Consider the following 57,031-nt stretch of genomic DNA (forward strand, 5'->3'; position numbering starts at 1 on the left):
TTGGTCAGGATGCCCGCCACGCTCCACGAGGAAATGAAAACTTGGGCACAGGAGGGAAGCCACGTGGTGTCCTTTAAGAGCACCCCGATACACCGGATCGATAAGGCCTTCCGAGCCGCTGTCAAGCGCGCCGACCTGAAGGACGTAACGCCCCACACCCTCAAGCATACGGCAGTAACCTGGGCGTTCAAAAGAGGCATGACCCTGGAAGACGCGACAGCCTACTTTGCCACCTCGCGCGAGACCTTGGAGAACGTCTACCGATCCTACAGTCCGGATGCGCTGAAGAAGGCCGCCGGGATCATGGACTGGAAAATTTGACGCGCCCTGGCAACGAATGCGCACATCTACCGCATGAAACGTTGCGAATATCGTTGCAGCCACTTCGCTGAAAATAACAAACGCGCCCTAGGGCGCCTTGTTTTATTGGTCGGAGCGAGAGGATTCGAACCTCCGGCCCCTGCCTCCCGAAGACAGTGCTCTACCAGGCTGAGCTACGCTCCGACCGTGGCGCGGAATTACACGGCAGGAATTGGATATGCAAGCCCTATTCCGCCGGTTTCTCCTCGCTTCGCCGTTTCAGCATGAGTGATACATTGGTGCCGCCCGCAGTATATCCACGGGTCCGGGTGCGCAAAACCGGGGTGTTGTCGGACCGTCCGCCAAAGGCTTCACGGAGCACAATAAAAATGCCGCTGGCTATGATGATCGCGGCGCCGACCAATGTCATCAAATCGACCTTTTCGTTGAAGAGAACCACGCTGAAGATGGTGGCCCAGATGATCTGGGAATACTGCATGGGGGCGACGATCGCCGCCTCGCCGATGGTATAAGCGCTGACCGTCAGCAATGTCGCGCAAAACCCAAATAGTGCCACAATCGCGATGCCGCTAAAGGTCACGCCTTCCAACGGGACATAGACCAGCGGCAGAGCCAGGCCCATAACCGCAAAGGTCATCAGCATCGGATAGATCATAAGCACGACCCGGCGCTCATCAGCGCTGATTTTGCGTAGAACGACCGACTGAAAGGCAGCGCAAAAAGAGGCAAAAAGCGCTGCCGCATGACCCAGGCCAAAGCTGGTCGCACCGGGGCGCAGCACCACCATCACGCCGATAAAGCCGACCACAACCGCCGCCAATCGTGGCAGCCCGACACGTTCGCCCAAGATCGGGATCGATAGTAGGGTGATCAGCAGTGGCGTGGCAAAAAGCAACGCATAGGTTTCAGCCAGCGGCAGCTCGGAAAACGCATAAAAGGCGCTGGCAGGGATGACGGCCATGGTTGCTGACCGCGCAGCCATCCACCAGGGGTGGACCGGTCGCAGATGGCCGGGGGTGGCATCTTTCACCAACATCAGAACCAGCAGGGGAAAGGACAGCAGACTGCTGAAGAACACCAACTGAACCGGTGATACATCCGCGCCGAGGATCTTGACCACCACATCGTGGGTGGAAAAAATCGCATAGGCCAATAGGGCAAGCAGAGCGGCTTTTATGTTCATAGGTTCATCCGGGTCGGCGCAAAAAATACGGCAGATGGTCCGCACTATAGCGCTAACACTGTCAGGGAAATACTAAAAAAGCCGTCAGTTGTCGCGGATCAAACCGTCGGTCCGCGCGCGCAATCTGGGCTGTTGCCTGCCAGGTCCGAGATCGGTCTGGGCAGGATGCGGCGGGGGCCTTTTGGCGGCCCGCGCCATGATTTCACACCTAAGCCTTTAGAGGCTGTCGTCGAGGGCGGCGATGATCACATCACCCATCTCTGAAGTGCTGATCGGCGAGACGCCTTCTTCACCCAGCAGATCGCCGGTGCGGTGACCATCGGCCAGTACTTTCTCCACCGCAGTTTCCAGACGGTCCGCCTCGGACCCCTGATCAAAGCTGTAGCGCAGTGCCATCGCAAAGCTGAGGATACAGGCAATTGGATTTGCCTTGCCCTGACCTGCGATGTCCGGTGCAGAACCGTGTACGGGCTCATAGAGTGCTTTGGGGCGACCATTCGCCATGGGCGCGCCGAGCGAAGCAGACGGAAGCATACCCAACGAGCCGGTCAGCATTGCTGCACAATCGGACAGGATGTCGCCAAAGAGGTTGTCGGTGAGGATCACGTCGAACTGTTTTGGCGCTCGGACCAGCTGCATCGCGCCGTTGTCGGCATACATGTGGGACAGCTCGACCTCGGGATAGTCCGCAGCAACGCGGGTCACCACCTCGCGCCACAGGATGCCGGACTCCATCACGTTGGCTTTTTCCATCGAACAGAGTTTTTTGTTCCGGCGCATCGCCAGTTCAAACGCAGAGCGGGCGGCGCGCTCGATTTCGCTCTCTGTATAGCGCTGGGTATTGATGCCGACGCGCTCGTTGCCCTCTTCGAAGATTCCGCGCGGCTCACCGAAATAAACACCCGAGGTCAGTTCGCGCACGATCATGATGTCGAGACCGGCAACGATGTCTTTTTTCAACGAGGAGAAATCTGCCAGCGCGTCAAAGCATTGCGCCGGACGCAGATTGGAGTAGAGATCCATCTCCTTACGCAGGCGCAGAAGGCCGCGCTCGGGCTTTACGGAGAAGTCGAGATCGTCGTATTTCGGGCCACCCACGGCGCCCAGCAGGACGGCGTCGACCTCCTGCGCCTTCTCCATGGTCTCATCCGCCAGCGGTTTGCCATGCACATCGTAGGCGGCACCACCAACAAGATCCTCGCTCACATCGAACTGTAGATCGCGCTTTTCGCCATACCAGCTGATGACCTTGCGGACCTCGGCCATGACCTCGGGGCCGATCCCGTCGCCGGGCAGAATCAGAATCGATGGATTGGACATATGGGTACTCCTTGAAAGCGTTGCAGTCGGGGTAACGGCAGATCGCTCTTGGGTCAATATTCCGGGCGCATGTAGCACCTAATCGCTTTGTTTTTATGGCTGTGCGGGCGATTTTCGCGCCATCTTGTTGCGGCAGAACTGCTACTGGATTTGCAGATCTGTCCAGACCAGCGCATGACGGCTGGCAGGGCGGTCTGCGCCGCCCTCCTTGGCCGTGATTTCGGCAGGCCATATCAGCCCTGACGCGACAACCTGCAACGCCCGTGAAGGCAGGACGTAGTCGACCCGCATCGAACCGGATGTGCCCCAGTTGACGGTATTTGTGCGCCCCGCTGCATCCGGTGGTCGCGGGTCCTGCAGGCGCGGATCGCGGAGCAGATCGGCAATGGCCGTGCGCCGTCCGGCCCCTTTGTCCGGGTCGAGGTTGGCTCCGCCCACAATGACCCATGGTTCGGTTGGCGTGGGACCAAGCCCGCCATCCAGCAGGACCTGCCAAAGCCTGATTTCGTCTTGGTTGCGCAGTCCGTTCCGGTCTTCCGGCCCGTCAAACAGCGGGGGTGTCGCCTGAAACGCCATAACTGACAGTTGCTCCCCACTTGGCAGCAGGATGGGCACGATCCAGTGCCCGGTTGTCGACAGGCGTTGAACTGCTAGCGCATCACGGCTGGGGAAGGGGGTGCCATTTGGGTGTGTTGGCAACGTGGCGCCGGGCAGATCCTGCCAGAGCAACTCGGACAGATCTCTCACTTCAACGCGCAGAATGGGCAGCCGAGAGAGGATGGCCATGCCGTCCTGCCCGGTGAACCGGCCATAGCCCTGTGCATCCCGCGCGGTGCCCAATCGCCCATCGCCGTCCATGTCGTGCCGGGTCTGCATGCCAGTATTCGGCCGCGCTGCGTAGATATGGCCATAACGGGGAATGCGTTTGGCCAACAGATTGCGCAGCTCGATCACGCTGCGGCCTTCATGGTCCCAATCAATCCCCTGCAAGACAAGTATGTCCGCATTGGCCTCGGTGAGGGTCTGCAGAATGGCGCCGACTTGCGGATCCTTGCCGCGTTGCAGATCCCGCAACAACAGGCCGGGGCCCTTGCGGGACAGCTCCGTATTAAAGCTGGCAATGCGCAATGTCTTTGCGAGGTCCGCTTCGGCAGGGCTGATCAATGGAAGGAGAGCGGCCAGCAGGAGCGTGGCCAGCCGTCTCATGCGGTTTGCAATGCCTCTGAACTGGCATAGGCCGCGCGGCGCTTCTGCGCGATCAGCTCTGAGATTCTCAGCATTGCAAGGCCGCGCATGATCATTGATGCAGGAACAAAGGCCCAGGCAGAGACGACCCAGACCAAGGTCTGCGGAGCCGCCAGAAGGCCGGGATCCACCACACCGGATGTGAGCTTCACCATCGCAGGCAGCGCGAAAGGCAGAAGCACGCCACCAACGATATTGATCCGGGCATCCCGTTGCAGCCGCTCAACCACATCCCCGCCGGTTGTTGGGTCAAAGAGAGGCAGATTGGTCCAGACGTTGAAAGGCCCATTGCCGAGTGGCCAGTCCCGAAGCCGGATCGCCAGTGCAAAACCGAAGATTGTGATGAGGGCAATCATATAGCTGAGCGCCGCTGCCGCCATCACCTGTGTGATAAGATCTGGCGCCACATGGGCGGGCATCATCAACCCGGTCAGCTGGATCGGGGAGAACGCGAAATCAAGTGTGTCGCCCAGCCCGGAGGCCAGACCATGCACCAGAGAGGTGAGGGCGGTGGCGTCCATCGGATGACGGGCCACCAGGCTGACCAGAATGACGATCAGAGCCAATGATATAAACCGCATTCTGTTCAGCGGTGGAGCCTCGCGAAACTCCACGAAACTTGGATAGCTTGAGAAATACTCGGCGAAGGTGAGCGCTGCGGCGAGGATGGCAAGCAGGGCAATCACCTCGGGTGACCTGGTTGCCGTATCCGGCAACAAGAGCGATGGCATTGCAATCAACAATGCAACAAAGATGCCGCGGATGGCCGCGCCTGTAATCCGTGCTATCACGCCTCGATCCCTTCAAACTGGACTGGCCGGTGCATTGCCGTGCCGTTGTTCCAACTTGATGCCCACACGCATTTCTTGGTGAAATGTCTCTGCTGAGCGCTGCCTCATTTCCGCCTTATTTGTGCCCGTCAGCGGGATATTGCTCAAGTTCGCACCAGAGTTTCAGCAGGGTTTTGTGTGTTTTGGGTGGTAGGGTGGTGCTGGTTTGCATCAGTGGCCGTGGCTTGGGTCAAATAAAAACAAGTACTTATGCAGTGGCCCACAAGATGTTGTGGCTGGACCGCACGGCTGGGATAGTGGGGGCTATCAGGGTAGATTTCTGCGCCGGTCAGGCTTGGCGCATGCTGCTCGAGGTTTGGTTGGAGGCTGGGATGACCTGTCATATCGCAGAACGCTACATCAGATTCGCGCAGTTGGAGGCCGCAGGTCAGTCGCCGATTTATGAGAGGCTGGCACTGCATGTGGCACGCTCGCAGAACTGTCTCAGTTTTCTGTCGACGCTGCCTGCGGATCGCCAGCAACCCAACCTGCTGTTTGCTGCAGTACGCCACGTTGCAGGCAACATTTCCTGTCCGGAGGCATTTGACAGGGTCATCCGCGACCGGGTCGAGGAGGTGGCCGCGGTAATGCGGAGACGGACGACGCAGACAAATGAGCCGGGGCGCTGCGCAGTCTTGCTGCCGCTTTTGGCGCGGATCACCGGATCGATCGCGTTGATTGAGGTGGGTGCTTCTGCGGGTCTTTGCCTGTTGCCAGATGTCTATGGATACGACTGGGGCGACCATAAGCTGCCCCCGCCGCCGGAGTTTGCAGATCGCGCCCCGATATTTCAGTGCAACACATCACCGGGCACACCACGACCGATGGCTCACCCTGATATCATCTGGCGGGTTGGGCTGGATCTGAACCCTCTTGACGTCAGTCGCGATGCTGATGTGGCCTGGCTGGAACAGCTGGTCTGGCCCGAACATCAACTGCGCCTTGATCGGCTGCGGTCCGCGGTTTCGGTCGCACAGTGTTGCCCGCCGCGTCTGGTGGCCGGAGATCTGACGCAGGATCTGCCTGCGTTGATCGCTGAGGCACCGCCCAATGCAACCGTCGTCGTCTTTCACACCGCCGTTCTGACCTATGTCGCGGATCAACAGCGGCGGGATGCCTTTGCCAGGAATATGCTTGTGAGTGACGCAATCTGGATCAGCAATGAGGGGCCGCGCGTCTTCCCCCAGTTTGCAGCCCGTGCAGGTCAGCATCGGGAAGATATGTTTTTACTTATGCAGAACGGTCAGCCCTTGGCGTGGACCGGCCCGCATGGGCAGCAGATCGCGTGGCTTTCTGCAACTCAAGCATAGGGCGCAAGATAAAAGCCGCCCGTTGGGGCGGCTTTCGCGGTGATACCGAAGGTTACCCTATGTCGGGTCAGACCCAGGGGCGCTCCTGCGCAGCCTTGTCCTCAAAGCTGGCGATGGAGGTGGCTTTCTCCATGGTCAGACCAATGTCGTCGAGCCCGTTCAGCAGGCAGTGCTTCTTGAACGCGTCAACTTCGAACTTGATCACTTCACCATCGGATGTGCTGATCTCCTGCGCTTCCAGATCGACGGTCATGCGCGCGTTGGCGCCTTTTTCCGCGTCCTTCATCAGCAGATCCACTTGCTCCTGCGGCAGGACGATCGGAAGGATGCCGTTCTTGAAGCTGTTGTTGAAGAAGATGTCCGCAAAGGATGTGGACACGATGCACTTGATGCCAAAATCGGCAATCGCCCAGGGCGCGTGTTCGCGCGAGGAGCCGCAGCCAAAGTTGTCGCCCGCAATCAGAATCTCTGCATCGCGGTACTGCGGCTTGTTCAGCACGAAGTCTGCAATCTCGGATCCATCGCGGTTATAGCGCATCTCGTCAAACAGGTTCTTGCCGAAACCGGTGCGCTGAATGGACTTCAGGAACACCTTCGGGATGATCATGTCGGTGTCGATGTTGACCAGCGGCATGGGGGCCGCGATGCCTTGGATCTTAGTGAATTTTTCCATTTTGCTCGCTCCTTAGTTCAGCTCGCGCACGTCGGTCAGCTTGCCGGTCAGGGCAGCAGCGGCAGCCATGGCAGGGGACACCAGATGGGTGCGACCCTTATAGCCCTGACGGCCTTCGAAGTTCCGGTTGGAGGTCGCGGCGCAGCGCTCTCCTTCGGACAGCTGGTCGGGGTTCATAGCCAGACACATGGAGCAACCCGCAAGACGCCATTCAAAACCTGCGTCCTGGAGGATCTCGGCAATGCCTTCTTCCTCGGCCTGAGCACGGACCAGACCGGAGCCCGGTACGACCATGGCGCGCATGCCGTCCTTGATCTTCTTGCCTTTCACGACTTCGGCAACGGCGCGCAGATCTTCGATGCGGCCGTTGGTGCAGGAGCCGATGAACACGGTGTCGATCTCAATGTCGGTCAGCTTCTGACCGGGAGTGAGTCCCATGTATTCAAGCGAACGGCGGGCCGCCTCGACCTTGCCGCCGGTGAAATCCTCAGGCGCAGGTACAACGCCGGTGATCGGCAGCACGTCCTCGGGGCTGGTGCCCCAGGTCACAACCGGCTGGATGTCTTCGCCCTTCAGGGTGACAACCTTGTCGAAATGGGCGCCTTCGTCGGTGAACAGCGTCTTCCACCAGTTCAGTGCGGCTTCCCACTGGGCGCCTTTCGGAGCATGCGGACGGCCTTTGACATATTCGAATGTGGTTTCATCCGGCGCGATGAGGCCAGCACGGGCACCGCCTTCGATCGCCATGTTGCAGACGGTCATGCGGCCTTCCATCGTGAGATCGCGGATCGCTTCGCCGCAATACTCAATCACATAGCCGGTGCCACCCGCGGTGCCGGTTTCGCCGATCACAGCCAGAGTGATGTCCTTGGCAGTGACACCCGGCTTCAGCTTGCCGGTGATCTCCACCTTCATGTTTTTGGATTTCTTCTGGATCAGCGTCTGGGTGGCGAGCACATGCTCCACCTCAGAGGTGCCGATGCCATGCGCCAGCGCGCCGAACGCACCATGGGTGGCGGTGTGGCTGTCGCCGCAGACCACTGTCATGCCGGGCAGGGTCCAGCCCTGTTCCGGGCCAACGATATGCACGATGCCCTGACGGACATCGTCCACTGGGTAATAGTGCACGCCGAATTCACGGGCGTTTTTGTCGAGCGCTTCGACCTGAATGCGGCTTTCCTCATTCTCGATGCCTTTGGCGCGGTCGAGCGTGGTCGGCACGTTGTGATCCGGCACCGCGATGGTTTTATCGGGCGCGTGTACCTTGCGACCTGCCATGCGCAGGCCTTCAAACGCCTGCGGGCTGGTCACTTCGTGAACCAGATGGCGGTCAATATAGAGCAGGCAGGTGCCGTCTTCTGCTTCATGCGCAACATGCGCATCCCAGATTTTGTCGTAAAGCGTCTTGGGGGACATGAGTCCTCTCCCGTAGTTTTTGGAATATAGCTGGCAAAATGGCTTGGCGGCAGCCTTATAGCCGCGCCAGGACCGTGCGGGCGGCACCAAAGAACCGTTCGCGCAGGCGTGCGCGATCTTGCAGCTCGATATGATGGGCCAAAACGAGGGTCATGGCTGTCAGATACATCTGCTGACCGTGGCAATCAAGATTCGTTCTGAAACGCAATGAACAGGAGGGCGGCACTAGGGATTGCGGTATCAGCCAAAGTCGCGCCTTGATTGGAACCAGAAGGGGCGTCAGACTCGCTGGCAAAAGGGAGCGTTATGAATCCGGACGAACAGATCGAGACCAAAGATGCGCTGGCCGAAAGCACGGCTGAGGCGATTGAATTGGGGCAGCAGCTGTGGGATTTCCTGACCAATACGGCTGAGGTTCTGCTGCGCCCCTGGAATGCCTATCAGCTCGGGATCGCAGCAGGTCTGCTGGTGTTGGCCGCGGTTTTGGCCAAACCCATCGCAGGGGCTTTTCACGATTGGCTGCGTGGTCGCACTGGCTGGCCGCGTTGGCGTATGCGGGCCGGGCTTGTCTTGCACAAGCGTATTCGCGGCATCCTTTTTGTTTTGCTGATCTGGACCACGGTTCTGATCATGCAGGATATCACCTGGCCCAGCAGATCACGCCTATTGGTGGTGATCGCAAACCTATCCCTGGCCTGGCTGATCGTGTCTTTCGCGACGCGGCTTGTTGCCAATCCGCTCCTTCGAAAGCTGGTAAAATATGGCGCCTGGACCTGGGTCACGCTGCGCATCCTCGGAATTACGGCTGAAGCAACGGCGTTTCTTGACAGCGTGGCGATTGATTTTGGGGATCTGAGGATCTCGTTGTTCTTGATTGTTCAGGCGGTGGTCATTCTTGGTGTCATGCTTACGCTGGCGCGCGCGATTTCATCCGTCGCCGCGAACCGGATCCGTAACAATCCGGACATCTCACCGTCAATGCAGGTGCTGGGCGCCAAGCTGGCGCAGATCCTGCTGCTTGGCGGTGCCTTCTTTATTGGGTTGAAGGCGATCGGAATCGACCTGACGGGCCTTGCGGTCCTGTCTGGTGCCATCGGTGTCGGCCTAGGTTTTGGCCTGCAAAAGGTCGTATCCAATCTGGTGTCGGGCCTCATCATTCTGCTGGATAAATCCATCAAGCCGGGGGATGTAATCTCGCTGGGCGAGACCTTCGGCTGGATCAATTCTCTCGGCGCGCGCTACGTGTCGGTGGTGACCCGTGATGGGCGAGAATATCTGATCCCGAACGAGGATTTCATCACCAATGAGGTGGTCAACTGGTCCCATACGGACCGATTCGTGCGGCTGGATCTGAATTTTGGCACCGGCTACAGCGATGACCCGCATGAGGTGCGCCGGGTTGCAATTGAGGCCGCCAAGACCGTGGGGCGTGTGCTGAGTGGCGGCAATCGCGCGCCCGTCTGTCACATCGTCGGATTTGGGGACAGCAGTGTGGATTATGTTCTGCGGTTCTGGATCAGCGATCCGACAGGCGGGCTCACCAACATCCGCGGCAATGTCTATCTGGCGCTCTGGGATGCCTTCAAAGGTGCCGGAATCTCAATCCCCTTCCCGCAGCGGGAGGTGCGCGTGTTGAACGAGGCCCTGCCTGTGGCAATGCAGGACTGAGACGCGTTCTGACAGGGCAGGCGGGTCAGGCACGTCGTTATTTTACGCTGACCTTACGCCTGCACAATGCGCATAGCAGCCGGCCATCAAGGTTCATTGAAAAACCGCATATGGCTTGCTACATTAAGGCAACCCCAGCGCCGGGGGACCGGCGGCGCGTTACAAGGAGGACAATGTCCTGTCACCCGAACCTCAGGCGGCCCCAGATGCTGGCCGCGGAGTGGCCGTAATGGCTACCAAATCACAGCCAACCAGCGATGAGCTGCTGGCGCGTGTTCTTTCCTCGCTGAATGACGACAAGGCTGAAGACGTCGTGCAGATCGACCTGCGCGGTAAAACGGCTATTGGCGATCACATGGTTATAGCCTCGGGCCGCTCGACCCGTCAGGTGGCGTCTATGGCTGAAAAGCTGGCTGACCGGCTGAAGCAGGAATACGGCATGGTCTGCAAGGTCGAAGGCAAAGACACCGGCGACTGGGTGCTGATCGATACCGGCGATATCATCGTCCATCTGTTCCGCCCGGAAGTGCGCGAATTCTATCAGCTCGAAAAGATGTGGCTGCCTGCGGGCACGTCACCCGCCCAGAGCGAGAACTGATCCCAGACCGGATCCGGTTCCATCAGATCGGCCCGTGCAGAGCGCAGCATGCGCCTGGCGCGGGCCTGTATCGAAAGTGTCCTCATGAAAGTTCATTTCTGTGTGGTCGGGCGCCTACGGGCCAGCCCGGAAAAGCAGCTGATCGACGACTATATTGAGCGCTTCGACCGCAGCGGTCGGGCGCTTGGTCTTGGGCCCTGTCGCATTACCGAAGTCGAGGACAAGAAAAACGCAGGCATGGCCGCCGAGGCGGAACTGCTGCGCAAGGCAATCCCCAAGGGGGCTGTCATCTGCACATTGGACGAACGCGGCAAATTGCTGAGTTCACCTGATTTCTCAAAACGTCTTGCCGATTGGCGCGATACCGGTCGCCAGGATGTTGCCTTTGTGATCGGGGGTGCGGATGGGATTGATCCCAGCCTGCGCGCTGAGGCGGATTTCTCGATCTCTTTGGGAAAGATGGTCTGGCCGCATATGCTGGTGCGGGTGCTTCTGGCGGAACAGATCTACCGCGCCGCGACCATTCTAGCAGGCAGCCCGTATCACCGGGTCTAACCTCTGCGCCCCTCCCCGCAAGTCACGCCATTGCTGGCGTCAGCAGGAGGAGCAGGCAAGTGGCAGCACATAGGTTGCTTCGGACCAGCCATCTACATTGCACCGGGCTTGGATCAGAACGGTGTCTATTCCCTTCGGTATTGTCACACCAGCCAATGATCTGGTGAAGGGCTGTTCGTTCACGTGCGGATGGGCCAGCTCGCGCAGGCCCAGCACTTTGCCGTCTGTGTCCAGCACACGCCAGCCATCTGCATAGTGATCCCAGCCGCTGTCCGGATGGGTTAGCGTGACACTTATGCGCCAGCTGTTGCCGGTCTGCTGCGCGGTCGCGTCGCTTATATGGGGATCATCGGCCAGCGCCACCGCAGGCAGCCAAATCAGAGAGAGAAGAGTGATGCATCGGATCATGGCCTGAGTATAGGCGTGAAGCGCATACCATCGTTGTCACATCTGCGTGTTGCCCCGGTCGGCGCCTGCGGTGACGTCTGGCACAGGCGGGGTCGTATTCGCGGGCACACGCTGCAAAATGCTGCGCGATTGTGAAGCAAACTCGCGGCGGTAGAGCACGGCAAAGGTCACCAGGGCGGCTGCAATCAGCGCCCAAGGCCCGATCAGCCAAGCCACGGCGGCAAGGGCGAAATAGGTCGATCGCATGGCGCGGTTGAAACTACGTGCCGCGGTGATGCTGAGATCCGCAGCCTGATTGGCACGGGGGTAGGCTTGCGCGTCTGCGTCAGTGTTGGGCACCGCCGCCATCAGCACAAAACAGTAACCGAACAAACGGTGCGCCCAAACATATTTCAGAAACGCGTTCGACAGCAGCAATAGCACCATCAGGATTTTGACATCCCAGACAAAGGCTGGCGCGCTCTCCAGGCTCAGATCTTGTGCGACGCCGGCCAATTGATCTGTATTGCCAATCAGCGCAAGCCCGCCGCCAATTGCGATCATTGAGGCGGAGGCAAAGAACGCACTGCCTTGCCGCAGATTTGAGATCAGCTGCGCGTCAAAGATCCTCGGCTCGCGTTGCACCATCTGAATCATCCAGGCATGCCGGAACTCAGCCATCAGGCCAGAGACTGACGGATACTCTGCCTTGGCATTTTCGATGCGCCATCCAATGCCAAGCCAGCACAGGATCAAAAACACGCAAGCTGCCAGATCAGCAGGTGAAAACAGGGTGATACGGTCGAGCAGGGTCATGTAGTGACCCTAGCTGTGGAACTGCGGACTTGCCAGTTGTGAAAATTGGTAATATTAGTTTACCAAATCATGCATCCACAGGAGAGCCCCATGGAGATGCCCATCCCAGACCAGACAGTGTTGTCACAGAAGACGGAGTTGGCATTGCGGCTTGCGGCGGTCTTGCCGGATGATGCGCTGGTTCAGGACCCGGCGGAGACCCGCGCCTATGAATGCGATGCGCTGACGGCATATAAATGTCCGCCGATGCTGGTTGTCCTGCCGCGCACGACCAAGGAAGTCTCCGATGTGCTGCGAATCTGCCATGCGGCTGGTGTTCCGGTGGTGCCGCGCGGCGCGGGCACCTCACTTGCCGGTGGCGCTCTGCCGACAGCTGATTGCGTGATCCTTGGTGTCGCGCGGATGAATGCTGTACTGGAGACGGATTACGACAACCGCATTATCCGGGTGCAGACCGGGCGCACCAATCTGAGCGTATCAGGCGCGGTGGAGGAGGAAGAGTTTTTCTATGCGCCGGATCCATCGTCGCAGTTGGCTTGTGCGATTGCAGGCAATATCGCGATGAACTCCGGCGGTGCCCATTGTCTGAAATATGGCGTCACCACCAACAACCTCATGGGGGTGACCATGGTGATGATGGATGGCACCGTGGTGGAAATCGGCGGCGCCCATCTGGATGCTGGTGGGCTGGATCTGCTGGGTGTGATCTGTGGCAGTGAGGGACAGCTGGGGGTGGTGACCGAAGCCACCCTTCGCATTTTGCGCAAACCCGAAGGTGCGCGTCCGGTGCTGATTGGCTATGACAGCAACGAAGTAGCCGGTGCCTGCGTCAGCGACATCATCAAGGCAGGCGTGTTGCCGGTCGCGATTGAGTTCATGGACCGACCTTGCATTGAGGCCTGTGAAGCCTTTGCCAAGGCGGGTTATCCGATGTGCGAAGCCTTGCTGATCGTCGAAGTCGAAGGCAGCGATGCGGAAATCGATCACCAGTTGCGGCTGATCACTGAAATCGCCCGCTCCCACAATCCGGTGGAACTGCGCGAGGCCCGCGATAGCGATGAGGCTGCCCGCATCTGGCTGGGCCGGAAATCGGCCTTTGGTGCGATGGGGCAGATCAATGACTACATGTGTCTGGACGGCACAATTCCGGTCACATCGCTGCCCCATGTGCTGCGCCGCATCGGAGAGATGAGCAAGGAATTTGGTCTGGATGTCGCCAATGTGTTTCACGCGGGCGATGGCAATATGCATCCTTTGATCCTGTTTGATGCCAACAAACCCGGCGATCTGGAAACCTGCGAGGCCTTCGGCGCTGAAATCCTGAAACTCTGTGTGGAGGTCGGTGGCTGCCTGACGGGGGAACATGGTGTCGGGATCGAAAAGCGTGATCTGATGCTGGATCAATATGGCGTTGCGGATATCGAGGCACAGCTGCGGGTGAAGGATGTGTTCGACCCGAAGTGGCTGCTGAACCCGGCCAAGGTCTTCCCCCTCTCGACCACGCAAAGCCGCCGAACCCCGGCAGTGACACCCCTGTAACAGTGGCCATATGGCAGACCCTGTGCGGGTCTGCAGCGGGGGCTTTGCCCCCACGACCCCCAGAGTATTTCGGAAAGGTGAAAACATGACACCTCAGAGTGAGGCCGAGCTGGCCCAGATCATAGCAGGGGCAACAGCGCCTCTGGCTGTCAGCGGCGGTGGCACCCGCGGTCTGTCGACGGGCGGTGAGACGCTCAGTGTGGCGGGTCTCAACGGCGTCACACTTTATGAGCCCGGGGCCCTGACACTGGTTGTGCAGGCAGGCACATCGGTGGAGGAGGTGCAGGCGCTGTTGGCGGGGGAAAATCAGCGGCTGGCCTTTGAGCCGATGGCTCATCGCGGGTTGCTTGGAACCAAAGGAACGCCGACGATAGGCGGGGTGTTTGCGGCCAATGTCTCTGGCCCCCGACGTATCCAATGCGGCGCGGCACGGGATTTCCTGCTGGGGGTGCGCTTTGTCGACGGGCGTGGCGAGGTGCTGAGCAATGGCGGCCGGGTGATGAAGAACGTGACCGGTTACGACCTCGTGAAGCTGATGGCGGGTTCTCATGGCACCCTGGGGGTATTGAGCGAGGTGTCGCTGAAGGTTCTGCCGTGTTCGGAGGCCTGCGCGACGGTGACAGTGCATGTGGCTGATCTGACGCCGGCGGTCGCCGCGATGTCGACGGCGCTCGGCTCGCCCTATGATGTGACCGGCGCGGCCTATGATCCGGCTACAGCTATGGTTCATATTCGGGTTGAGGGGTTTGAGGCCTCCGTCACCTATCGCGCGGAGGCTCTCAAAATGGCGCTTGGTAAATTTGGAGAGGTGAGCCTTGCCCTTGGTGCCGGGGATGCATTGTGGGAAGGGATCCGCGATGTCGCGGCGTTTCATGACCGACCGGGGGATGTCTGGCGAATCTCGGTCAAGCCGTCGGATGCAGTTGCACTGGCGCCTGCGCTGGAGGCGGAGGGTTTGCTGTTCGACTGGGGCGGAGGGCTGATCTGGGCGCTGGTTCCGGCAGGGAGGGATCTGCGGTCCCGGTTGACGGTGCCGGGTTACGCGACTTTGGTGCGCGCCAGCGCGCAGACACGGGCGGAGCTAGGCCAGTTCCAGCCGCAACCGGGGCCACTCGCCGCGATATCGGGGGGGCTGCGACGCCAATTTGACCCCCGTGGCATTCTTAATCCGGGACTGATGGGGTAGACGATGCAGACGACATTCAGCGAAAAGCAGCTGCGCGATCCGGGCACCCAGCGCGCAAATGAAATCCTCAGGTCCTGTGTGCATTGCGGCTTCTGCACTGCGACCTGCCCGACATATCAGGTGTTGGGCGATGAGCTGGATAGCCCGCGCGGCCGCATCTACCTGATCAAGGATATGCTGGAAAACGAACGGGTTCCGGATGCTAAAACCGTCAAGCATATTGACCGCTGCCTCAGCTGTCTGGCCTGCATGACCACCTGCCCGTCGGGGGTGCATTACATGCACCTTGTGGATCATGCGCGCGCTTATATCGACAAACACTATAACCGGCCTTGGAGTGATCGTGCCCTGCGCTGGCTTCTGGCGCGGATCCTCCCGTATCCGGGGCGGTTTCGTCTCGCTTTGATCGGGGCCAAGCTGGCACAGCCCTTTAAAAGGCTGGTACCTGATGCCCGTTTGCGTGCCATGCTGGATATGCTGCCGAGGCATATCCCACCGGTGAGCCGCAATGATGACCCGCAAAGCTTTGCCGCCAAAGCACCGCGCAGAAAACGCGTTGCCCTGATGACAGGCTGTGCGCAAAAGGCACTCAATACCGATATCAATGACGCCACCATCCGTCTGCTGACCCGGCTGGGGTGTGAGGTTGTTGTCGCCGCGGGGGCGGGCTGCTGCGGCGCGCTGACCCATCACATGGGGCGCGAGGAAGAAAGCCACGCGACCGCTGCGAAGAACATCCGCGCCTGGACCGATGAAATTGACGGGCAGGGGCTGGACGCCATTGTTGTCAACACCTCGGGCTGCGGCACAACAGTCAAGGACTATGGCCATATGTTCCGCAATGACGCACTGGCGGAGGATGCGGCGCGGGTCTCGGCCCTTGCTATGGATATCTCTGAGTTATTGATTCAGCTGGATCTGCCCGAGGGTGCGCATAAGGAAACAACGGTGGCCTATCACGCGGCCTGTTCCCTGCAGCATGGGCAGCAGATCAAGACATACCCGAAGACGCTCCTGAAGCGCGCGGGCTTCACGGTGGTAGAGCCCGCTGACAGTCACCTCTGCTGCGGCTCGGCCGGGACCTATAATCTGCTGCAGCCGGAAATTTCGGCTGAGTTGAAGGCACGCAAGGTAAAGACACTGGAAGCCAAGCACCCGGATCTGATCGCCGCGGGCAATATTGGCTGTATGATGCAGATCGGCTCCGCTACGGATATCCCGATCCTACATACGGTGGAGTTGTTGGATTGGGCAACCGGAGGTCCGAAACCACGGGCGCTGGCGGCGGGTGGGCCGGGTGCAGATCCCCGCGCGGGAGAGATCCCGATCCTTAGATGATACTGATCGGCAAGAAGTCGCTGCCAACCACCCACAGGCCGGGTGCATTCCGGATCCTGCTGCCGTAATTTTGCCCCAAGCAAAGCATACCCTGAAACGGGAGCGATTGGGACATGGGGCTGGCAAGGCGATGAGCGTAAAGAAACCGATCCGGCAGCGGACGCTGTCACTGGCGGCAGCGCTGCTCTCTGTCGGACTGGCCTATGTTGCCGCGCCGAAAGGTGCGAGAGCTGATGACAGCCGCCTGCAACGGCTGGAAACTACAGAGGCTGGGCGCGATTGGCAGGCGGTCGGTCGGCTTGACGTTAACGGAGAAGGCTTCTGTACCGGCGCATTGATTGCGCCTGATTTGGTGCTGACAGCGGCGCATTGTCTTTATGACCGCGATAGCCGTACCCGGATCGCACCGCAGACCATCGAATTTCTTGCGGGATGGCGCAACGGGCGCGCCTCGGCCTATCGCAGTATCCGCCAGGCGGTCATCCACCCCAGCTATATCTACGATGGCAAAGTATCGACAGACCGGGTGCGCAACGATATCGCACTGCTGCAGTTACAACGGCCCATTCGCAATACCACTGTGACACCCTTTGAAACCGACCAGCGTCCGCAAAAAGGCGCGCGGATTGGTGTGGTGTCCTATGCACACGACCGCTCGGAGGCTCCGTCGTTGCAGGATGTCTGTGCAGTGATGGCCCGGCAGGAGGGCGTGTTGGTGATGTCCTGCGATGTGGACTATGGCTCTTCCGGGGCGCCGGTGTTTTCCTTTGACGCAGGTCGCCCCAAGATCGTTTCGGTGGTCTCTGCCAAGGCAGAGGTCTCCGGTCAGCAGGTCGCGCTTGGGTCTGCTCTGGCAGAGGAATTGGCGCTGTTGCGTGCGCAGCTCACCGGCAGCCGGATTGGCGGGCAGATGCCCCCCGGAGTTGGCCGCGTGAAAGTGGGTGAACGTCGGAGCAATTCCGGTGCAAAGTTCATCAGCCAATGAGACTCTGCGCGCTTGTCCTGACTGTGGTGACGGCGTTCTATGCGACTGTGGCAGCGGCACAGGAGGCCGGGTTACGTCGTCTCACCGACCGCGATGACCTTCTGGGTTGGGAGGCAGTCGGGCGGCTGGAGCTGAACGGGCAGGGGTTTTGCACCGGAACGCTGATTGCCCCGGATCTGGTGTTGACTGCGGCGCATTGTGTCTATGGTCAGGGCCATACCCCACGCCCGGCTGACCAGATCACTTTTCGCGCGGGTCTGCGTGGCGGGGTGGCAATTGCCGAGCGCGGGGCACTGCAGATTGCAGCGCATCCCGGGTTTCGACCGGGCGGGCGGCTTGATCTTGAGAACATCCGCCACGATGTCGCATTGATCCGTCTGGCGGCCCCTGTGACCAGCGGATCGGCGAATGCCTTCGCGCTGCATTCCGGTCAGGACTATGGCAGCGATATATCGGTGACGTCCTACGGGATGGGCCGTGCTGAGGCTTTGTCGCGCCAGCGCCATTGCAATCTGATGGCTGAGCGCGCGGATGTGATGATGATCGACTGCAATGTAACTTTCGGCTCCTCCGGTGCACCAGTGTTCTCGCAGGTGGGCGGGCGCGGGCGTATTCTGGCGCTGATTTCCGGCGGTGGCCTATACGGTGGAAAGCAGGTGGCCTTTGGCATGAAACTGCCGCAGAGGGTGGACGAGCTGAAAGCACAGCTGCGACGCAATCCAGTGGCGGCACCGGATCGGCGCATTAAGCGTATCCGCGTGGGCAGCGGTACGTCGGCAGGCGGCGCGAAATTTGTCCGCCCCGGCGGCTAAGCCACCTCTTGAACCGGCAGTTTCAATCCTTATCTCAATTCTGTTCGGATCGCCGATGATCGGGATCCGACAGTCCAAACGCCTGTCCCTGATGGGAGGGCACGTAGAAATCGCTCACGAATGAGGATGACACATGCGTAGTTTTGATTTTGCACCGCTGCACCGGGCCACCATTGGCTTTGACCAGATTGCCGACCTGATGGATCGCGCCCTGAGCTCTGACGTCGCGCAGCCGAGCTACCCCCCTTACAACATCGAAAAAACCGCCGCAGATGCCTATCGTATCTCGATTGCAGTTGCCGGCTTCTCCGAGGCTGATCTGGGTGTCGAGGTGAAGGAAAACGCGCTGGTCGTTTCGGCGAAGAAGTCCGAAGACGACAGCGACCGGACTTACCTGCATCGCGGCATCGCCACCCGCGCGTTTGAGCGTCGGTTCACTTTGGCCGACCATGTGCGCGTCACCGGTGCAAGCCACTCCGACGGCATGCTGCACATTGATCTGCAGCGCGAGGTGCCCGAGGCACTGAAACCGCGCCGGATCGAAATCTCAACCGGCAAGGCGCCGGAACTGGACGCCAAGACCGTCAACTGATGCCGCGCTGATCTTCCTGATCTGACAGCTTTGAACGCAGCAGCCCCCCGATGCTATCGGGGGGCTGTTTTGATATATGCCTGGCACTCTGAGTGGATGAGATCAGTTGACTGTCGGCGTGTTCATCTGACCGATGGAAAAGAACATCGTCTCGCCGGAGGCATCATCGACCCCATCATTGTCGGTTGTGATGAAACCTTCTCCCTCGGCAGTGATAGCCAGCCCTTCGACCTTATCCAGAACATAGCCGCCGGTCGCCGTCAGATCCGGCAGCAGATCACGCACCAGCTCCTTGTTGACCACCGGGAGTGGCCCGCCGAGCGGCGCTGGTGTCATCTCAGCGAGGGAAACGCGGTAGACCTTTTTGGTCACAGCGCGGAAGTCATGCTGGTTGTCGCGCTCAATGACATAAACATAGTCGCCATGGGCCACGATCTCTGACAGGCCGACCCAACCGGTGTCGGGCTCTGCCTTGGGATAGTGAACCGCGCCCCATTCCTTGGTTTCCAAGTTGTAGGACACCAGTTTGACGTGGTTCTTCGGGTCGTCTTTCCATTCGCGCTGAACGGCCATCCAGAGCGTGTCGCCCACTTTGGTGATGCCTTCAAAGCCAAAGCGGCGCTCGACGGCCATCAGCTCGGCTGGCAGACCGATTTCGCCCTTTTTGGCTTTGATCAGCCCATCTTTGTTGACGTGGTAGATCGCATGGGGAACGACACGGTCGCTGCGCCCTTCAGAGGCGACGTAAAACCCACCTTTGCCGTCCAGTGTGATGCCTTCCAGATCCAGTTTCTGGGCCGGGTTGCCGTCCTGCCGATGGATGCGGATCACGTCGACGATACGCGCAGGTGTCTGACTGGGGTCAATCTTGAAGATCGAGGGCTGGAAGCCGTAGAAGCTGTCGTTGACCGCATAGATCATACCGTCAGCATCTGCGACCATCCCGGAGAGCGCGCCCCAGCCGATCAGCTCATCCGCGTCGGCAGAAGTCAAATGCGGATAGGTCGGTGCACCGTTCTGCAATTCATACATCATGACATGGGCGCGTGGGCCTTTGTCTTCGATCAGATCCTTCTCATTGGCCGAGACCAGCAGACCGCGTTCGGGGATGACGGCGTATCCTTCTGGCCCAACGCCAGAGGGCAGCAGCTGGGTTAGAACCGGATTGGTGGGGTCTGTAACATCATAGACCCCCACCACTGATGCGCGTTCTGCACCAACGAACACATAGGGCGTGCCGTCAAATTCAGCGAAGGTCACGCTTTCGGGTTCGACGCCTTTGGCATCAGAGCGTTTGTCCGGGTAATGGCCAATCTGCACGATGGCATGTTCAAAGGAGGTGCCGCTGTCATAAACGACGGTGCCGTCTTTGTTATAGATCGTCCAGCTGCGAGAGCCGCCGTTGTAATCGCCTTCGTTTGCAGTGGCGAAGTGGTTGTCGTCAATCCAAGTGACGGCGTCGGGCTCACGCAGGCGGCCCTCTTGGCTTTCGGTGAAGATCAATGCGCCGCGTTCGTCCGTGGCGTCGATACCTTCAAGATCGACCGCCCCAGCTGAGAAATGGTTCTGGACCTTGCCATCCTTGGACAGGATCACAAGATGGTTGTTTTCCTGAAGAGTAACAACCGTCTCCCCAAGCCCATTGATGGAGACATACTCCGGCTCGGGATCGTCGCTGGCAATCTCCGCCAGGCCTGTAAGGCCGATTACCTTCATAGAGGCACAATCTAAGCCGCCGTTTGCGGTGTTGATCATCACCAGATTGCCCGCGGGCATTTGCGGCATCAGGCCATCGTTCAGATCTTCGTCACGTTCGTTTTCAATCGCAACGGCGAGGAAGGCCCCGTCCTTGGACTTGGCAACAGAATCCGGCTGACCGCCCAGATCGCAAGAGCCAGTCTCGGCGCCAGTGCTGATGTCAAAGGCTTTCAACAGACCGGAGGGCTGTGTGTAGCTCTTGGATGTGTTCACACCGACATAGGCCGTGGTGCCAACAACAGCAACGGAGGTCGGCTCACCCGGCAGCGCGATATTTCCCTTGGGGGCCGGGTTCGCAGGATCGGTGATGTCGATCAGGCCCAGAGCCCCCAGCGGGCTGTCGGTATAGACCAGCGTCATGCCGTCCGCAGTCGCGTCGATGATTTCGGGAGAACTTTCGCGTGTGATGTCTTCACCTGCGGCCATGTTCTGGACCACGGGAAAGGACGCGATACGATTAAATGAAGTGTCTGCCTGCGCGATACCAGCGGTGAGCGCGAGGGCAGAGGTCAGGCACAAAAGGCGCGTGGACATCGGCAGCTCCAGTATGGATGAATTGACTGCCTTGCTCCTGACGGGTCTGCATCAAGGTTTTGTGACGCTTTGATGTAGTTTTAATGATGTGGTGGCTGCGGGAGGGAAACCCGCCGCAGCCCTTCATCCAGGGTCATACAGACATGCAGATGTATTTCATCTCAAGGTAGTCTTCGATGCCATGGTGGCTGCCTTCACGGCCCAACCCCGACTGCTTTACCCCACCAAAGGGGGCCAGCTCGGTTGAGATGATGCCGGTGTTGACCCCGACAATACCGTATTCCAGCGCCTCGGCCACTTTGTAGACCCGGCTCAGATCCTTGGCGTAGAAATAGGAGGCCAGGCCAAAGATCGTGTCATTGGCCATTTCGATCACGTCGTCTTCGGTATCAAACTTAAACAGCGGCGCCATCGGGCCAAAGGTCTCATCCTGAGAGAATACCATGTCCTGCGTGGCACCTGTGATAATTGTCGGCTCAAAGAATGTGCCGCCCAGCTCCGATGGATTGCCGCCCAGGATCACTTCGGCGCCTTTTTCTTTTGCATCGGCGATGTGGGATTTGACCTTTTCCACCGCGTTCTCGTTGATCAGCGGGCCAAACTGCACGCCCTCAGCCAACCCGTCGCCAACCGTCATCTTGGCGACGGCCTCTTTCAGTTTTTCCGCAAAGGCATCGTAAACACCTGCCTGGACATAGATCCGATTAGCGCAGACGCAGGTCTGGCCGTTATTGCGGAACTTGCACATGATCGCGCCTTCGACTGCGGCGTCGAGGTCGGCATCATCAAACACGATGAACGGCGCGTTGCCGCCCAGTTCCATTGAACATTTCATCACGGTGTCGGCCGCCTGTCGCATCAGGATGCGCCCCACTTCGGTAGATCCGGTAAAGGTCAGCTTGCGCACGGCGTTGTTCTCGCAGAACTCTTTGCCTGTTTCCGAGGCATTGGAAGAGGTCACGACGTTGAAGACGCCCGCCGGAATGCCCGCACGGTCTGCCAGCACGGCCAACGCGGTCGCCGACAGCGGCGTCAATTCGGCAGGCCGCGCAACAAAGGCACAGCCCGCCGCCAACGCCGGGCCCGCCTTGCGGGTGATCATCGCATTGGGGAAATTCCAGGGTGTGATCGAGGCGGCCACCCCAATGGGCTGTTTCAGCACGGTGATGCGCTTGTCGCGCTGATGGCCGGGAATGGTCTCGCCATAGATACGTTTGGCTTCTTCTGCAAAGAACTCAATGAAGGACGCGCCATAACCGATCTCACCGCGCGACTCGGCGAGGGGCTTGCCCATCTCGGCGGTCAGGATCACAGCCAGATCCTCTTGGTTCTCCATCATCAGATCAAACCATTTGCGCAGAACATTTGCACGTTCTTTGCCGGTCCATTTGGACCAATCCTTCTGAGCGACTTCTGCCTGCGCGATGGCGCCGGCCACTTGCGACCGGCTGACATCCGCCACATTGGCAATCACATCGCCACGCGCCGGGTTCTTCACCTCGAATGTGCCGTCCGCGCCATCGACAAACGCCCCGCCGATATAGGCACGGGGTTCTAGTAGGCTAGGGTCGGTGAGCAGTGATTTCAGGTCAGTGGTTGCGTCGAGCATTGCGGGCCTCCCGTATATCATTTGCGAAATGCAAATCAGCTGTGACTTGATATGTCCAGAAAGATAGATGAGTCCAGAATTTGATCAAATGTAGGGGCTAGGCGGGCATCACATCGATGTTCTGCAGGGACCGGGTCATTTGACATGTTCTGTGCCAGGCTGTCAGGTAGCGGCAACAAGAAGAACAGGGAGACTGGGCATGGAGCTCGACGACGCGTATTCAAATGGCGCCTATATCGAAAATGCTGACAGCTATCCGCCGCGCTGGGCGGCCTCTGCCGAGGATTTTCGCAACGCGATGCGTGACCGGTCCCGGCTGGATGTGCCCTACGGCGAGGGGGCCAGGCACCGCTATGATCTGTTTCTTCCCGAAGGTGCAGCCAAGGGGCTGATGATCTTTGTGCATGGCGGTTATTGGATGGCGTTCGATAAATCCAGCTGGTCGCATCTGGCTGTGGGGGCGTTGGCGCACGGCTATGCGGTCGCCATTCCCTCCTATGATCTTTGCCCAGAGGTACGGATTGCTGATATCACCCAACAGATCGCCTCAGCTGTCACCGCCATCGCTGCCGAGGTGGAGGGACCGATTTCGCTGGCGGGCCATTCCGCAGGCGGGCATCTGGTGGCGCGCATGTTGGACCGGGAACTTTTGCCGGAGGAGGTGGGTGAACGGATTGCCGCGGTGGTGCCGATCTCACCGCTTGCGGATCTGCGGCCTCTGCTGCGCACCACGATGAACACCAAGTTCAAGCTGGACGCAGCAAACGCTGCCGCAGAAAGCCCAATTGACATGGAACATCGCTATCCGGCGGATGTCACAGTCTGGGTGGGCGGTGACGAGCGCCCGGCCTTTCTGGATCAGGCCGTCTGGCTGGCCGAAGCCTGGGAGGTGGATCATGTCATTGCGTTCGGCAAACATCATTTCAACGTGATCGAACCCTTGGCCGATCCCGAAAGCGATCTGGTCGCGGTCTTGGTCAAATAACCCGACCCTTCAGAAAAAAAACGCACAACGCCGCAGAAACCTGCGGCGTTTGTCGTTTTTTGACTCTCTTGCGGGGATTCAGACTTGCCAGCATTGCAGCTCTGCCGCAATCTCTGCGCCAAGGGCCAGGCGATGGCGTCGCCGCATGGAGTTCATGCTGCCCTAACTCTCAAACCGTCCTGAACGCCGGGACCTTTCTTGTAAGATGGAAGGGTCGACTATGACTTCACGTCCTGAAATGTATCGTTTTCACAATGGTGAAAAGGCGCCGCTGCAATTTGCTGTCTCCGAATATGAGGCGCGGATCGCAGGCCTGCGCAAAATCATGGCAGAGACCGGCGTAACCGCCGCTGTCTTCACTTCGATGCACAATATCTCCTACTATTCGGGCTTTACCTACTGCGCTTTCGGTCGCCCCTATGGCATGGTGGTCACCGCTTCCGAGGCTGTGACCATTTCCGCCGGGATCGACGCAGGCCAGCCCTGGCGCCGGTCGTTCTGCGACAACATTACCTATACCGACTGGCAGCGTGACAACTTCTGGCGTGCGATCAAATCGGTTTCAGGCGATGGCGCGGTTGTCGGCTACGAGAGCGATCACCTGACCTTGCTGCAGAAGGCAAAACTGGAACACTTCCTGACCCCGTCGCAGCTGGTTGATCTGTATGAGCCGACCATGCGCCAGCGCATGGGCAAATCTGCTGCAGAGCTCGATATGATCCGCGCCGGTGCCGCAGTGGCAGACGTCGGCGGCTTTGCGATCCGGGACGCGGTAAAGGAAGGCGCGCGTGAGATTGATGTGGCGATGGCAGGTCGCGATGCGATGGAGCTGGAAATCGCCAAACGTTTCCCGGATGCGGAGTACCGCGACAGCTGGGTCTGGTTCCAGTCCGGCATCAACACCGATGGGGCTCATAACCCGGTGACAGCCCGCACCCTGCAGCGTGGCGATATCCTGTCGCTGAACACCTTCCCGATGATCTCCGGCTATTACACTGCGCTGGAACGGACCATGTTCGTGAAGGAAGTGGACGCCGAAAGTCTGCGCATCTGGGAGGCCAATGTTGCAGCCCATGAGCTGGGCATCTCGCTGCTGAAACCGGGCGCAAGTTGTGCGGAGATCACCCATCAGATCAATGCCTTCTTTGAAGAGCAGGACCTGCTGCAATACCGCACTTTCGGCTATGGCCATTCATTTGGCGTGCTGTCGCATTATTATGGTCGTGAGGCGGGGCTTGAACTGCGCGAGGACATCGACACGGTGTTGGAGCCGGGGATGGTGATCTCGATGGAGCCGATGCTGACCATCGCCGATGGCCAGCCCGGTGCAGGTGGGTACCGCGAGCATGACATTCTGATTATCCATGAGGATGACAATGAAAACATCACCAAATACCCCTACGGGCCGGAGTTTAACGTCGTCGGCTAAAGGTCGCTATTTGGCGCTATGATCAGCGGCAGGCGGGAGGCTCCCGCCTGCTCTTTGCCTCCCTGGGGGAGGCTGTCCCGGTTGGGCATGGCACCGTGCAATGCACGGTGCTTTCGTTTTTCGCCGAGAGATGTATCTGTCGCCGCGTGATCCGATCGGCAAGCGGTGGTCAGGCCGCGATACCGCCGCCGGGCCCATGTGGCAGGTCGCAAAGATTGCACCGGCGCCCTGGTTGGGGCATATGTGCGCAAAGGCGACACCTTGATCCTGCGATTATGCCCTGCTTCGGGACGCTGGGAGTGTGGTGGCTCCCTGCCGTGAACAAGGAAACACCACCGCTATGCACCACCCACCGGAAAAGCGAAAATCCGAATATGCGCTGATCCAGCTGCTGCCGAATATGATGACCATTGCCGCCATCTGTGCCGGACTGTCGGCGATCCGCTTCGGGGTGCAGGGCAACTATACGCTGGCGGTACAGCTGATTCTGGCGGCGGCGATTCTGGATGGCTTTGATGGGCGTCTGGCGCGGATCCTGCGCAGCGACAGCAAGATGGGTGCGGAACTCGACTCGCTGGCAGATTTTCTCAACTTCGGAGTCGCCTCGCCACTGGTGATCTACTATTGGGCCCTTCAGGACATGCGCGGTCTGGGATGGCTGGCGGTGCTGGTGTTCTCGGTCTGCTGCGTGGTGCGTCTGGCGCGGTTTAACGTGTCGACCAAGTCCGAGAAGAAAGTCACCGCAAAAAGCGTTTATTTTGAAGGGGTACCATCCCCGGCCGGCGCACTCCTTGCGATGTTGCCGATGTTCATTTCTTTTGCCTTCGCCGATGCGCCGGTCATTCCGGATATTTTGATCTGCCTTCATATGGGTGTCATCGGATTGCTTATGATCAGCCATGTGCCAACCTGGTCGCTGAAGGCAGTCAAAATTTCGCGCGAAAACGTGAAGTATTTTCTGGTCGGTTTTGCCTTTGCGGGGGCAGCTGTCCTGATTTACGCATGGATTACATTGGTGATCCTGTGCCTTGGGTATGCTGCGATGGTGGCCTGGGGGTTGGTTAAAAAGAAAACGCCGGAGACCGGCGCATAAAAGAGTAAGGGTGGATAATTGGATATCAAGGCTGTTGAATCGTCGTATGCCCGTTGGGCCCCTGTCTATGACAAAACATTTGGGGCAATTACCAATGTGGGGCGTCGCCGTGCTGTCGGCTACGTCAACGAACATCGCAGCGGTCGGGTGCTGGAGGTGGGTGTCGGCACCGGTCTGTCCTTGCCACTCTATAAATCCCACCTGAAAGTCACCGGTATCGACTTCAGCGAAGACATGCTGCGCAAGGCGAAAAAACGTGTCGCCGAAAACAAGCTGCATCATGTTGAGGCGCTGCGCCAGATGGATGCGCGCGCGCTGGATTTTCCTGATGCCACCTTCGACACTGTTTCAGCTATGCATGTGCTGTCCGTCGTACCAGACCCCGAACAGGTGATGGGCGAGATTGCCCGCGTGCTCAAGCCTGGCGGTAAAGTGGTGATCACCAATCATTTCCTGCGCGAACAGGGCGTGCTGGCGTTCCTCGAACGGGTGTCCGCGCCGTTTGCCAATGTGCTTGGCTGGCACTCGGATTTTGAGATCGACACGGTGCTGGGGGCAGATCACCTCTCGGTGGAGCACCACCAGCCGCTGCCGCCCTTTGGCCTGATGACCTTTCTGGTGCTCTCCAAAATCAAACCCGTCTGAGGCCCGACAGCGTTTCGCTGGTCAATATCTGCGGGCTGTGACCGATCGGGCTGCCGGTCGGTCTTCCCTTTGCATGGCAGCTCTGCAAAACTGCTGGCAACGGACCTGCGCGGTGCTGCGGTATGGCTGCAGCGAAGGCGGGTTTTCTTTACATTGGGGATGTAAATTCCGTTTACATTCCCCATATGACACATAAGACATTGCAGAAAGGGCAGTTTATGAGCCAATCACAATTTGACGAGATGGTGCGGGCCTCACAAGCCAAGGTGAGCGAGTCGCAGCAGAAGATCACGGCGCTGACCTCGCGGATCGAAACCGCGCGGGCCAAGATTTCGGCCGGAGAAGACGCCAGCATCGACATTGAGAACGCAACGCTGGACGACGTGCACGCCCACACCGAGGTGATGAATGCCAATATCGCCGAGCTGATCATGGGGCTGGATGATGTGACCACCGCGTTCTCCAAGGATTTCGACGAGATGCGTTCGAAAACCGGCTGGGAGAGCTTCGTTGGCTTTTTCAGCCGTGGCAAATCGGATTCGATGCGTCAGGAACGGATGCGCACGGCCAGTATCGACGACAAGCTGCAGGACCTGATTGCCAAGTCTGACGTGATCGTAAAACTTCTGGAGGGTCAGCTGGCGACGCTGGAAGATCAGCGTGAAAAGGTGCAGGTGAACCTGTCGGCTACATTGGACGACCGCGAATTCACTGTGCAAGAGCTGGAGGCGGTCCGCGCTGAGATTGTGGCCCTGGACCCCCAGATCATTGAGCTGGAAAACAAAATCTCGGTTGAGCAGGACGCGGCCGCGCGCACCAAGCTGGAGACCGAGCTGGCGGATCTGAACGCCAAGTACAATGCGATGGTGCAGGACGAGCAGGTGAAGCTCGCCAAGTCCCAGACGCTGGAGCGCTATATCGAGAAGGGCAAGACCTGGGTCGACTCGTTGCAGAACCAGGCGGCAACGCAGATGGTGCTGATCAACAAGCTGCAGACGGACACGGCGCAGCGGGTTGTGCTGTATGACGCGCTGACCAAATCGCTGAAGACCGCACAGCAGCAGGATGTGGCGCACCGGATCAACGAGATCGGCGTGCAGACCGACAAGGAAGCCCAGACCGCGATGGCGGCCATTGGCACCGCGACCAACCAGAAGATGGCCGATATGCTGGAAAGCCATGAGGACAACATGGTGTTTGCCCGCGACGTGCTGGAGAAAAAGGCCAAGGCGGATGAACGCTTTGCCCGCCGGTTTGCGGCGATTGTCGAGAAGCACGACAAAAACCTCTATGGGGGGTGAATTTGGACTGGCTTGAGTTCCTGAATATCCCGTGTCCTCTGAACTGGTTCTGGTGGAGCGTGCTGGCGGTTGTTTTTGGAACTTTGGCTGTTCTCTATTTCGCCGTTGGCGGCCCTTATGCCGAATGGGTTGTGGCCGCGGTAGCTGGGATATTCGCAATCTTTGCCTGGGATCTTTCTAAGGACTTGGGTGAATAGCACTTTCAAAGTGGAAGAGCACCTCTAGCTAGCAGGAGCTACATGTTGTCATTGCACCTTTGGAGAAACACAGGACAGCTCCCGGCCGCGGGTTGGGGCGTAGCGCCCGCCGTTTTGCCCGGGGCAAACCTTCGGTTTGATGGGGGCGGCCGGGCGCTGTCCGCGCCGCAAGCGGCACGTCCGGAAGGGGCCTAAGCATGACCGATCCCTCGCATGACCACGCCGGCCTCAGCGATACCTTCGCCTCGCGCCGCTACTTCAAGAAGTTCGAGACCATCATCCGGCACCTAACCCGGGTGTCGGCAGCGATGCAGGCGGAGGGGCGGCTGTCGAAATCGGATGTGAAGGTGCTGACTGCTTACCTCATGCGGCTCAATTTCACCTTCCGGGCGCTGTCGATGAAGTACCTGATGGCGGGGCGCGATACCGGGCGGTTCTTTGGCAGCCTGGCGATGGACAAGCGCGACAGCGGCTTTCCGGTTGCGGCGGAGCTGATGACCATGGCCAATGACGCCCAGCAGGCGGAGCGGCATCTGGCGAATATGGCCAGCGAAGAACAGCTGAAGGACGATATGGTGCGCACCATCATCTCGGAGCGCACAACGCCATCAAAACTACAGTTCGCTCTGTCGCAACGGCTTTATTATCAGGAGCTTCTGAAGGGGCAGCTGTTCTGGACCCAGAACGACCCGGTCTGCGAGTGGTTAGAGAACATCGGTGAGCGGCGCCGCCGGTTTCTCTTGCATTGGGCGGCCTATGACAGCCAGGTGAACCTGCCGGTGATCTACCTGATGGAGCTGGAAGACAGCGGCAAGGTGGCGTTGCCCAAGGACGAGCGTCGCTGGCCCGAGGTGCAGGCGCATCTGATGGCACAGGCGCTGGCCGGGCTAAAGCTGGTGACCATCGCCAAGGGGTTCGACGAGGATTTTGATAACCTCCACCCCAAGCATCTGCGCCGTTTCCATGTTGGCCCGATGTATTCCTCTGCCTACACCGAACAATCCGGCCCTCTGCACCGGGTGCTGGAGGAGGCGGAGGCCCCAGCGGGTCAGGATTGGGCCTTGGCCTGGACGCTGGAGGAGTTGGAAAGCGAAGAGGTGCGCGAGGAGCGGTCGGGCTGGTTCGGCACCGTGGAGCGGGAGATCTTCGCGCTCGACCCCTTTGGTGGGCGCGGCGCGGATACCGGCGCGACCCGGACCCAGCGCGCCATCATCCTGCCGCAGCGCCCGTTTCAGGTGCTGGCAGAGCTGGACCCGCCGGGGTTCGGCGATGTGCAGAAATTCGTGGTGAGCGAAGCGGGGCAGGTGCTGCGGTACTGACGTCTGTGCTTGTGGCCGGGTGCGGGAGCCTCCGGCGGGGATATTTTTAGCCAGAAGATGGGCGGGCCGGATTTTTCGCCCGCGACGATACGAATTGAGAGGGTGAGATGAGCATTTCAGGCAATCAGATGGAACTGCGGGAAGAGGATATCCGCAAGCACTACGCGGCGGCTGCGGCGATGCTGGAGGGGTTTGACCACACCCCGCGCATTGCCAAGCCTGCGGTCGAGGGCAAGGCGCCAGAGCGATCTGCAGGGATCGGCACGCGGCGGCGATTCCGCTCGACCACGCCAGGGCTGGTCACACGCTCCACCGCGCGCCCTGACGGCGTGCATCTGATCGCCCGGATCGAGGCGGCGGATGACGATGATCCGCTGACCTCGCCGCTGCAGGCGACCTTGCAGCACGCCTTGCGCCGGGCGCTGGCGGTTTCCCTGGCGATGGGAGAGGCTTATGCGGATGTCTCGGGTCTGGCGGATCTGAAACGGGCCAATTTGGGCGGTTCCCTGGATGCGGCGCGCAAGGGGGAGTTCACCGAGTTGTTGGCCGCCGAGGCGCTGATTGCAGCGCATGTGTTTGCCAATGCCGCCGCCTATCTGCTGGCACCGCACGGGTCTGAAGCGCAGGCCGAGGTGGGCGAGGCGGAGGAGCTGCTGACGGATAACGCGCCGCTGGCCCTGCATGGGGCACTGTGGGAGCTGGACCAGAAACTGGCGCTGCATGCCCCCGATGATACACATCTCATTGCAGCCACGGCCGGTTATGCCGAACAGCTGATGGAGAAAGCCTCCTTGCGCGCTCGATCCGCGCCGCGTCTGGAAGGTTTCACCGCCGCAGACTGGCGGGTGGAGGCGGATGACCTGACCATCAGCGGTTTTGAACCGGCAGCGAAGGCGAAATCCACCACGCTCACCATGGCGTTCAAGAAGCCGCATGAGGTGGTCGGCAACCACATCGCTAAATACCAGGCGCTGCGGCTGTCCAAGATGCTGATGGCCTATGATTTCGACCGCCGTCTGAACCCCTTTGCAGAGATGGGCGGCTTCATCTTCACCTTCATGGGGGATGGCAAGCCGGGGACGGGGAAGACGACGCTCATTCAGATGATGGCGGGCCTCATCCATGATTATTGCCAGAATGCGGGCTATGCCTTCCGCTACCAGAACTTCGGCATCGACAATATCGACAGCTATCAGGGCAAATCCGGGCAGAACGCCAAATCCTTCATCCAGAATGTGCTCGACCCCGGCGTCATCGGCTTTGGCACCATCGACGACATCGACCAGATCGCGGGCAAGCGTGGCGACCGGCAGTCCAGCGCGGGCCAGCAGGAGGTCACTGCGGTGTTTATGGAGGCCTTTGCCGGCGCCAACACCGTGGTGCGCGGCAACTGCACCTTTGGCATGTTCTCCAACTACCCGGAGAATGTGGACGACGCTCTGCGCCAGCGGGCGGGTGCGCGGTTCCTGGTGGACGGGCCGCAGACGCGGGAGGATTACATTGATATCCTGACCCTGCTGATGGGCAAAAACCACGAGATCCCGCTGGGCGATCATGACCTATACGGCGCGCAGGAGATCAAACAGGCGGTCGCGCGCTCGTTTGAGGCGCACAATCGCCCGCAGGAGCCGGGGCTGGCAGAGGTCTTTGGCCGCGTCCATGACCAGATCGGCGAACTGGACAGCCTTGCCAAGCTGGGCACCTATCTGAAGGCGATCCAGCAGGCAGATGAACGCTTCACCGGTCGCGCGATTAAGAACATCACCGATGCGGTGAAGGTCCGGGCGATGGATTTCGAGCTGCCGGATGAATGGATGGAGAACCCGGAGCTGTTCCTGTTCAAGGATTACGAGACCAAATCCGCGATGATTGCCGAGCTGCGGGTGCCGATCACCGTCGACATGGTGGTGCAGGAGATCAACCGCTACGCCGATAGTGAGTTCCGCTATGCCGACAAGTCGGATGAGGTGGCGATTGACAACATGGTGCGTGATTTCGGCAGGCAGGAAGAGGCAAAGCGGCGGTATCTGGAGGGGCAGGGGTGAGCTACGCTTCATTGATATTGGCGATGGGGGCTGGGACACTCGTGCCTATCGCAACTTGGTTCCTGGTGCCTGCCGTGAGGCAGCAGCTGGTGGTGCATGGACTGCTGTCAGCTTTGCTGGTGCCTGCTGTTGTTCTGATCGGCCTATCTGGTCTGCAATGGTCTGGAAGTTTGTCGGCCGACAGCGCGCCTTTGTGGCCAATGGCAGTGAAAGCCTCCGCCTATGCGTCCCCGGTGGTTATTGCTGTGATAGTCAGAGCACACAGAAAAGGGCGAAGTTCGTGACAGTTGAGCACAACATGTGGGCAGAGCCTGTCCGTGGGAGGAAGCGGAGCGCCCGCCCGTTTTGCCGGAGGCAAACCTTCGGTTTGACCGGGCGGATGGGCGCAGCCCGAGCCGTAAGCGCCTCGGGCGGGGAGATTTTACAGAGTTTCAGGAGGTTTCCAAGTGATTGAGTGGGCTGTAAATCACTGGCGCTCGATTCGAAGCGGTTTGAAAAGTGACCGTCCAATGGACGTGGGTAAGGCGATCACAAAGGCTTTTCTGACGTTGGTGGCCGCATTGGCTCTGTTGCCGCAATTTACGAGTGACGGTGGTTGGCAGTTGCGCGTCTGGGCGTTGATCACGTCTCCGCCAAATGAGATTGGTGATACCTTTGCCGGCATTGCCGGAGTCCTTGCCTTCTTGTGGATCATTATAACAGTCTGGTTGCAGAGCCAAGAATTGGCAGCGCAACGAGAGGAGCTTGCCGCTACACGGTCTGAACTAAAGCTGGCTCGCGAAGCTCAAGAACAGCAAGTCGCAGTGATGAAAGAGCAGGCTGAAGTCTTTCGTGGCGAACAAGCACAACGCCGGGAGCATCGTGCTAAGGAACTCTTGGAACGGCGTCTTGAGCATATCGAAGCTATTATGAAAAGAGGCTCAGATCCCCATTTGATCTTTGGTCTACGAAAAAACGGGAACTCTCAACCAGAGAGGGTCGACTTGTCTAGCGGGCTGACGAGTGAGATCAACACCGATGTTTTTCTCAGCCGTGTGATTGAGCGTTTCTTGCAAGCCTCGAGACACTGGCGAGGGCAGGTAGCCAATGGTTGGGAAGTTACCAACCGGAAGTTTGAGAAAAGCCGCTTCGACAAAATGGCAGAACTTCTAGCTCGGGTTGTTGAGGATTCAGCAAACTTATCCGAGGCTGAGCAAGAACGTTTGCAGGCAATGCAGTTGGACCAGTTTTTAGTGGAAATAAAGTGGATGTACTATGGGGAGGCCGCCCAATGAAACGCCTCATCAAGCATGGCCTGATGTTCGGCAATCTCTTCCATGTGGCCTCGCCCGCGTTGGTGGAGCGGTATAATCGCGCGCTGAAGCATTTGACGGGTAAGACCACCACCCTCACGGATTTCCACGTCGATATCTCCGGCTACTCGCCGGAGGTGGGCGATGAGCTGGGGGATGATCACTATCTGAACCATGCGGGTGTGAACCGGCAGTTCATTCTCCTCAGCACTGAACAGAAACGCTGCCCGCTCCTGAATGTGAAATTCTCTACCAGCCGGGACATTCTGCGCCGGTTCATTGCGGCCAATGAAAGCCAGCTTTTTGCGCTGACGGCGACCGATGCCGTGGCGGGTGAGTTGGTCAATTCGGTGTTTGAGGTGGCAACGCCTGCGCAGCTCTTTGACATTCGGCAGGTCAGGGTCGAGGCGGACACCACAAGGGGCACGCTGCGGCAGGCCGATCAGCTGGCCGAACTGGTGGACCGGTTCAAGAGCGAGGAAGACGGTTGGTTTGATGATGCGCTGATCGCCGAGATGATCGAGACGGCGGAAAAAACCGGCGATGTCACCCGCAACCCGGTACGGCTGAAGCACGAGGTGTTTGAGCAGCAGAATTTCTGGACCGCGCATTTTGGCGGGCTTTATGTGTTTCAGAATGTGGAGCACCCGGCCCTGATCGCCAGCGGGGAGAAACCCGAAGGCGTGCCGCTGGACCGGGTGTTTGACCTAACGCAGGACAATGCGATTGCGAAGTTTCTGGAACTGAACGGGCTGGTAGAGCCGATCATCCGCGCGCGCGGCGTCGATGGCGCGGCGATCCTGCGCCAGAAGATGGGGTTTCTGGCGATCAGTGTGCTGGCGGACAAGGGGATGGATCTCTCGGGCCTGTCGCGCAGCGATCTGCGGCGGATGGCAGCCCGCCACGCAAGCGAGCTGCCGGCGGAGTTCGAAGGCATGGCAGCGATGGTTCGCTGGGCCGAAAGCGGCGGCAAATGGCCCCGGATAAAATCGGATCACCCGGCCTATTTCTACTGCCTGCGGGCCACCAACACGCCGAACCGCGATCTGGTCAATATGCTGTTGGCAGAGCTGACGCCGCTGGATTTCCGCCAGCTGTTCATCTGCCACAAGGAAGCGTTTTATCATCAGTATCGCAACTGGCCGGAGGCGAAGAAGGACCACGTCGTCGCCTTCCTTGCGCGCGAATATGCAGTGGACAAGGCCGGCGCGCGGGCGGCGCTATTTGGCCATGAGCCGGATATGAGCGGGCGCAGCACAAGCGCGCAGGATCGACCAATACAGCGCCGAACGGACAGTCTGGTTGAACGGGTCGGTCCCTGGGGGGCTGTCAGCAGCAGATCTGGCAACAGGGGGCGCCGCTGATGTTTGCCTTTCTGCGCCTGATGGCGATCCTTCTGGTGGTGCTGACAGTGATCTACGGCATTGTCTCGCTCTATTCGCGCGAGGTGCGGCGTGCCAAGCTGAAACGTCGTTGGGCCGAGAAGGGGTTGACCGGAGACCGTTCCGCCTTCATCCAGCGCGGGTTGCACCAATATGACAGGTCACTGCGGCGCAGGCTGATCCTGTTGGTCTATGTCGTGCCGCTGGGGGCCATTGCGCTTCTGGTCTATGTCATGAATTTCATGTGAGGTCGCTGAGATGCGTTATATCAAATGGGTGTTCATTCTCACCATCTGGCTGCTGGCAGGGGCCTTTCTGCATTATACACTGCCGCAGAATGATGTGGTGCGCGTGGTCAAGACTGAGGTGCGCCGGGTGGATTTCGGCGAAAACTCGATTTTCTGGGCGCAGCAGGACACGGCACAGGAAAGCGCGACCAGCGTCAATCGCGATGTCCGCTTCGTGGAAGCGTTCCTGCCAAATGGCCGCCCCATCGTCTATCGCAATGAGGACACCGGCTGGGGCTGGCCGCCGTATTTCAAGCTGGACAGCTCCAACCTGCAAGCCGAGCTGACCGATCTCGCCTCCACCAAGGCTGATCCACAATGGGTGCTGCTGCGCCACTATGGCTGGCGCAATGAATTCCTGTCGATCTTCCCGAATGCGGTCGCGGTAAAGCCGGTTGACGGGCCGGAGTATAGCCAGGTGAATTGGTTCAATATCATCTTCCTGACCATGTTGGCTGCGGTGATCTGGGCGCTTTATGTGCGCTGGCGCCGTTTCCGCCGCGCGCGGATCGATCCGATGGTGGAGAATGTCGAAGACAGCCTTTACGCTGCGGGTGATGCGCTTTCGGAGCGGCGTGGCCGGTTCCGGCGCTGGCTAGATAGCTGGAAACAGACGTAACCCAAGACGGCGCTCACAGGCACACCAATCACCGGCTGGGGCAAGCGTCGCGTCTGCCCTAGTCCGTAAAAAGATGTTCCGTCCGCGCCAGCGTAAGTGCTGCATCGTGATCCAGTGCAAAGAACGGCATCAGCTGTTCGGCAATCTGTTCATCGCTGTCGCTTTCGCGGATCAGCCCGTGGTGGTCAAAACCCACATCGCGAATGCGGTCGGCCTCGTGCTGGATATCATTGCGAATGGTTGGCAACAGGCGCTCAAGCGCGAGAGACGATGTCTGTTGGCCGGCCAACCCAATTCGTTCAGCATGACCAGTCAAATAGGCATCGCTCAGGCTACAGTCGATCTGCAGGATCCGCGTGACGGCACGATCGGCGCAGAAATCCTGCATCAAATCCAGCGCTGACGGATCAAGGCAGATCACCAGCCTGTCGGTCTCGTAGTAGTCAAACAGCATTCTCACCAGCGCACGGCGGTGTCGGGTGCGCTTCCACAGGGTTGCTTCGATTCCGCCAAGATCAGGCATATCGGTGCCTTCCTCATCAAAGAGATAGGCAAGTGCCGGAATATTGCTGACATCGCGCAGGCGATTGACCAACCGCTTGGCTACATGCCATTTTTTGCAGGTAACGATCAGCAGCTCGCGGTCGCGTCCCAAGGTGCTTTCGGTTTCCCAGAAGCGTGGCGCAAAGCGCAACCCGTTCCGCCCGCGCTTCGCTAGAAACTCATATAGATTGCGCCCTTCGTTCGAAATCTGGAATTCAACACCCTGCTCGGCATAAAGCGCGCCAAGACGGGATTTCAGCTCCTGCGCCTCGGGGCTGATCTTGCGGGCAAAGAGGAAATCCTGCCCCATCAGCATGTCGTAGTGATCATTGTAGAACTGCACCGGCATCCCGTAGTCCGAGAACATCAGCAATGTCAGCGTGCGGCTCTCGATTTCCTTCGTGGGAACCAGATGACGCACCAGGGTCTGAAAGAAGGTTTCATCCGGGATCCAGGTGGTGCGAAAGAACCGCAGGACATCGCGTCGCTCGGTCAGGAAGGACAGGATCCATTCGACGGTCCGGCGCCGCAGGCACCACCACTGGCTGCCGATCTGGATCTGCATGTCTTCAGGCAGCGCGCGGGTCAGGCCGAGGCGTTTCTGCAGGCTGTGGCTCAGATCGAACAGGCGTTTGTTTTTGCGTTCGTTGAAGACATGGCGGTAGATCAGCCGATCTTCCTTCATGCCGGTCTTGATCCAGTTGCTTTCAAAGAAATCAAAACTTTCGATATAGTCGCAATCCCGACTATCCAGCAGCTGATGGGCATATTCTGCGGTCTTGATCGCCATGCAGTCGCCTGAGACCATGTAGAAATGTGTCGCTCGCCGGAAGGTCGCAACCGCGCTTTCCAGCGCATAGAGGGTTGCCTGAACCAGCGACCATTCCCCCCAGCCGCATTTGACCCGTTTGCGGGCAAAGCAGATGTTGGGATTGTCCTTCAGTGCCGTGCGGATCTGCTGATAATCACTGGCCGGAGAGCGCCCATCGAAATGGATCGCCATATAGTCACCGGCTGCGGTTAGTCGCTCCGCCTGCTGAATAATCGCCTCTGGGTCCTTATGGCACAGCAGAACATATGCGATTTTTGCCATGACAGCGCCCCGGTGTCGTATTTTGATTGATTGTTTCCTTGATACTGACGAATTCTCACTGAATAAACCGCATTATTTCGCTTTTAACGACTAGAGTAGTACGAGGCGCCAATTGCGGCGCATGGGGACGGGGGAGAGGCAGATGGGATTTCCAGGCACCTGGATGACGGAGAGCGAAAGCGTGGTCTATCGCGTGGTGCCCAAATGTGCCTGCTCCACCATCGGTCAGATCATGTATTATTCCGACCACGGGCAGTTCTTTGACGGCGATATTCACGATGCCACTGGCGGTCTGCACAAATGGGCTCTGCCTGACAGCCAGCCGCTGATCACCAGCAATGTTCAGGCGCAGAAATCCTACGCATTCACCTGCGTGCGAAATCCTTACACCCGGGTGCTGAGTTCCTTCTTCGACAAGATCTGCGGCATCCAGCGCAATGGCAAACGCTACCGGGGCAATCTGGTGCCGCGGCTCACCTATGATTATGGGATTGAGGTGGGCGGGGATGACGGCAAAGAGCCGTTTGATCAGATCAAGAGCTTCCGGCGTTTCCTGCTGTTTGTCCGCGACACGGTGAAGTTTCGCCGCCCGATGGAGCCGGATATCCACTGGTCGGCCACGTCGGGCCATGTCTCGACCTTCATTTGTAATGGCGGCCGGTACGACAAGGTGATCTGGACCGAAGCCTTCAACGAGGGCATGCAGGATGTACTGGACGCCATTGAGACGCCGCATCAGGTGGATCTGAACCAGATCCCCCGCTTCAACGAAAGCGAAGGTCACGGCCCCAAACGGGCCCACCCGGTCGAAGACTATTTTGACGATCTGTCGATGCATCTGGTCTATGAAATCTACAAGCGGGATTTCGAAGTTTTCAAATATGACTTTGAAAACCCCGCCAACAAGATGCCGGTGGGCGAGATCGACCTTGATGAGGTGCACGCCAAACTGGGCGAGTAGGTCCAACCCGACCATCGGCTCCCGCCCGGGCTGCAATCATTGACATGATCTTGTCCCGGTTGGGCGTGGCGCCGCTGGCGCGGCGCGCCTCCGGCGGGAGTATTTTGGGAAAGGTGAGGGCTTTGTGCCTTATGCGCGGTCCGGGGATCCCAGATCTTGCAGCTGGGCTTTCAACCCGGTTGGAAACAACTCAATCCCGCCAGCCTCCAGCGCATCAGGATGGAACCATCTGGCGATACATGTCTGGCCGTTGTCTTCCGAGAACTCAATCGTATCGCCTGCCAGATGCGGGGACTCTGGCCATGTGACCTGCGCGGCGAAGATGATCTCATGGCCGGTCTGGCCTTCGTGCTGATAGATGTTTTCCAGCACCACGGGCGCGCCGATGATGGTGATCTCCACAGCGAGCTCCTCCTGAAACTCCCGTCGCAGCGCCTGTTGCCAGGTTTCGCCAAATTCAACGGTGCCACCCAAGGGGCGGACGCCTTTGGTCCGGCCGCTGTCATCGGGCACCTCCGCCGCGAGGAAATGGCCATCGCGCCAGGGCAGACCAATGGTTTTCACGCGAATGGACTGGGCGGGGCGCCAAATGGTCATGTCGGATCTCCTGCGGTGGGTCGACTAGGGCCGGATTTCTATGAAAGAAAAAGCCCCGACATCCAAGATGCCGGGGTCTTCCAAAGCGGACTAACTGACAGCGTCGGTTATTCGTCGTCAGGCAGGGCGCGCACGGCGCCTTTGGCCGCCGATGTGGCCAGCAGCGCATAGGCCTTCAGCGCAGTGGAGACTTTGCGTTTGCGCGGCTTGACGGGTCTCCAGCCCGCCGCGTCCTGGGCGGCACGGCGCGCGGCCAGCTCTTCGTCCGAAACTGCCAGATGGATGGTGCGGTTGGGGATGTCGATCTCGATGGTATCCCCCTGCTGAACCAGCCCGATGGTGCCGCCTTCAGCTGCCTCGGGTGAGACATGGCCAATGGAGAGGCCCGAGGTGCCGCCCGAGAAGCGGCCATCGGTCAAGAGTGCGCAGGCTTTGCCCAGCCCTTTCGACTTCAGATAGGAGGTCGGGTAGAGCATTTCCTGCATACCCGGACCGCCGCGCGGACCCTCGTAGCGGATCACGACGACATCGCCCTCTTTCACCTTGCTGGTCAGGATGTCGTTCACCGCCTGATCCTGGCTTTCGCAGACATAGGCGGAGCCGGTGAATTTCAGGATGTTATCATCCACACCGGCGGTTTTCACGATGCAGCCGTCGCGGGCAATATTGCCGAACAGCACCGCCAGGCCGCCATCCTGACTGAAGGCATGGTCCTTGGACCGGATCACGCCCCCCTCGCGGTCTGTGTCCAGTTCCTTGTAGCGGTTGGACTGCGAGAACGCTTCAGTGGTGCGCACGCCACCGGGGGCAGCTTTGAACAGCGCTTCGGCGTCGGGGTTGTTGGCGACCTTGATGTCCCATTTGGCGATGGCTTCACCCATGGTACTGGAATGCACTGTGCTGCACTCATTGTGCAACAGGCCTGCACGGCTCAGCTCTCCGAGGATGGAGAAGATGCCCCCGGCGCGATGGACGTCCTCCATATGCACATTCTCTATATTCGGCGCGACCTTGCAGAGGCAGGGGACCTTACGGCTGAGGCGGTCCATATCAGTCATGGTGAAATCGACCTTGCCCTCATTGGCGATCGCCAGAAGATGCAGCACGGTATTGGTGGACCCCCCCATCGCGATATCGAGGCTCATGGCGTTCTCAAACGCATCAAAGGTCGCGATTTCACGCGGCAGAAGACCTTTCTCCTCGCCCACATAGTGACGCTTGGTGATGTCAACGATCTTGCGGCCTGCTTCCAGGAACAGATGCTTGCGGTCGGCATGGGTGGCCAGGGTCGAGCCATTGCCCGGCAGCGCCAGACCCAGCGCCTCTGCCAGACAATTCATCGAATTTGCGGTGAACATGCCGGAGCACGACCCACAGGTCGGGCAGGCGTTTTCCTCGATGTGCTGAACCTGTTCGTCGGTCATCGTGTCGCTGGCGGCGGCAACCATGGCGTCCACCAGATCGATTTTTTTCATGTCGAGATCGGCAATGTCGATCTTGCCGGCTTCCATCGGACCACCGGAGACAAAGATCGCCGGAATGTTCAGCCGCATTGCGGCCATCAGCATGCCGGGGGTGATCTTGTCACAGTTGGAGATGCAGACCATGGCGTCCGCACAATGAGCGTTGACCATATATTCGACGCTGTCAGCGATCACCTCGCGGGAGGGCAGGGAATAGAGCATACCGTCATGGCCCATGGCGATGCCGTCATCCACAGCGATGGTGTTGAACTCCTTTGCGACGCCGCCGGCTGCCTCAACCTCGCGGGCGACCATCTGGCCCAGGTCCTTCAGGTGGACGTGGCCGGGCACGAACTGGGTGAAGGAATTGACGATGGCGATGATGGGCTTGCCGAAATCATCGTCTGTCATGCCGGTGGCGCGCCACAGGCCGCGTGCGCCGGCCATGTTGCGGCCATGGGTGGAGGTTCTGGATCGGTACATTGGCATCTGGCTGGTTCCCTTGTCTTTGCCCCTCAGGGACACGATTTGCGCAATAAAGGCAACATGTCGGGGCGGTCTTCGGTAATTATCTGGTGGTTTCTGCGAGATTTTGCAGGCTTTGGCGGGTCATGATCGGGCAGGATCTGCAGCTGTGCCCGCTGTCGCCGTGTTTGGTGGCGGTGGGGTGATCAGGTGATTCACGGCAATGCCGACAACAAGCGCCCAGAACGCAGCGCCAATTCCGAAGAAGCTGATACCGGATACGGTGACCATGAAGGTGATCAGTGCGGCTTCGCGCCCCCGTGCATCACTCAGCGCCGCGGAGAGGCTGTTGCCGATGGTCGACAGGAGTGCAAGGCCCGCCACCGTGGCGACCAGCGCCTTGGGTGCAATCAGGAACAGGCTGATGACCGTTGCGCCGCCAAGCCCGACGAAGATGTATAACACACCCGTCATCACCCCGGCCATATAGCGGGTCTTGGGGTTTTCATCCGCTTCCGGTCCGCAGCCGATGGCAGCGGTGATGGCTGCGAGGTTGAAGGCAAATCCACCAAAGGGCGCCAGCGCGAAAGAGGCGGCACCAGTTACGATCAGGCTGGCGGAGACCGGCGGCGTATAGCCTGCGGCCTTGAGCGTGACCACGCCGGGCATATTCTGCGAGGACATGGTGACGATATACAGCGGCAGACCAACCCCGATCAGCACGGGCAGTGAAAAACTCGGCATCATGAAGACCGGCTGGGCCACTGTCAGATCTAATGAAGCAGTATGGGTGAAACTGCCATCACCAAGGCACCACAGGATGCCAACAGCCAGCACGGCCGGGATGGAATAGCGTGCAAACAACCGCCGCCCGGCCACAAAGGTGACCGCCATGGCGGCAACCAGAGCAGTGTCGGATTGAAACGCACTAAAGGCGGCCAGACCAAAGGGGAACAGCAATCCGGCCAGCATAGCATTTGCCAGCGCATCCGGGATCAGCCGAGACAGCGCGGCAAACCAGCCGGTCACCCCGGTCAGGATCAGGAGGGCAGCACAGAACAGAAACGCGCCAATCGCATCGCTCAACGACACATCGGCAAGGCTCACGGCCAGCAGGGCGGCCCCAGGTGTGGACCAAGCGGTCAGAATAGGCATTCGGTACGCCAGTGACAAAATGAGGCTGGTCAGCCCCATGCCAAGCCCCAGCGCCAACATCCAGCTGTTGGCCTGTGCCTGACTGGCGCCGGAAGCCTCAATAGCCTGAAAGATGATCGCGACAGATCCGGTGTAGCCCACCAGCACGGCAACCGCGCCTGCAACAATATGCGAGAGTTTCAAGGAACTGAGCATCCGGGTTTTCCTGAGATGGCGGATCCGCTAGAGATCGGAGGGGCGTGCGTTATAGCGCACAGTACTATTTGTGCGTTATAACGCACAAGTGTTTTTTGAGCAGCGGCTTAAAACGCCGTGTGATCAACAGAAGAGCAACGGGCAGCACAATGAGCGAAGATGGCATCACTCTGAATTTGCGGGACATTCGTCAGGATGCGGGGCTCAGCCTGTCCAAGGCAGCTGAGGTCACGGGTGTCAGCAAGGCGATGCTGGGCCAGATTGAGCGGGGCGAATCAAGTCCGACGATTGCGACGCTGTGGAAGATTGCCAAAGGGTTTCACCTGCCTCTGACAGCGCTGATCGGTGAAGCCTCGCAGCCCGAAGGCAGCGGTGGCCGCAGCTTCCGCTCAGTGCAGTTCCCCGGCTCCATCGCGGTAAAAATGGTGTTCCCCTTCGATCCGGTGCTGGGGGCAGAAACTTTCCATGTCAGCCTGCGACCCGGTCAGTCGCACCAATCGCAGCCCCATGATACCGGCGTCACCGAAGAGGTCTTTGTGCTGGAAGGCGCCATGGAAGTGCTGCGAGATGGCAGTTGGGTACCGCTGGAGACCGGCCAAGGGTTGCGGTTCGCGGCCGATCAGCCGCATGGCTACCGCAGCGGCGATCGCGGGGCGGCCTTCCTCAACATGCATCACTATCGTCGTGTGGGCACGGTTGAATAGGCTGTTCTGGCGGATCAATTCGCCGCAGGCGGGCGGCTTGTCCCTCAGCCGCGGCCTGCCTAATGCTTGCATTGTTACGCAGTGCCGTTGCCGCCTTGGGGAACGTGCAAATACCGACCTTTTATGACCCATCGCCGGGGTATTGTCCGGCTCACAGGAAAGCGATCTGATCCATGGATACACTGCGCGGCAGCCTCCTGATGGTGCTGGCCATGGCGGCCTTTGCGCTGGAAGATATGTTCATCAAATCCGCTGCCCGCAGCCTGCCTGTGGGTCAGATCCTGATCCTGTTCGGCGCCGGTGGCATGGTGATTTTTGCAATCGTGGCGCGTGCGCAAGGGCATCGCCTGTGGAACCCTGTGTTCTGCACGCGCGCCTTGCTGGTGCGCTCGGTTGCCGAGGTTGCGGGGCGGCTTTGCTTCACGCTGGCGATTGCACTGACACCATTGTCCTCAGCCTCTGCCATTCTGCAGGCGACGCCGCTGGTGGTTTCCGCCGGGGCGGTGGTGTTTTTTGGCGAGCATGTGGGCCTGCGCCGCTGGCTGGCGATTGCGGCGGGGTTCATCGGGGTGCTGATGATCCTGCGCCCGGGTGCGAGCGGGTTTGAACTCGCCTCACTCTTTGCGGTGGCGGGAACGCTGGGGTTTGCCGGGCGCGATCTGGCCACGCGGGCGGCACCAGCGGGGCTGTCGAATGCGCATCTCGGGCTTGCAGGCTTTGCCATGCTGGTGGTGGCCGGGCTGATCGCGCTGCCCTTTGGTGCGCCGATGAAGACACCGGATGCGGCGACCACCATCGATTTGGCTGCCGCGACGCTGGTGGGGGTGGTGGCCTATCAGGCTCTGACCGGAGCCATGCGGGTTGGTGAAATTTCTGTCGTTGCCCCGTTTCGCTATACCCGGTTGATCTTTGCGATGGTGCTGGGGGTGGTGGTCTTCCACGAGCGTCCGGATATGTGGACCCTGATCGGCAGCGCTGTCATCGTGATCAGCGGCGGCTTCACCCTGATGCGCAGCAACCGCCGCCAAGTGACCTGAGGCAGGCGCCTCATCTGCATCACCATCTTGCACCTCGGTCTCCGGCACCTTACATCTGCGCCCCATGGCCAAGCAAAAATCAGACCCGAATTACAAAGTCATCGCAGAAAACCGCCGCGCGCGGTTCGACTACGCGATTGAAGATGATCTGGAATGCGGGATCCTTCTGGAAGGGTCCGAGGTCAAATCCCTGCGCGTGGGCGGCACCAATATCGCCGAAAGCTATGCGACGGTTGATGATGGCGAGCTTTGGTTGGTGAATTCCTACATCGCGCCTTATGAACAGGCGAAGATGTTCAGACATGAAGAGCGCCGCCGCCGTAAACTTTTGGTGTCCCGCAAGGAGCTGTCGAACCTATGGAATGCAACCCAGCGCAAGGGCATGACCCTGGTGCCGCTGGTGATGTATTTCAACCATCGCGGCCTGGCCAAGATCAAGATTGGTATCGCCAAGGGCAAGAAGAACCACGACAAACGCGAGACGGAGGCCAAACGCGATTGGTCACGTCAGAAGCAGCGTTTGCTGAAAGACCACAGCTGATCCGCGAACGGCCGACAACGTTTGGTATATCTGCCGCGCGGTGCCGTCACGGCGGCATGAGTGATACGCGCGGCCGAAGTCGCGCAGCGGCAGACGCTGCAAGAAACAGCAGAGCGTTGCAATATCTGACTGAATAAGTCAGATAAGCCGCACCCAGCAGACTCATCCCTCAGTCAGGCCCGGCATCCTTCGTGTTCCTGTTTGAAAGAGGACGACGCCCGTGCCAACTTCTAAGCCACAGACCCCCGGCCGGTCACTGCCCGCTGCCCCCGCCGCTCCGACTGTATCACTAGAAGAGGTCGCGCTGGCGGATCTGGGACTTGATACGTTTGAGGTGGCTCTGTTGCCGCAGCTGCGCCACTTCAGCACCTGTCTGCAAACGCCGCAGAGCCAGGCCTGGCAGCTGGCCTATCGCAGTGCTTCGGAACGCTGGGGTGAAACATTCGGGCTGGCGGTGGCTCATGCGCTGTTCAAGGTGGTGCGCTGCCTGCACGACCTGCGTGGTGATCACTACCGGGGACATGACGCGCTGACCCTTGCGACGCGCGCAGTGGTGACTGTGGATGAGGCGGCGTTTCTGCGCATGCTGCACCACATGCGCCGTGATGACACCCCGGCGGCGCGGGACTCGGTTGCGGATCTGACCGGTGGCTGGATGGACCCGCATGTGATCCGCGCCGCGTTGTCCTTTGCTGATCGGTTCCCGGCTGGCAAGGCGAACCCGGCGCAGAGGCCGCAGGCCAGCGCCCAGCCTGATCAGCCGCCGCGCCTGCGGGTCGTCCGCTGAAACACCCCGATGCAGGCCCAGCAGGGGAACAGGCACTGGCCAGTGGGACAGATTATTGCGCTGCGACTTCGGCGTCCCTTGCGACTCTGTCCGCACGGTTGTACGGATGCCTCAGCACATATGAGGGGAGACGGAAACGTTGGACGATCCTAAAACGCTTGTGTCGACAGACTGGCTTGCTGCGCATCTGAAGGACCCCGATCTGCGGCTCCTCGATGCCTCTTGGTATATGCCGCAGGAGGGGCGCGACCCCAAGGCTGAATACGCGGTTGCCCATATCCCCGGCGCGCGCTTCTTTGACATTGATGATATCGCCGACAATCGCTCCGACCTGCCGCATATGGTCCCGCCGGTGGAGAAATTCATGTCCCGGCTGCGGGCCATGGGTGTCGGCGATGGCCATCAGGTCGTGGTCTATGACGGCACCGGGTTGCGCTCTGCGGCGCGGGTGTGGTGGCTGTTCCGCCTGATGGGGCAGACCAATATCGCGGTGCTGGATGGTGGCTTGCCGAAATGGCAGGCCGAGGGCAATCCGGTTGAGGATCTGCCGCCAGTGATCCGCGATCGCCATATGACCGTGCGGGTGCAGAACCACCTCTTGCGGGATGTGACACAGGTCTCCTCCGCCGCCAAGCTTGGCGATCACGAGATTATCGACGCCCGCGCAGCGGAGCGCTTTCAGGGTGCCGTGGCCGAACCCCGCGAAGGCCTGCGTGCGGGCCATATTCCCGGGTCCCGGAACGTACCTTATACGGAGCTTTTGAACGCCGATCAGACCATGAAATCGCCGGACGCTCTGCGCGCGGTGTTTGAGAAGGCCGGCGTCGATCTCAGCAAACCAGCCATCACCACCTGTGGGTCAGGTGTCACCGCTGCTGTCCTCAGCCTCGCCATGGAGCGTTTCGGAAAGACCGATCATGCGCTTTATGACGGCTCCTGGACGGAGTGGGGCGCCTTCCCGACATTGCCCGTTGCAACCGGAGAAGCCTGATGTTCGAAACCCTCAAACCCCAGCCAGCGGATAAGATCCTGGCGCTGATGCAGATGTATCGCGACGATCCGCGCGACAGCAAAATCGACCTCGGCGTCGGCGTCTACAAGAACGCTGAAGGGGTGACCCCGGTCATGCGCGCCATCAAGGCGGCAGAGCATAAACTCTGGGAAGAGCAGACGTCCAAATCCTATGTGGGTCTGGCCGGGGATCCGGCTTATTCCGACGCCATGATCAAACTGATCCTCTCCGACAGTGTTGCGCGCGCCAATGTTGCCGCCGCAGCCACGCCCGGCGGCACCGGCGCTGTGCGTCAGGCGTTTGAACTGATCAAGATGGCCAATCCCGGCGCGCGTGTTTTCGTGTCGAACCCAACCTGGCCGAACCACATTTCAATCCTGAACTATCTGAACATCGAAACCGTCGCCTATCGCTATTTTGATCGCGAGACCTGCGGCGTCGATTTCGACGGCATGATCGCGGACCTGAAGACGGCGAACAAGGGTGACGTGGTGCTGCTGCATGGTTGCTGCCACAACCCGACCGGTGCCAACCTCAACATGGTGCAGTGGCAGGAAGTCGTGGCCATCCTGAACGAGCGTGGTCTGATCCCGATGATCGACATTGCCTATCAGGGCTTTGGCGACGGTCTGGAAGAGGACGCACAGGGTGTGCGCTACGTGGCAGCGAATACGCCCGAATGCCTGATCGCGGCCAGCTGCTCCAAGAACTTTGGCATCTACCGCGAGCGTACCGGTCTGTTGATGGCGGTCTCTCAGGACAGCGGCGCACAGGCGCTGAACCAGGGCACGCTGGCCTTCCTCAACCGTCAGAACTACTCCTTCCCGCCGGATCACGGCGCGCGTCTGGTGTCGATGATCCTCAACGATGACGCCCTGCGCGCCGATTGGGCAGCGGAGCTGGAAGAGACCCGCCTGGGCATGCTGGCGCTGCGTCAGCAACTCGCGGATGAGCTGCAGCGCCTGACCGGCTCTGATCGCTTTGGCTTCCTTGCCCAGCATCGTGGCATGTTCTCGCTGCTCGGCACCACGCCGGAGATGGTCGAGAAAATGCGCGCAGAGAGCGGCATCTACATGGTGGGCGACAGCCGCATGAATATCGCAGGCCTGAACACCCAGACCGTGCCGATCCTGGCTCAGGCGATTGTCGACGCAGGCGTCTGATAAAGCGAACCGTCTAAGGCAAGCCCTCTGACCCAATTGAAACGCCCCGCTTTGATGGGGCGTTTTTTATGGCGAGCCACCAGACTTTTGAGTGTGATCGGAAGATGGGCGGCACAGAGAAAGGCGGCCCCCGTTTCCGGGAGCCACCTCAATGTTTCAGGATCAGGCCGGATCAGCTGGGGGAGAATTCGGGATAGGCTTCCATCCCCAGCTCCGACATATCCAACCCGTTCACTTCATCTTCTTCGCCAACCCGGATCCCTGTCACAGCACGCAGGATCAGCCAGACCACAGCGGAGGAGATCACGACGAAGAGCGCGATCACCACAATACCGGTCAGCTGGGTGACGAGGCTCGCTTCGGGGTTGGTCAGAACCACCGCGATGGTGCCCCAGATCCCGGCAACCAGGTGAACCGGGATGGCGCCGACCACGTCATCAATCTTCATCTTGTCCAGCATAGGCACAACGAAGACCACGATGACACCGCCGGCAGCACCGATCAGGGTCGCCATACCAAGGGTTGGGGTCAGCGGCTCAGCCGTGATCGAGACCAGACCTGCCAGCGCGCCGTTCAGCACCATAGTGAGATCCGGTTTCTTGAACAGCAGCTGCGTCAGCAGCAGGGCGGCAACCGCTCCACCCGCCGCAGCGGCGTTGGTGTTGGCAAAGATACGGCTCACATCGGCGACATCTCCCACGGTGCCCATGGCCAGCTGCGATCCACCGTTAAAGCCGAACCAGCCGAGCCACAGGATGAAGGTACCCAATGTGGCCAGTGCCAGATTGGAGCCCGGCATCGGGATGGTTTTGCCCGCTTTGTATTTGCCCAGACGCGGGCCAAGGATCAACGCGCCGGTCAGCGCAGCCCAGCCGCCTACGGAATGCACCACAGTGGAGCCGGCAAAGTCGAGGAAACCCATCTCATCCAGGAAGCCACCGCCCCATTTCCAGCTGGCCTGCAACGGGTAGATGACCGCAGTCAGCACGATCACAAAGGCGAGGAACGGCCAGAGCTTCACCCGTTCTGCCATTGTGCCGGACACGATCGAGGCGGTCGTGGCGCAGAACATTAGCTGAAAGAAGAAATCGGATCCCGTTGAGGCATAGGAGTAATCATCCGCCTGCTCTGAGGTGATGCCGACCGCTTCCAGCACGCCCGGCCCCCAGACACCCGACAGCACGCCTTCAATCGACCAAGTGCCCAGCGGATACATCAGGTTGTAGCCAATCAGGTAGTAAAAGATCGCCGCGAGCGAGAACAGCGCAACGTTTTTGGTCAGCTGCATGGTGACGTTCTTGGACCGGACAAGCCCTGCCTCCAACATGGCAAAACCGGCCGCCATCCAGAACACGAGGAAGCCGCCGACCAGAAACAGCAGTGAGTTGAGGATAAACACGGTATCGGTTGCCGCAGCACCGGCAGGGGCCGCAGCGGCGGTCTCTTGGGCGAGGGCGAGGCCGGGCAGGGCCAGCGTCGCCACCGCTGCAAGGGAAAGGGTTGATTTACGCATAAGTGATTTCCTTCCTTTGCGCGTCTTCACAGCGCGTCGTGATTGGTTTCGCCGGTGCGCACGCGGATTGCCTGCTCAACGTCGAGAACAAAGATCTTGCCATCACCGATTTTGCCGGTGCGGGCGGTCTGGGTGATGGTGTCGACCACTTGGTCAGCGAGCCCGGAAGGCACCACCAGATCCAGCCGCACCTTGGGTACGAAATTCACCTCGTATTCCGCGCCGCGATAGATTTCCGTGTGGCCTGACTGGGCGCCGAACCCCTTGATTTCCGTGACCATCAGCCCGGACACGCCGATGGATGTCAGTGCTTCACGGACCTCCTCCAGCTTGAACGGCTTGATGGTTGCTATGATCATTTTCATCCCCGAACCCCTGTCATGATGACGGCGCGTGATGAGAGCGCCTGAACTGTTTGCAGGTGCAGCAAATCCGCAGAACCGAGTCGGTGGAACGTTTTGAGGGCGGTTTCAGGGGGGTGTCGCAGCGGGACGGTGAAAAAATAGGCGGTCTTTTGCTGCTGCGCTTAAAAAACACCCGGCTTGCAGAGGGGAATTGCGGTCAATCTGCCCCTCAACAAAGCAGAGCAGACGGGGTATTGTCCGCAAAACGGGCAAACCGGGCAGGATCTGGAAGATGGCACAAGGAACGCGGCGCCGACCTCTGGTCGCAGACAAGCGCTACGCGACAGCGGGGCGCGGCACGCAGGGCAAAGCATCTGCGCGCAAGGCCAAACCACGGCCAAAATCTGCGCCCAAAGCGCGGAAATCGGGCTGGTTCACTCTGTTCAGCGGCGGAGGGAAAACCGGTGGCAAAGCTGGCAGCACAAGGGGCGGCAGCGGGGGCGGCGGCAGAGGACCACGCAAACCGCGAAAGCCCAAGACCCTGTTGGGCCGCCTCTTGGCGCTGATCCTGGCGCCATTTCGCTGGGCGTTCCGGCTCGCCTGGGGGTTCACCTGGCGCATTGGCATGATCTCCACCGCGCTGGTGGCGCTGGCTGTGGGCTATCACTACATGAAACTGCCCGAGGTCGCCGAACTGCTGGACGGGCGGGCGCGGGGGTCCGTTACCCTGACCGACCGCAATGGCGAGGTCTTTGCTTGGCGCGGAGATCAATTTGGTGGCGTGGTCACCAGCGAAACCGTGTCGCCCTACCTCAAAAACGCCATCGTCGCGACCGAGGACAAACGGTTCTACCGCCACTTCGGGGTGTCGCCACGCGGTGTCGCCAGTGCCGTGCGCATCAACTTGCGTGAGGGACGCGGGCCGCTATCCGGACATGGTGGCTCCACCATTACCCAGCAGACCGCCAAACTGCTCTGTCTTGGTGTGGTCTTTGATCCGACGGAATGGGAGAGCGAGCGCGCTTATGAGCGCGATTGCCGCCAGGGCTCACTTTGGCGCAAGGCCAAGGAGGCCATCTTTGCGATGGCGATGGAGGCCAAATACACCAAGGATGAGATTCTCTCGATCTATATGAACCGCGCTTATCTGGGCGGTGGTGCTTACGGTGCAGAGGCGGCAGCGCAGCGCTATTTCGGCAAATCCGCCAATCAGGTTGATGCGTCTGAGGCGGCGATGCTGGCGGGTCTGCTGACCGCACCATCGACGCTGGCACCGACCAACAATCTGCAACGCTCGCAGGATCGCGCCGCCACCGTGCTGCGGCTGATGCAGGAGCAGGGCTATCTGACGACGTCTGAAATGCGTTCGGCACAAAACAGCCCCGCCGTGCTGAGCGAGGCCGCCGCCGCCCGCGCCGGGGGGTATTTCGCCGATTGGGTGATGGATACGATTCCTGATTTCTTTGGCAGTGAGACAACCGAAGATGTGGTGATCCGCACCACCATTGACCAGCGCCTGCAACGCGCGGCCGAGGATGCGCTGAACCATGTCTTTGATACCAAGGTCCGCGAAGGCTCCAAGGCGCAGGCCGCCATCGTGGTGATGAGCGCGGATGGTGCCGTGCGTGCCATGGTTGGCGGGCGCAAGTCTCGTGTCTCTGGTGTGTTCAACCGCGCCACACAGGCCAAGCGTCAGACCGGTTCGGCCTTCAAACCCTTTGTCTATGCCACGGCGCTGGAGCTGGGGTATTCGCCGCTCGACCGGGTGCTGGACGCGCAATATTGCCTGGATGTACCGGGCTCCGGCCAGTGGTGCCCCAAGAACTACACCCGGAAATTCTATGGCGAGGTGACCTTGGCGCGGGCTTTGCGCGACTCGCTGAATGTTCCGGCGGTGAAAGTGTCCGAGGCCGTGGGCCGCGATCTGGTGCGCCGTGTCGCCGGCGACTTCGGGCTCGACAGTGAATTGGCCGCTGGCCCGGCGCTGGCGCTTGGCGCATCGGAAAGCACACTGCTTGAGATGACAGGGGCCTACGCCGGTATTCTGAATGGCGGTTCATCTGTGACGCCCTATGGTGTCACCGAACTGACGTTGATCGGTGACAATACACCTATGATGGGGGCAAGTGGCGGTCTTGGTGAGCGGGTGATCCAGACCAAGGCGGCGCGAGAACTGATCTGGATGATGGAGCAGGTGGTTTCACAAGGCAGCGGTCGTCGCGCCCAGATTCCCGGCTGGCAGGCCGCCGGTAAGACCGGCACCACCCAGGCCGCGCGCGATGCCTGGTTTGTGGGCTTCACCGCAGATTACGTGGCCGGTGTCTGGATGGGCTATGACGACAACACGCCGCTTTCCGGTGTGACGGGTGGTGGCTTGCCCGCTGATATCTGGCGCGAGGTCATGGTCCGGGTGCATGACGGGCTGCCGCCCAAACCCCTGCCGATGATCGCGCCCAAACCCATCGCCCCGCCGCCGCAACCACAACCCCAACGCCGTCAGCGACCAAACGTCGGGCAGGAGCTGGGCCGTGCCGTGGACGGGTTGCTGCGCGATATCTTCGGGAATTGATCTGGCATGACCCTTGCTGATCCCTTGGCCATAAGGTCTGCGCGCCCAGGTGACGAAACCGGGATGAGCTCTGTACTGACGGAAGTGCTGCGCGATTGGAACAGCGCCCGGCCCGGTGACTCGCTGCATGTATTGGGCGCCTATGTCAGCCATCCTGACCGGATCGAGTGCGCGGTTTGCGAAGGTCCTGACGGGATTGTCGGGTTTCAGTCTCTCAGGCTCGCGGTTCCCGGCAACGCCTATGAGGTCGAGCCGGGGTGGGGGATCATCGGAACCTATGTGCGGCTCGATATGGGGCGGCAGGGAATCGGTCAGGCACTTTTCGACCACAACCTGCGCGCTGCTCAAGCAGCGGGGCTAAGCTGGATCGAGGCGACCATCGGCGCCGACAATCTCAGGGCGCAGGCGTATTATGATGACATGGGGTTTCAGACCTACCGAATAGAAGACGGCGCTGTGCGCAAACGCTGTGCGGTGTCGCCTCTGACGTGAAATCTGACATGAAAAAGGGGCCGCGTGGCCCCTTTATGACGCTAATCGACGCGTGAGGCGTCAGCCTCTCAGCTCAACCGTTTCAGCTCGGCGATCAGCTTGTTGATGTCACCCTTGTTGCGGTCAAGGATAGCACCAATTTCGGTGCGCTCGGTCAAAAGCAGGTTCACGCCTTCGATGAACATGTTGTAAAACTTGTCGCGTCCGGATTTGTCCGACACGAGGAAGGTGACCTCGAACGGTGCCTGACCTTTCAGCTTGGCCAGCGATTTGATCTCATAGCCTGCTTTGATCTTGCGGGCTGATTGAACCTCGACAGATCCACCAATGAATTCACGGAACCGCTTGCCGTATTTGCGCGAGATATAGCTCTGAAAGGCACCGGTAAAGGCGCGCAGTTCCGAAGCACTGGCGCGGCGGGCTTCGACACCCAGCGCATAGCGGGCCATGATGTTTACATCGGCATATCGCACAAAAATTTTCTCGAAATCGCGGATCATTGCGCTTTCGGACTTTCCGGAGGCGATGACCTTGTTGATATCGCCCACGACGCTGCCAACGAGGTTGCGCGCACCAGCTTCGGTCAGGGCGAGCAGTTTGCCCGGCAGGGCCGCCAAACCAAGAAAGGCAACGCCAGTGGCCAGAAAACTGCGACGGGTCAGAAAATTACTCGGCATAGATGTCCTCATACGGATCTGAATAAGGGTCGCCATAGACCCCTTCGTATTCGCTTTGATCGCCGCCCAACTCAAAACGGCGGTTCTGCAGGTAGATCAGCCGCGCCTGCGCGTAGCTGTCTGCACTCTCATATAAAATCGAGTCGATGGTGTCGGAATATGTGCCACGATCCCCCAGACGACGCACCACCTCGGCATAAACGCCGATGTTGTCGGCTGGATTATGCCGAGCGTAACTGATCGGGTTGGTGAAGAAATCGACCAGAATGCCGGTGCCGTCGCGGGCCGTCGACGGGCCAAAGAACGGCAGTTCAACATAAGCCCCTTCACCAACACCCCAGACGTGCAGCGTCTCGCCAAAATTCGTATCCACCCGAGGCATATTGAAGTCAGAGGCCGGATCACCGAGGCCACCAATGCCAAAGATCGTGTTGACCACAAAGCGCGACATCGCAATGCCGGATTCCTTCAGGTTGCCTTGCAGCAGCGCGTTCACGGCCTGGCCCGGCATCGACAGGTTTTCAGCGAAGTTATTGAAACTCCTGACCATGTCTGGCGGAACAATCGCCACGTAGCCCTTTGCAGCCGGGCGAAAGGCAAAGCGGTCGACACCGCGGTTGAAGTTATGGATCGACCGGTTGGTGTTCTCATAGGGATCAAACACCTCACCCGAGTTGCGCGAGACGCTATCTTGGGTTGCACAGCCTGCCAGTGCCGACGTAACAGTTACCAGGGCCATCAATACAAAAGGTCGCAGCGGGAAGGTCATGCGCTTCGGTGTCCAATCTGTCTGCTGTGGGCATATGCGGACCCACTTATAATGTTTCTCGTCTCTGCCTAGTCAGGGGCTGAGCTTGTTTACACTTTTGTTGCAGATTTGGAACATGTGAAGATCCAGTTTTCTGCGCGCGTGGCTGATACATAGGGCATATCGATAGGGAATTGCAGACCTCTCATGATGAAAACCTCTCATAAATCCGGATTGGAGGAGCTGCGCGCGCATCGCCGCCGCAGTCGCGGCCTCTATTGGTCAGTCGGCATTTTCAGTTTCTTTGTGAACATGCTGATGCTGACAGGCCCTCTTTATATGATGCAGGTCTATGACCGCGTTCTTGGCAGCCGGTCGGTGGCGACCCTTATCGCGCTCTCGCTGTTGGTGGTGTTCCTCTACGGCACCATGGGGGTTCTGGACTACGCGCGGGGCCGCATTCTGGCCCGTGTCGGGGCGCGGTTTCAGGCCGGGCTCGATCAGCGGGTGTTTGATGCGATGATCCGCCGTTCTGCGGTGGCCCAGGATCCGGTGGCCCAGACCGGCCTCAGTGATCTGGAGTCCGTACAGCGTTTGATCGCCTCGCCGGTGCTTGGGGCTGCATTCGACCTGCCCTGGACGCCGATCTTCCTCTTTGGCATTGCTCTGTTTCACCCGTGGTTGGGGATGCTTGCGCTTGGTGGCGGCGCGGTTCTGATTGCCATCGCGGTGCTGAACCAGTTCCTGTCGCGCCGCCCGCAGATGCAAGCCGGCATGTCCGGCCACCGCGCCAATCTGATGTCCGAGGAAATCCGCACCGAGGCGGAGATGATTCAGTCGATGGGAATGCGCCGCGCCGCCTTTCAACGCTGGAAGGCGGGCCGTGATGCGGCCCTTGTCGACAGTGTCACCGCCAGTGATGTCGGCGGTGGCTTCACCACGCTGACCAAGACCCTGCGCCTGTTCCTGCAATCGGCGATGCTGGGTCTGGGCGCCTATCTGGTGCTGCAGAACGAGGTGACGGCCGGGGCGATGATCGCAGGCTCAATCCTGATGGGTCGGGCGCTGGCGCCCATCGAACTGGCGCTTGGCCAATGGGCAATGGTGCAGCGCGCCCTCAAAGGCTGGCGCAACCTCGCCGAGCTGCTCGACAAGGTGCCGGAGGAGGCCGAGCGCACCGAACTTCCCAAGCCCACCGCCAATCTGGAGGTGCAGGCGCTGGCCGTGGTGCCCCCCGGTGACAACCGCCCGCAGCTGCGCAATGTCAGCTTCCGCGTGCAGCCGGGGCAGGCGATTGGCGTGATTGGTCCGTCCGGTTCCGGTAAGTCCACGCTGGCAAGGGCGCTCACCGGGGCCTGGCGCCCGGCGGCGGGCACTGTCCGGCTCGACGGGGCCTCATTGGATCAATACGCGCCGGAGGTGCTGGGTCAGAACATCGGGTATCTGCCGCAACGGGTGCAACTGTTCGAAGGCACCATCGCGCAGAATATCGCCCGGTTGTCGCCTAACCCGGATTCCGAAAAAGTGGTCGCCGCCGCGAAGAAAGCCGCCGCGCATGACATGATCGTGCATCTGCCCGATGGCTACGACACGCATATTACGGCCGGGGGCGGGCGGCTGTCCGGTGGTCAGATGCAACGGGTCGCCCTGGCGCGTGCCCTATATGATGATCCGGTGATCGTCATTCTGGATGAGCCGAACTCAAACCTCGACAATGATGGATCCGTGGCGCTGAACCGGGCGATCAAGCAGCTGAAGGCCGATGGTCACTCGGTGCTGATCATGGCCCATCGCCCCGCCGCCATTCAGGAATGTGACCTGCTGTTGGTGATTGATCAGGGGGTTCAGACCGCCTTCGGGCCCAAGGATAAGGTCCTGCGAGAGATGGTCTCAAACCATCAGAGCATTCAACAGGCAGCGCCGGGAGGTGTGCGATGAACCAGAGCAAAACCGAGACCAATTCCTGGTCCGCCCGCCGCCCGCTGATAATCGGACTGATCGGGGTGATCATCCTGCTTGGCGGTTTTGGCACATGGTCGGTGGCGACGTCGATTGCCGGCGCGGTTGTGGCTTCAGGCCGGATTGAGGTCGACCGCAACCGGCAGGTCGTCCAGCATCTGGACGGCGGCATCGTGCAGGAAATTCTGGTGGAGGAGGGCGACACCGTCGCCGAGGGTGCGGTTCTCCTGCGTCTGGATGCCAAGGAGTTGCGCTCGCAGCTGGTCATCACCGAAGGGCAGCTGTTTGAGCTGATGGCCCGCCGTGCCCGCCTTGATGCGGAGCGCGATAGCGCCGAGACGGTAGAATTCGACACTGAACTGCACGACCTGTCCGAGACCCGGCCAGAGGTGGCCGATCTGATGCAGGGGCAGGTCCGCCTGTTTGAGGCCCGCAAAGATTCCGTCGCGCGCGAGATTGACCAGTTAGAAAAACGACGTACCCAGATCCAGGATCAGATCATCGGCGTCCGTGCCCAGCAGGCCTCGCGGCGCACCCAGCTTGACCTGATTGAGGAGGAACTGACCAATCAGCAATCGCTGCTGGATCGTGGCTTGGCGCAGGCAGGCACCGTTCTGAACCTGCGTCGGACCGAGGCCGATCTGCAGGGCTCGCTGGGCGAGCTGATCGCCACCGAAGCGCAGGCCGAGGGGCGCATCACCGAGATTGATATCGAGATCCTGAAACTCGGCACCCAGCAACGCGAAGAGGCGATCACCCGCCTGCGGGATCTGCGCTATCAGGAGTTGGAACTGGCCGAGACCCGCCGCGCGCTGAAGGATCGTCTCGCACGGCTCGATATCACTGCGCCGGTCTCCGGCATCGTCTATGGCCTACAGGTCCACACGCCCCGCTCAGTGATCCGGGCGGCGGATCCGGTGCTGTATCTGGTACCGCAGGACCGACCGCTGGTGATTGCCGCGCAGGTGGCACCCACGGATGTCGATCAGATCTTTGTCGGTCAGGCGGTAACCCTGCGCTTCCCGGCTCTGGATCAACGTTCGACACCGGAACTGTTCGGCTCGGTGAAACAGATCTCGGCTGATGCGTTTGAGGATCAGGCCAGCAAACTCTCCTATTACCGCACGGAAATCGAACTGAACCCGGGCCAGCTGGAGACCCTGCCAGAGGGCACCGTTCTCATCCCCGGTATGCCGGTTGAGGGCTATATCCGCACCGCTGATCGAACCCCGCTTGGCTATCTGGTCAAACCGCTTGCGGACTACTTTGTCCGCGCCTTCCGGGAAAGCTGAACCGCAAGGCACCGCGCAGTGCGCGTCACGTCACAAAACCGTCCCTTCGGGGGCGGTTTTTTGCTTTCCGCCCTGCCGCTTCCCGGTTAGCGTTCCGCAAAACCTGACGTAAAGGACCACACCCATGGATATCGAAGCCAAACTCAAAGACCTGGGCATTCAGCTGCCAAGCGCACCAGCCCCCGCAGCCAACTATGTGCCCTATGTGGTCGTAGACAATATGGTCTATATCTCCGGCCAGATTTCTGCCGGTCCTGAGGGTCTGATCACCGGCAAATTGGGCGCTGATATGGATGTGCCCGCCGGTCAGAAGGCTGCCCGCCAATGCGCCATCGCCCTGCTGGCGCAGCTGAAAGCCGCCTGTGACGGCGACCTCAATCGCCTGAAGCGCGTCGTCAAACTGGGGGCATTTGTCAATTCCACCGACAGTTTCACCGACCAGCCGCAGGTGG

The 57,031-nt window shown here is 59.8% G+C and carries 54 protein-coding genes and 1 tRNA gene (2 of these 55 only partly in view); 35 read left to right on the top strand and 20 right to left on the bottom strand.

Annotation, left to right across the window (positions count from 1 at the left end):
• Positions 1-321: the final stretch of a tyrosine-type recombinase/integrase gene (locus INHI_RS20635; RefSeq protein ID WP_051338980.1), read on the top strand. Its footprint begins 699 nt before the window's first position; 321 of the gene's 1,020 nt are visible here — the last part of the coding sequence; its start codon lies beyond the left edge, outside the window; the stop codon is at positions 319-321.
• Between the two features lie 106 nt (positions 322-427).
• Here the strand turns inward: INHI_RS20635 and INHI_RS0119460 are convergent.
• The 5 genes from INHI_RS0119460 to INHI_RS0119480 form a co-directional block, all read right to left on the bottom strand.
• Positions 428-504: transfer RNA gene (locus tag INHI_RS0119460), tRNA-Pro, on the bottom strand.
• 43 nt (positions 505-547) lie between these two features.
• Complete coding sequence (locus tag INHI_RS0119465) at positions 548-1,504, bottom strand: DMT family transporter (protein ID WP_014881135.1); 957 nt, start codon at positions 1,502-1,504, stop codon at positions 548-550.
• 216 nt (positions 1,505-1,720) lie between these two features.
• Positions 1,721-2,824, bottom strand: a complete 1,104-nt coding sequence (gene leuB, locus INHI_RS0119470) for a 3-isopropylmalate dehydrogenase (protein ID WP_014875864.1) — start codon at positions 2,822-2,824, stop codon at positions 1,721-1,723.
• Between the two features lie 141 nt (positions 2,825-2,965).
• Positions 2,966-4,030 carry an endonuclease/exonuclease/phosphatase family protein gene (locus INHI_RS0119475; RefSeq protein WP_027248641.1) on the bottom strand — a complete coding sequence of 355 codons (1,065 nt, stop codon included), beginning with the start codon at positions 4,028-4,030 and terminating at the stop codon, positions 2,966-2,968.
• On the bottom strand, positions 4,027-4,860 hold the full coding sequence (locus tag INHI_RS0119480) for a hypothetical protein (RefSeq protein ID WP_014881133.1): 834 nt from the start codon (positions 4,858-4,860) through the stop codon (positions 4,027-4,029). The genes INHI_RS0119475 and INHI_RS0119480 overlap by 4 nt, the downstream gene beginning before the upstream one ends.
• A gap of 371 nt (positions 4,861-5,231) precedes the next feature.
• Here INHI_RS0119480 and INHI_RS0119485 point away from each other — a divergent pair, with 371 nt between their 5' ends.
• Entirely contained in the window at positions 5,232-6,209 is a 978-nt protein-coding gene (locus INHI_RS0119485; RefSeq protein ID WP_027248642.1) for a DUF2332 domain-containing protein, read from the top strand.
• Positions 6,210-6,276: 67 nt separating this feature from the next.
• Here INHI_RS0119485 and leuD read toward each other — a convergent pair whose 3' ends face one another.
• From leuD to INHI_RS0119500, 3 genes are read right to left on the bottom strand one after another with little or no spacing between them, the layout of a single operon-like run.
• The gene (leuD, locus tag INHI_RS0119490) at positions 6,277-6,882 is read right to left on the bottom strand and encodes a 3-isopropylmalate dehydratase small subunit (protein WP_027248643.1); all 606 of its coding nucleotides are present in this window, start codon (positions 6,880-6,882) and stop codon (positions 6,277-6,279) included.
• Between the two features lie 12 nt (positions 6,883-6,894).
• Complete coding sequence (gene leuC, locus INHI_RS0119495; protein ID WP_014875859.1) at positions 6,895-8,298, bottom strand: 3-isopropylmalate dehydratase large subunit; 1,404 nt, start codon at positions 8,296-8,298, stop codon at positions 6,895-6,897.
• Between the two features lie 55 nt (positions 8,299-8,353).
• Positions 8,354-8,467, bottom strand: coding sequence for a hypothetical protein (locus tag INHI_RS0119500; RefSeq protein WP_027248644.1), 114 nt, complete (start codon positions 8,465-8,467; stop codon positions 8,354-8,356).
• A 137-nt stretch (positions 8,468-8,604) separates the two neighbouring features.
• Here INHI_RS0119500 and INHI_RS0119505 point away from each other — a divergent pair, with 137 nt between their 5' ends.
• The 3 genes from INHI_RS0119505 to rlmH all read left to right on the top strand — a co-directional run bounded on the left by INHI_RS0119505 (position 8,605) and on the right by rlmH (position 11,119).
• Positions 8,605-9,966, top strand: coding sequence for a mechanosensitive ion channel family protein (locus INHI_RS0119505; protein ID WP_014881130.1), 1,362 nt, complete (start codon positions 8,605-8,607; stop codon positions 9,964-9,966).
• Positions 9,967-10,195: 229 nt separating this feature from the next.
• Complete coding sequence (gene rsfS, locus INHI_RS0119510; RefSeq protein ID WP_014875857.1) at positions 10,196-10,564, top strand: ribosome silencing factor; 369 nt, start codon at positions 10,196-10,198, stop codon at positions 10,562-10,564.
• An 84-nt stretch (positions 10,565-10,648) separates the two neighbouring features.
• On the top strand, positions 10,649-11,119 hold the full coding sequence (gene rlmH / locus INHI_RS0119515; protein ID WP_027248645.1) for a 23S rRNA (pseudouridine(1915)-N(3))-methyltransferase RlmH: 471 nt from the start codon (positions 10,649-10,651) through the stop codon (positions 11,117-11,119).
• 39 nt (positions 11,120-11,158) lie between these two features.
• Here rlmH and INHI_RS0119520 read toward each other — a convergent pair whose 3' ends face one another.
• Positions 11,159-11,527, bottom strand: coding sequence for a hypothetical protein (locus tag INHI_RS0119520; protein WP_014875855.1), 369 nt, complete (start codon positions 11,525-11,527; stop codon positions 11,159-11,161).
• 36 nt (positions 11,528-11,563) lie between these two features.
• The gene (locus INHI_RS0119525) at positions 11,564-12,322 is read right to left on the bottom strand and encodes a DUF599 domain-containing protein (RefSeq protein ID WP_027248646.1); all 759 of its coding nucleotides are present in this window, start codon (positions 12,320-12,322) and stop codon (positions 11,564-11,566) included.
• A 90-nt stretch (positions 12,323-12,412) separates the two neighbouring features.
• Between INHI_RS0119525 and INHI_RS0119530 the strand changes: the two genes are divergently transcribed.
• The 6 genes from INHI_RS0119530 to INHI_RS0119555 all read left to right on the top strand — a co-directional run bounded on the left by INHI_RS0119530 (position 12,413) and on the right by INHI_RS0119555 (position 18,774).
• The gene (locus INHI_RS0119530) at positions 12,413-13,861 is read left to right on the top strand and encodes an FAD-linked oxidase C-terminal domain-containing protein (RefSeq protein ID WP_014881127.1); all 1,449 of its coding nucleotides are present in this window, start codon (positions 12,413-12,415) and stop codon (positions 13,859-13,861) included.
• Between the two features lie 85 nt (positions 13,862-13,946).
• Positions 13,947-15,047: an FAD-binding protein gene (locus INHI_RS0119535; protein WP_027248647.1), complete on the top strand. Its 1,101-nt coding sequence runs from the start codon at positions 13,947-13,949 to the stop codon at positions 15,045-15,047.
• A 3-nt stretch (positions 15,048-15,050) separates the two neighbouring features.
• Positions 15,051-16,385: a glycolate oxidase subunit GlcF gene (gene glcF / locus INHI_RS0119540; protein WP_027248648.1), complete on the top strand. Its 1,335-nt coding sequence runs from the start codon at positions 15,051-15,053 to the stop codon at positions 16,383-16,385.
• A 130-nt stretch (positions 16,386-16,515) separates the two neighbouring features.
• Positions 16,516-17,370, top strand: coding sequence for a trypsin-like serine peptidase (locus tag INHI_RS0119545; RefSeq protein ID WP_027248649.1), 855 nt, complete (start codon positions 16,516-16,518; stop codon positions 17,368-17,370).
• A complete protein-coding gene (locus INHI_RS0119550) occupies positions 17,367-18,182 on the top strand; it encodes a trypsin-like serine peptidase (protein ID WP_027248650.1) in 816 nt (271 codons plus the stop codon). Before INHI_RS0119545 ends, INHI_RS0119550 begins: the two co-directional genes overlap by 4 nt.
• Positions 18,183-18,315: 133 nt before the next feature.
• Positions 18,316-18,774 (top strand): Hsp20 family protein, encoded by a 459-nt coding sequence (locus INHI_RS0119555; RefSeq protein WP_014875848.1) that lies wholly within the window; start codon positions 18,316-18,318, stop codon positions 18,772-18,774.
• 102 nt (positions 18,775-18,876) lie between these two features.
• Here the strand turns inward: INHI_RS0119555 and INHI_RS0119560 are convergent, their stop codons facing one another.
• Both INHI_RS0119560 and INHI_RS0119565 read right to left on the bottom strand, forming a co-directional pair.
• Positions 18,877-21,066, bottom strand: coding sequence for an esterase-like activity of phytase family protein (locus INHI_RS0119560; protein ID WP_027248651.1), 2,190 nt, complete (start codon positions 21,064-21,066; stop codon positions 18,877-18,879).
• A gap of 133 nt (positions 21,067-21,199) precedes the next feature.
• Positions 21,200-22,675: an NAD-dependent succinate-semialdehyde dehydrogenase gene (locus INHI_RS0119565; protein WP_027248652.1), complete on the bottom strand. Its 1,476-nt coding sequence runs from the start codon at positions 22,673-22,675 to the stop codon at positions 21,200-21,202.
• Positions 22,676-22,874: 199 nt separating this feature from the next.
• On the opposite strand from INHI_RS0119565, the gene INHI_RS0119570 reads away from it, so the two are divergent.
• From INHI_RS0119570 to INHI_RS0119630, 12 genes are all read left to right on the top strand, one after another.
• On the top strand, positions 22,875-23,660 hold the full coding sequence (locus INHI_RS0119570; RefSeq protein WP_014881120.1) for a hormone-sensitive lipase: 786 nt from the start codon (positions 22,875-22,877) through the stop codon (positions 23,658-23,660).
• A gap of 220 nt (positions 23,661-23,880) precedes the next feature.
• The gene (locus INHI_RS0119575; protein ID WP_014881119.1) at positions 23,881-25,089 is read left to right on the top strand and encodes an aminopeptidase P family protein; all 1,209 of its coding nucleotides are present in this window, start codon (positions 23,881-23,883) and stop codon (positions 25,087-25,089) included.
• 340 nt (positions 25,090-25,429) lie between these two features.
• Positions 25,430-26,182, top strand: a complete 753-nt coding sequence (locus INHI_RS0119585; RefSeq protein ID WP_014881118.1) for a CDP-alcohol phosphatidyltransferase family protein — start codon at positions 25,430-25,432, stop codon at positions 26,180-26,182.
• An 18-nt stretch (positions 26,183-26,200) separates the two neighbouring features.
• Entirely contained in the window at positions 26,201-26,827 is a 627-nt protein-coding gene (locus tag INHI_RS0119590) for a class I SAM-dependent methyltransferase (RefSeq protein WP_014881117.1), read from the top strand.
• Between the two features lie 218 nt (positions 26,828-27,045).
• A complete protein-coding gene (locus INHI_RS0119595) occupies positions 27,046-28,128 on the top strand; it encodes a coiled-coil domain-containing protein (RefSeq protein ID WP_014875841.1) in 1,083 nt (360 codons plus the stop codon).
• A 2-nt stretch (positions 28,129-28,130) separates the two neighbouring features.
• On the top strand, positions 28,131-28,325 hold the full coding sequence (locus INHI_RS0119600) for a hypothetical protein (RefSeq protein ID WP_014881115.1): 195 nt from the start codon (positions 28,131-28,133) through the stop codon (positions 28,323-28,325).
• 197 nt (positions 28,326-28,522) lie between these two features.
• Positions 28,523-29,644 carry a hypothetical protein gene (locus INHI_RS0119605; RefSeq protein WP_014875840.1) on the top strand — a complete coding sequence of 374 codons (1,122 nt, stop codon included), beginning with the start codon at positions 28,523-28,525 and terminating at the stop codon, positions 29,642-29,644.
• Positions 29,645-29,751: 107 nt separating this feature from the next.
• Positions 29,752-31,689, top strand: a complete 1,938-nt coding sequence (locus INHI_RS0119610) for an AAA family ATPase (protein WP_027248654.1) — start codon at positions 29,752-29,754, stop codon at positions 31,687-31,689.
• Positions 31,690-32,135: 446 nt separating this feature from the next.
• A complete protein-coding gene (locus INHI_RS0119615; RefSeq protein ID WP_155805625.1) occupies positions 32,136-32,963 on the top strand; it encodes a hypothetical protein in 828 nt (275 codons plus the stop codon).
• Entirely contained in the window at positions 32,960-34,345 is a 1,386-nt protein-coding gene (locus tag INHI_RS0119620) for a DUF6638 family protein (protein WP_027248656.1), read from the top strand. Before INHI_RS0119615 ends, INHI_RS0119620 begins: the two co-directional genes overlap by 4 nt.
• Positions 34,345-34,611, top strand: a complete 267-nt coding sequence (locus tag INHI_RS0119625) for a hypothetical protein (RefSeq protein WP_027248657.1) — start codon at positions 34,345-34,347, stop codon at positions 34,609-34,611. Before INHI_RS0119620 ends, INHI_RS0119625 begins: the two co-directional genes overlap by 1 nt.
• 10 nt (positions 34,612-34,621) lie before the next feature.
• Entirely contained in the window at positions 34,622-35,269 is a 648-nt protein-coding gene (locus INHI_RS0119630) for a DUF1523 family protein (protein ID WP_027248658.1), read from the top strand.
• Between the two features lie 58 nt (positions 35,270-35,327).
• On the opposite strand, the gene INHI_RS0119635 is transcribed toward INHI_RS0119630, so the two are convergent.
• Entirely contained in the window at positions 35,328-36,905 is a 1,578-nt protein-coding gene (locus INHI_RS0119635) for a DUF5928 domain-containing protein (protein WP_027248659.1), read from the bottom strand.
• A gap of 142 nt (positions 36,906-37,047) precedes the next feature.
• Between INHI_RS0119635 and INHI_RS0119640 the strand changes: the two genes are divergently transcribed.
• Positions 37,048-37,866: a sulfotransferase family protein gene (locus INHI_RS0119640; RefSeq protein WP_014881107.1), complete on the top strand. Its 819-nt coding sequence runs from the start codon at positions 37,048-37,050 to the stop codon at positions 37,864-37,866.
• A 129-nt stretch (positions 37,867-37,995) separates the two neighbouring features.
• Here the strand turns inward: INHI_RS0119640 and INHI_RS0119645 are convergent, their stop codons facing one another.
• The 3 genes from INHI_RS0119645 to INHI_RS0119655 form a co-directional block, all read right to left on the bottom strand.
• Positions 37,996-38,463: an NUDIX hydrolase gene (locus INHI_RS0119645; RefSeq protein ID WP_027248660.1), complete on the bottom strand. Its 468-nt coding sequence runs from the start codon at positions 38,461-38,463 to the stop codon at positions 37,996-37,998.
• A gap of 107 nt (positions 38,464-38,570) precedes the next feature.
• The gene (ilvD, locus tag INHI_RS0119650; protein ID WP_014875831.1) at positions 38,571-40,415 is read right to left on the bottom strand and encodes a dihydroxy-acid dehydratase; all 1,845 of its coding nucleotides are present in this window, start codon (positions 40,413-40,415) and stop codon (positions 38,571-38,573) included.
• A gap of 120 nt (positions 40,416-40,535) precedes the next feature.
• Positions 40,536-41,741 (bottom strand): benzoate/H(+) symporter BenE family transporter, encoded by a 1,206-nt coding sequence (locus tag INHI_RS0119655; RefSeq protein ID WP_014881104.1) that lies wholly within the window; start codon positions 41,739-41,741, stop codon positions 40,536-40,538.
• Positions 41,742-41,890: 149 nt separating this feature from the next.
• Between INHI_RS0119655 and INHI_RS0119660 the strand changes: the two genes are divergently transcribed.
• The 6 genes from INHI_RS0119660 to INHI_RS0119685 all read left to right on the top strand — a co-directional run bounded on the left by INHI_RS0119660 (position 41,891) and on the right by INHI_RS0119685 (position 46,985).
• Complete coding sequence (locus INHI_RS0119660) at positions 41,891-42,445, top strand: helix-turn-helix domain-containing protein (RefSeq protein WP_027248661.1); 555 nt, start codon at positions 41,891-41,893, stop codon at positions 42,443-42,445.
• 173 nt (positions 42,446-42,618) lie between these two features.
• Positions 42,619-43,482, top strand: coding sequence for a DMT family transporter (locus INHI_RS0119665; protein ID WP_027248662.1), 864 nt, complete (start codon positions 42,619-42,621; stop codon positions 43,480-43,482).
• Positions 43,483-43,546: 64 nt separating this feature from the next.
• On the top strand, positions 43,547-44,023 hold the full coding sequence (smpB, locus tag INHI_RS0119670; protein ID WP_014875827.1) for an SsrA-binding protein SmpB: 477 nt from the start codon (positions 43,547-43,549) through the stop codon (positions 44,021-44,023).
• 220 nt (positions 44,024-44,243) lie between these two features.
• Positions 44,244-44,810, top strand: a complete 567-nt coding sequence (locus tag INHI_RS0119675) for a hypothetical protein (RefSeq protein ID WP_027248663.1) — start codon at positions 44,244-44,246, stop codon at positions 44,808-44,810.
• A 139-nt stretch (positions 44,811-44,949) separates the two neighbouring features.
• Positions 44,950-45,801: a 3-mercaptopyruvate sulfurtransferase gene (gene sseA / locus INHI_RS0119680; protein ID WP_027248664.1), complete on the top strand. Its 852-nt coding sequence runs from the start codon at positions 44,950-44,952 to the stop codon at positions 45,799-45,801.
• Complete coding sequence (locus INHI_RS0119685) at positions 45,801-46,985, top strand: amino acid aminotransferase (protein ID WP_014875824.1); 1,185 nt, start codon at positions 45,801-45,803, stop codon at positions 46,983-46,985. The genes sseA and INHI_RS0119685 overlap by 1 nt, the downstream gene beginning before the upstream one ends.
• 172 nt (positions 46,986-47,157) lie before the next feature.
• On the opposite strand, the gene INHI_RS0119690 is transcribed toward INHI_RS0119685, so the two are convergent.
• Positions 47,158-48,498: an ammonium transporter gene (locus INHI_RS0119690; RefSeq protein ID WP_014875823.1), complete on the bottom strand. Its 1,341-nt coding sequence runs from the start codon at positions 48,496-48,498 to the stop codon at positions 47,158-47,160.
• Positions 48,499-48,524: 26 nt separating this feature from the next.
• Entirely contained in the window at positions 48,525-48,863 is a 339-nt protein-coding gene (locus tag INHI_RS0119695) for a P-II family nitrogen regulator (RefSeq protein ID WP_014875822.1), read from the bottom strand.
• Positions 48,864-49,134: 271 nt separating this feature from the next.
• On the opposite strand from INHI_RS0119695, the gene INHI_RS0119700 reads away from it, so the two are divergent.
• Positions 49,135-51,411 (top strand): transglycosylase domain-containing protein, encoded by a 2,277-nt coding sequence (locus tag INHI_RS0119700; protein WP_014881100.1) that lies wholly within the window; start codon positions 49,135-49,137, stop codon positions 51,409-51,411.
• A 63-nt stretch (positions 51,412-51,474) separates the two neighbouring features.
• Positions 51,475-51,903, top strand: a complete 429-nt coding sequence (locus INHI_RS0119705) for a GNAT family N-acetyltransferase (protein ID WP_254656900.1) — start codon at positions 51,475-51,477, stop codon at positions 51,901-51,903.
• A 68-nt stretch (positions 51,904-51,971) separates the two neighbouring features.
• On the opposite strand, the gene INHI_RS0119710 is transcribed toward INHI_RS0119705, so the two are convergent.
• Both INHI_RS0119710 and INHI_RS0119715 read right to left on the bottom strand, forming a co-directional pair.
• Positions 51,972-52,580, bottom strand: a complete 609-nt coding sequence (locus INHI_RS0119710; protein ID WP_014875819.1) for an MlaC/ttg2D family ABC transporter substrate-binding protein — start codon at positions 52,578-52,580, stop codon at positions 51,972-51,974.
• On the bottom strand, positions 52,570-53,349 hold the full coding sequence (locus tag INHI_RS0119715) for an MlaA family lipoprotein (RefSeq protein ID WP_014875818.1): 780 nt from the start codon (positions 53,347-53,349) through the stop codon (positions 52,570-52,572). The genes INHI_RS0119710 and INHI_RS0119715 overlap by 11 nt, the downstream gene beginning before the upstream one ends.
• A 186-nt stretch (positions 53,350-53,535) precedes the next feature.
• Here INHI_RS0119715 and INHI_RS0119720 point away from each other — a divergent pair, with 186 nt between their 5' ends.
• The 3 genes from INHI_RS0119720 to INHI_RS0119730 all read left to right on the top strand — a co-directional run.
• Positions 53,536-55,266 (top strand): type I secretion system permease/ATPase, encoded by a 1,731-nt coding sequence (locus tag INHI_RS0119720; RefSeq protein ID WP_014875817.1) that lies wholly within the window; start codon positions 53,536-53,538, stop codon positions 55,264-55,266.
• Positions 55,263-56,579, top strand: a complete 1,317-nt coding sequence (locus INHI_RS0119725; protein WP_014881097.1) for an HlyD family type I secretion periplasmic adaptor subunit — start codon at positions 55,263-55,265, stop codon at positions 56,577-56,579. Before INHI_RS0119720 ends, INHI_RS0119725 begins: the two co-directional genes overlap by 4 nt.
• Before the next feature lie 124 nt (positions 56,580-56,703).
• Positions 56,704-57,031 carry the 5' portion of a RidA family protein gene (locus INHI_RS0119730; RefSeq protein WP_027248666.1) on the top strand. Its footprint extends 131 nt past the window's final position, so the window shows 328 of its 459 coding nt (coding positions 1-328); the start codon lies at positions 56,704-56,706; its stop codon lies off the right edge, out of view.

This window comes from Phaeobacter inhibens DSM 16374 (genome assembly GCF_000473105.1).
GTDB lineage: Bacteria > Pseudomonadota > Alphaproteobacteria > Rhodobacterales > Rhodobacteraceae > Phaeobacter > Phaeobacter inhibens.

Excerpts from the sequence above, each read along its gene's own strand:
- leuC (WP_014875859.1), bottom strand. The coding sequence starts at position 8,298 with ATGTCCCCCAAGACGCTTTACGACAAAATCTGGGATGCGCATGTTGCG.
- INHI_RS0119690 (WP_014875823.1), bottom strand. The coding sequence starts at position 48,498 with ATGCGTAAATCAACCCTTTCCCTTGCAGCGGTGGCGACGCTGGCCCTG.
- ilvD (WP_014875831.1), bottom strand. The coding sequence starts at position 40,415 with ATGCCAATGTACCGATCCAGAACCTCCACCCATGGCCGCAACATGGCC.
- INHI_RS0119640 (WP_014881107.1), top strand. The coding sequence starts at position 37,048 with ATGGGATTTCCAGGCACCTGGATGACGGAGAGCGAAAGCGTGGTCTAT.
- INHI_RS0119550 (WP_027248650.1), top strand. The coding sequence starts at position 17,367 with ATGAGACTCTGCGCGCTTGTCCTGACTGTGGTGACGGCGTTCTATGCG.
- INHI_RS0119465 (WP_014881135.1), bottom strand. The coding sequence starts at position 1,504 with ATGAACATAAAAGCCGCTCTGCTTGCCCTATTGGCCTATGCGATTTTT.
- INHI_RS0119645 (WP_027248660.1), bottom strand. The coding sequence starts at position 38,463 with ATGACCATTTGGCGCCCCGCCCAGTCCATTCGCGTGAAAACCATTGGT.
- rsfS (WP_014875857.1), top strand. The coding sequence starts at position 10,196 with ATGGCTACCAAATCACAGCCAACCAGCGATGAGCTGCTGGCGCGTGTT.
- glcF (WP_027248648.1), top strand. The coding sequence starts at position 15,051 with ATGCAGACGACATTCAGCGAAAAGCAGCTGCGCGATCCGGGCACCCAG.
- INHI_RS0119605 (WP_014875840.1), top strand. The coding sequence starts at position 28,523 with ATGACCGATCCCTCGCATGACCACGCCGGCCTCAGCGATACCTTCGCC.
- INHI_RS0119715 (WP_014875818.1), bottom strand. The coding sequence starts at position 53,349 with ATGACCTTCCCGCTGCGACCTTTTGTATTGATGGCCCTGGTAACTGTT.
- smpB (WP_014875827.1), top strand. The coding sequence starts at position 43,547 with ATGGCCAAGCAAAAATCAGACCCGAATTACAAAGTCATCGCAGAAAAC.
- INHI_RS0119625 (WP_027248657.1), top strand. The coding sequence starts at position 34,345 with ATGTTTGCCTTTCTGCGCCTGATGGCGATCCTTCTGGTGGTGCTGACA.
- INHI_RS0119505 (WP_014881130.1), top strand. The coding sequence starts at position 8,605 with ATGAATCCGGACGAACAGATCGAGACCAAAGATGCGCTGGCCGAAAGC.
- INHI_RS0119710 (WP_014875819.1), bottom strand. The coding sequence starts at position 52,580 with ATGCCGAGTAATTTTCTGACCCGTCGCAGTTTTCTGGCCACTGGCGTT.
- INHI_RS0119630 (WP_027248658.1), top strand. The coding sequence starts at position 34,622 with ATGCGTTATATCAAATGGGTGTTCATTCTCACCATCTGGCTGCTGGCA.
- rlmH (WP_027248645.1), top strand. The coding sequence starts at position 10,649 with ATGAAAGTTCATTTCTGTGTGGTCGGGCGCCTACGGGCCAGCCCGGAA.
- INHI_RS0119535 (WP_027248647.1), top strand. The coding sequence starts at position 13,947 with ATGACACCTCAGAGTGAGGCCGAGCTGGCCCAGATCATAGCAGGGGCA.
- INHI_RS0119660 (WP_027248661.1), top strand. The coding sequence starts at position 41,891 with ATGAGCGAAGATGGCATCACTCTGAATTTGCGGGACATTCGTCAGGAT.
- INHI_RS0119595 (WP_014875841.1), top strand. The coding sequence starts at position 27,046 with ATGAGCCAATCACAATTTGACGAGATGGTGCGGGCCTCACAAGCCAAG.
- INHI_RS0119700 (WP_014881100.1), top strand. The coding sequence starts at position 49,135 with ATGGCACAAGGAACGCGGCGCCGACCTCTGGTCGCAGACAAGCGCTAC.
- INHI_RS0119685 (WP_014875824.1), top strand. The coding sequence starts at position 45,801 with ATGTTCGAAACCCTCAAACCCCAGCCAGCGGATAAGATCCTGGCGCTG.
- INHI_RS0119570 (WP_014881120.1), top strand. The coding sequence starts at position 22,875 with ATGGAGCTCGACGACGCGTATTCAAATGGCGCCTATATCGAAAATGCT.
- leuD (WP_027248643.1), bottom strand. The coding sequence starts at position 6,882 with ATGGAAAAATTCACTAAGATCCAAGGCATCGCGGCCCCCATGCCGCTG.
- INHI_RS0119655 (WP_014881104.1), bottom strand. The coding sequence starts at position 41,741 with ATGCTCAGTTCCTTGAAACTCTCGCATATTGTTGCAGGCGCGGTTGCC.
- INHI_RS0119500 (WP_027248644.1), bottom strand. The coding sequence starts at position 8,467 with ATGTATCTGACAGCCATGACCCTCGTTTTGGCCCATCATATCGAGCTG.
- INHI_RS0119720 (WP_014875817.1), top strand. The coding sequence starts at position 53,536 with ATGATGAAAACCTCTCATAAATCCGGATTGGAGGAGCTGCGCGCGCAT.
- INHI_RS0119635 (WP_027248659.1), bottom strand. The coding sequence starts at position 36,905 with ATGGCAAAAATCGCATATGTTCTGCTGTGCCATAAGGACCCAGAGGCG.
- INHI_RS0119610 (WP_027248654.1), top strand. The coding sequence starts at position 29,752 with ATGAGCATTTCAGGCAATCAGATGGAACTGCGGGAAGAGGATATCCGC.
- leuB (WP_014875864.1), bottom strand. The coding sequence starts at position 2,824 with ATGTCCAATCCATCGATTCTGATTCTGCCCGGCGACGGGATCGGCCCC.
- INHI_RS0119585 (WP_014881118.1), top strand. The coding sequence starts at position 25,430 with ATGCACCACCCACCGGAAAAGCGAAAATCCGAATATGCGCTGATCCAG.
- INHI_RS0119560 (WP_027248651.1), bottom strand. The coding sequence starts at position 21,066 with ATGTCCACGCGCCTTTTGTGCCTGACCTCTGCCCTCGCGCTCACCGCT.
- INHI_RS0119695 (WP_014875822.1), bottom strand. The coding sequence starts at position 48,863 with ATGAAAATGATCATAGCAACCATCAAGCCGTTCAAGCTGGAGGAGGTC.
- INHI_RS0119525 (WP_027248646.1), bottom strand. The coding sequence starts at position 12,322 with ATGACCCTGCTCGACCGTATCACCCTGTTTTCACCTGCTGATCTGGCA.
- INHI_RS0119555 (WP_014875848.1), top strand. The coding sequence starts at position 18,316 with ATGCGTAGTTTTGATTTTGCACCGCTGCACCGGGCCACCATTGGCTTT.
- INHI_RS0119705 (WP_254656900.1), top strand. The coding sequence starts at position 51,475 with ATGAGCTCTGTACTGACGGAAGTGCTGCGCGATTGGAACAGCGCCCGG.
- INHI_RS0119575 (WP_014881119.1), top strand. The coding sequence starts at position 23,881 with ATGACTTCACGTCCTGAAATGTATCGTTTTCACAATGGTGAAAAGGCG.
- INHI_RS0119725 (WP_014881097.1), top strand. The coding sequence starts at position 55,263 with ATGAACCAGAGCAAAACCGAGACCAATTCCTGGTCCGCCCGCCGCCCG.
- INHI_RS0119520 (WP_014875855.1), bottom strand. The coding sequence starts at position 11,527 with ATGATCCGATGCATCACTCTTCTCTCTCTGATTTGGCTGCCTGCGGTG.
- INHI_RS0119475 (WP_027248641.1), bottom strand. The coding sequence starts at position 4,030 with ATGAGACGGCTGGCCACGCTCCTGCTGGCCGCTCTCCTTCCATTGATC.
- INHI_RS0119485 (WP_027248642.1), top strand. The coding sequence starts at position 5,232 with ATGACCTGTCATATCGCAGAACGCTACATCAGATTCGCGCAGTTGGAG.
- INHI_RS0119620 (WP_027248656.1), top strand. The coding sequence starts at position 32,960 with ATGAAACGCCTCATCAAGCATGGCCTGATGTTCGGCAATCTCTTCCAT.
- INHI_RS0119665 (WP_027248662.1), top strand. The coding sequence starts at position 42,619 with ATGGATACACTGCGCGGCAGCCTCCTGATGGTGCTGGCCATGGCGGCC.
- INHI_RS0119565 (WP_027248652.1), bottom strand. The coding sequence starts at position 22,675 with ATGCTCGACGCAACCACTGACCTGAAATCACTGCTCACCGACCCTAGC.
- INHI_RS0119530 (WP_014881127.1), top strand. The coding sequence starts at position 12,413 with ATGGAGATGCCCATCCCAGACCAGACAGTGTTGTCACAGAAGACGGAG.
- INHI_RS0119545 (WP_027248649.1), top strand. The coding sequence starts at position 16,516 with ATGAGCGTAAAGAAACCGATCCGGCAGCGGACGCTGTCACTGGCGGCA.